Annotated in this window: 49 protein-coding genes, 1 pseudogene and 1 riboswitch (1 of these 51 only partly in view); of the genes and pseudogenes, 16 read left to right on the forward strand and 34 right to left on the reverse strand. The window is 46.6% G+C overall.

Annotation, left to right across the window (positions count from 1 at the left end; translation table 11 throughout):
* The 5 genes from DSM465_RS0112575 to DSM465_RS0112595 all read left to right on the forward strand — a co-directional run.
* A protein-coding gene (locus tag DSM465_RS0112575; protein ID WP_029761489.1) for a xanthine dehydrogenase family protein molybdopterin-binding subunit crosses the window boundary here: on the forward strand, nt 1–1,687 show its 3' portion. The gene continues 641 nt to the left of window position 1, outside the view; only the last 1,687 of its 2,328 coding nucleotides appear in the window; its start codon lies off the left edge, out of view; it ends in the stop codon at nt 1,685–1,687.
* The gene (locus DSM465_RS0112580; protein WP_008881237.1) at nt 1,674–2,510 is read left to right on the forward strand and encodes an FAD binding domain-containing protein; all 837 of its coding nucleotides are present in this window, start codon (nt 1,674–1,676) and stop codon (nt 2,508–2,510) included. The genes DSM465_RS0112575 and DSM465_RS0112580 overlap by 14 nt, the downstream gene beginning before the upstream one ends.
* Nucleotides 2,511–2,531: 21 nt before the next feature.
* Entirely contained in the window at nt 2,532–3,038 is a 507-nt protein-coding gene (locus DSM465_RS0112585) for a (2Fe-2S)-binding protein (RefSeq protein WP_008881238.1), read from the forward strand.
* Nucleotides 3,039–3,173: 135 nt separating this feature from the next.
* Complete coding sequence (locus tag DSM465_RS0112590) at nt 3,174–3,602, forward strand: MerR family transcriptional regulator (RefSeq protein ID WP_008881239.1); 429 nt, start codon at nt 3,174–3,176, stop codon at nt 3,600–3,602.
* Entirely contained in the window at nt 3,602–4,759 is a 1,158-nt protein-coding gene (locus DSM465_RS0112595) for an MFS transporter (RefSeq protein ID WP_008881240.1), read from the forward strand. The genes DSM465_RS0112590 and DSM465_RS0112595 overlap by 1 nt, the downstream gene beginning before the upstream one ends.
* 111 nt (nt 4,760–4,870) lie before the next feature.
* On the opposite strand, the gene DSM465_RS0112600 is transcribed toward DSM465_RS0112595, so the two are convergent.
* The 7 genes from DSM465_RS0112600 to DSM465_RS0112630 form a co-directional block, all read right to left on the reverse strand.
* The gene (locus tag DSM465_RS0112600) at nt 4,871–6,028 is read right to left on the reverse strand and encodes a saccharopine dehydrogenase family protein (RefSeq protein ID WP_029761490.1); all 1,158 of its coding nucleotides are present in this window, start codon (nt 6,026–6,028) and stop codon (nt 4,871–4,873) included.
* A 154-nt stretch (nt 6,029–6,182) separates the two neighbouring features.
* Nucleotides 6,183–7,664, reverse strand: a complete 1,482-nt coding sequence (locus tag DSM465_RS0112605) for an aldehyde dehydrogenase family protein (protein WP_008881242.1) — start codon at nt 7,662–7,664, stop codon at nt 6,183–6,185.
* A 134-nt stretch (nt 7,665–7,798) separates the two neighbouring features.
* A complete protein-coding gene (locus tag DSM465_RS0112610) occupies nt 7,799–9,439 on the reverse strand; it encodes a thiamine pyrophosphate-binding protein (protein ID WP_029761491.1) in 1,641 nt (546 codons plus the stop codon).
* Complete coding sequence (locus DSM465_RS0112615) at nt 9,436–10,611, reverse strand: aminotransferase class I/II-fold pyridoxal phosphate-dependent enzyme (protein ID WP_029761492.1); 1,176 nt, start codon at nt 10,609–10,611, stop codon at nt 9,436–9,438. The genes DSM465_RS0112610 and DSM465_RS0112615 overlap by 4 nt, the downstream gene beginning before the upstream one ends.
* A 342-nt stretch (nt 10,612–10,953) precedes the next feature.
* Nucleotides 10,954–12,645, reverse strand: coding sequence for a phosphomethylpyrimidine synthase ThiC (gene thiC / locus DSM465_RS0112620; RefSeq protein WP_008881245.1), 1,692 nt, complete (start codon nt 12,643–12,645; stop codon nt 10,954–10,956).
* Nucleotides 12,646–12,808: 163 nt separating this feature from the next.
* Nucleotides 12,809–12,922, reverse strand: a riboswitch (TPP riboswitch).
* 126 nt (nt 12,923–13,048) lie between these two features.
* Complete coding sequence (locus DSM465_RS0112625; RefSeq protein ID WP_008881246.1) at nt 13,049–14,302, reverse strand: methyl-accepting chemotaxis protein; 1,254 nt, start codon at nt 14,300–14,302, stop codon at nt 13,049–13,051.
* 328 nt (nt 14,303–14,630) lie between these two features.
* Entirely contained in the window at nt 14,631–15,044 is a 414-nt protein-coding gene (locus DSM465_RS0112630) for an RDD family protein (protein ID WP_008881247.1), read from the reverse strand.
* Between the two features lie 284 nt (nt 15,045–15,328).
* Here DSM465_RS0112630 and DSM465_RS0112635 point away from each other — a divergent pair, with 284 nt between their 5' ends.
* The gene (locus tag DSM465_RS0112635; protein WP_029761493.1) at nt 15,329–16,060 is read left to right on the forward strand and encodes a sulfite exporter TauE/SafE family protein; all 732 of its coding nucleotides are present in this window, start codon (nt 15,329–15,331) and stop codon (nt 16,058–16,060) included.
* 102 nt (nt 16,061–16,162) lie between these two features.
* On the opposite strand, the gene DSM465_RS0112640 is transcribed toward DSM465_RS0112635, so the two are convergent.
* From DSM465_RS0112640 to DSM465_RS0112675, 8 genes are all read right to left on the reverse strand, one after another.
* Complete coding sequence (locus DSM465_RS0112640) at nt 16,163–17,686, reverse strand: SpoIIE family protein phosphatase (protein WP_029761494.1); 1,524 nt, start codon at nt 17,684–17,686, stop codon at nt 16,163–16,165.
* Between the two features lie 6 nt (nt 17,687–17,692).
* A complete protein-coding gene (locus DSM465_RS0112645; protein WP_008881250.1) occupies nt 17,693–18,025 on the reverse strand; it encodes an STAS domain-containing protein in 333 nt (110 codons plus the stop codon).
* 22 nt (nt 18,026–18,047) lie between these two features.
* Nucleotides 18,048–18,449: an ATP-binding protein gene (locus tag DSM465_RS0112650; RefSeq protein ID WP_008881251.1), complete on the reverse strand. Its 402-nt coding sequence runs from the start codon at nt 18,447–18,449 to the stop codon at nt 18,048–18,050.
* Between the two features lie 278 nt (nt 18,450–18,727).
* Nucleotides 18,728–20,386, reverse strand: coding sequence for a helix-turn-helix transcriptional regulator (locus DSM465_RS20200; protein ID WP_008881252.1), 1,659 nt, complete (start codon nt 20,384–20,386; stop codon nt 18,728–18,730).
* Nucleotides 20,387–20,584: 198 nt separating this feature from the next.
* A complete protein-coding gene (locus tag DSM465_RS0112660; RefSeq protein WP_029761495.1) occupies nt 20,585–21,994 on the reverse strand; it encodes a phosphomannomutase/phosphoglucomutase in 1,410 nt (469 codons plus the stop codon).
* Nucleotides 21,945–23,060, reverse strand: a complete 1,116-nt coding sequence (locus DSM465_RS0112665; protein WP_029761496.1) for a hypothetical protein — start codon at nt 23,058–23,060, stop codon at nt 21,945–21,947. The genes DSM465_RS0112660 and DSM465_RS0112665 overlap by 50 nt, the downstream gene beginning before the upstream one ends.
* Nucleotides 23,041–24,231 carry a glycosyltransferase family 4 protein gene (locus DSM465_RS0112670; protein WP_011886733.1) on the reverse strand — a complete coding sequence of 397 codons (1,191 nt, stop codon included), beginning with the start codon at nt 24,229–24,231 and terminating at the stop codon, nt 23,041–23,043. Before DSM465_RS0112670 ends, DSM465_RS0112665 begins: the two co-directional genes overlap by 20 nt.
* Nucleotides 24,228–25,271 carry a sugar phosphate nucleotidyltransferase gene (locus DSM465_RS0112675; RefSeq protein WP_008881256.1) on the reverse strand — a complete coding sequence of 348 codons (1,044 nt, stop codon included), beginning with the start codon at nt 25,269–25,271 and terminating at the stop codon, nt 24,228–24,230. The genes DSM465_RS0112670 and DSM465_RS0112675 overlap by 4 nt, the downstream gene beginning before the upstream one ends.
* Before the next feature lie 289 nt (nt 25,272–25,560).
* On the opposite strand from DSM465_RS0112675, the gene DSM465_RS0112680 reads away from it, so the two are divergent.
* From DSM465_RS0112680 to DSM465_RS0112700, 5 genes are all read left to right on the forward strand, one after another.
* Nucleotides 25,561–26,730, forward strand: coding sequence for a Gfo/Idh/MocA family protein (locus tag DSM465_RS0112680; protein WP_029761497.1), 1,170 nt, complete (start codon nt 25,561–25,563; stop codon nt 26,728–26,730).
* A 443-nt stretch (nt 26,731–27,173) separates the two neighbouring features.
* Entirely contained in the window at nt 27,174–27,860 is a 687-nt protein-coding gene (locus DSM465_RS0112685) for an ABC transporter ATP-binding protein (protein ID WP_008881258.1), read from the forward strand.
* A 31-nt stretch (nt 27,861–27,891) separates the two neighbouring features.
* The gene (locus DSM465_RS0112690; protein ID WP_029761498.1) at nt 27,892–30,375 is read left to right on the forward strand and encodes an ABC transporter permease; all 2,484 of its coding nucleotides are present in this window, start codon (nt 27,892–27,894) and stop codon (nt 30,373–30,375) included.
* 115 nt (nt 30,376–30,490) lie between these two features.
* Nucleotides 30,491–31,195 (forward strand): response regulator transcription factor, encoded by a 705-nt coding sequence (locus DSM465_RS0112695; protein WP_008881260.1) that lies wholly within the window; start codon nt 30,491–30,493, stop codon nt 31,193–31,195.
* A complete protein-coding gene (locus DSM465_RS0112700) occupies nt 31,195–32,436 on the forward strand; it encodes a HAMP domain-containing sensor histidine kinase (protein WP_008881261.1) in 1,242 nt (413 codons plus the stop codon). Before DSM465_RS0112695 ends, DSM465_RS0112700 begins: the two co-directional genes overlap by 1 nt.
* A gap of 200 nt (nt 32,437–32,636) precedes the next feature.
* Here DSM465_RS0112700 and DSM465_RS0112705 read toward each other — a convergent pair whose 3' ends face one another.
* Nucleotides 32,637–33,038, reverse strand: coding sequence for a (deoxy)nucleoside triphosphate pyrophosphohydrolase (locus tag DSM465_RS0112705; protein ID WP_029761499.1), 402 nt, complete (start codon nt 33,036–33,038; stop codon nt 32,637–32,639).
* A gap of 166 nt (nt 33,039–33,204) precedes the next feature.
* Here DSM465_RS0112705 and DSM465_RS0112710 point away from each other — a divergent pair, with 166 nt between their 5' ends.
* Complete coding sequence (locus tag DSM465_RS0112710; protein ID WP_008881263.1) at nt 33,205–33,966, forward strand: sporulation protein; 762 nt, start codon at nt 33,205–33,207, stop codon at nt 33,964–33,966.
* Nucleotides 33,967–34,101: 135 nt separating this feature from the next.
* Here the strand turns inward: DSM465_RS0112710 and DSM465_RS0112715 are convergent, their stop codons facing one another.
* Nucleotides 34,102–34,782: a YebO family protein gene (locus DSM465_RS0112715; RefSeq protein ID WP_230459247.1), complete on the reverse strand. Its 681-nt coding sequence runs from the start codon at nt 34,780–34,782 to the stop codon at nt 34,102–34,104.
* Between the two features lie 378 nt (nt 34,783–35,160).
* Between DSM465_RS0112715 and DSM465_RS0112720 the strand changes: the two genes are divergently transcribed.
* Entirely contained in the window at nt 35,161–35,949 is a 789-nt protein-coding gene (locus tag DSM465_RS0112720; protein ID WP_029761501.1) for a zeta toxin family protein, read from the forward strand.
* A gap of 49 nt (nt 35,950–35,998) precedes the next feature.
* Here DSM465_RS0112720 and DSM465_RS0112725 read toward each other — a convergent pair whose 3' ends face one another.
* The 4 genes from DSM465_RS0112725 to DSM465_RS0112740 form a co-directional block, all read right to left on the reverse strand.
* Nucleotides 35,999–36,859: a DUF3990 domain-containing protein gene (locus DSM465_RS0112725; protein ID WP_029761502.1), complete on the reverse strand. Its 861-nt coding sequence runs from the start codon at nt 36,857–36,859 to the stop codon at nt 35,999–36,001.
* Nucleotides 36,860–37,329: 470 nt separating this feature from the next.
* Nucleotides 37,330–38,946, reverse strand: a complete 1,617-nt coding sequence (locus tag DSM465_RS0112730) for a carbon starvation CstA family protein (protein ID WP_011886730.1) — start codon at nt 38,944–38,946, stop codon at nt 37,330–37,332.
* On the reverse strand, nt 38,943–39,476 hold the full coding sequence (locus DSM465_RS0112735) for a hypothetical protein (protein ID WP_008881270.1): 534 nt from the start codon (nt 39,474–39,476) through the stop codon (nt 38,943–38,945). The genes DSM465_RS0112730 and DSM465_RS0112735 overlap by 4 nt, the downstream gene beginning before the upstream one ends.
* A 15-nt stretch (nt 39,477–39,491) precedes the next feature.
* Nucleotides 39,492–39,782 carry a CC/Se motif family (seleno)protein gene (locus DSM465_RS0112740; RefSeq protein WP_008881271.1) on the reverse strand — a complete coding sequence of 97 codons (291 nt, stop codon included), beginning with the start codon at nt 39,780–39,782 and terminating at the stop codon, nt 39,492–39,494.
* 816 nt (nt 39,783–40,598) lie between these two features.
* On the opposite strand from DSM465_RS0112740, the pseudogene DSM465_RS18355 reads away from it, so the two are divergent.
* A pseudogene (locus DSM465_RS18355) lies at nt 40,599–41,764 on the forward strand (IS256 family transposase).
* A 372-nt stretch (nt 41,765–42,136) separates the two neighbouring features.
* Nucleotides 42,137–42,919, forward strand: a complete 783-nt coding sequence (locus tag DSM465_RS0112755) for a helix-turn-helix domain-containing protein (RefSeq protein WP_008881273.1) — start codon at nt 42,137–42,139, stop codon at nt 42,917–42,919.
* Nucleotides 42,920–43,005: 86 nt separating this feature from the next.
* Here DSM465_RS0112755 and DSM465_RS20290 read toward each other — a convergent pair whose 3' ends face one another.
* The 4 genes from DSM465_RS20290 to rlmD form a co-directional block, all read right to left on the reverse strand.
* Nucleotides 43,006–43,173 carry an SPOR domain-containing protein gene (locus DSM465_RS20290; protein ID WP_230459248.1) on the reverse strand — a complete coding sequence of 56 codons (168 nt, stop codon included), beginning with the start codon at nt 43,171–43,173 and terminating at the stop codon, nt 43,006–43,008.
* Nucleotides 43,174–43,240: 67 nt separating this feature from the next.
* The gene (locus DSM465_RS20295; RefSeq protein WP_223812804.1) at nt 43,241–43,516 is read right to left on the reverse strand and encodes a peptidoglycan recognition protein family protein; all 276 of its coding nucleotides are present in this window, start codon (nt 43,514–43,516) and stop codon (nt 43,241–43,243) included.
* A gap of 194 nt (nt 43,517–43,710) precedes the next feature.
* Complete coding sequence (locus tag DSM465_RS0112765; RefSeq protein WP_029761504.1) at nt 43,711–44,121, reverse strand: phage holin family protein; 411 nt, start codon at nt 44,119–44,121, stop codon at nt 43,711–43,713.
* Between the two features lie 236 nt (nt 44,122–44,357).
* Nucleotides 44,358–45,749 (reverse strand): 23S rRNA (uracil(1939)-C(5))-methyltransferase RlmD, encoded by a 1,392-nt coding sequence (rlmD, locus tag DSM465_RS0112770; RefSeq protein ID WP_029761505.1) that lies wholly within the window; start codon nt 45,747–45,749, stop codon nt 44,358–44,360.
* A gap of 274 nt (nt 45,750–46,023) precedes the next feature.
* Here rlmD and sstT point away from each other — a divergent pair, with 274 nt between their 5' ends.
* The gene (gene sstT, locus DSM465_RS0112775; protein ID WP_008881301.1) at nt 46,024–47,256 is read left to right on the forward strand and encodes a serine/threonine transporter SstT; all 1,233 of its coding nucleotides are present in this window, start codon (nt 46,024–46,026) and stop codon (nt 47,254–47,256) included.
* Between the two features lie 495 nt (nt 47,257–47,751).
* Here the strand turns inward: sstT and DSM465_RS19620 are convergent, their stop codons facing one another.
* From DSM465_RS19620 to erm, 9 genes are all read right to left on the reverse strand, one after another.
* Nucleotides 47,752–47,931, reverse strand: coding sequence for a hypothetical protein (locus tag DSM465_RS19620; RefSeq protein ID WP_011886726.1), 180 nt, complete (start codon nt 47,929–47,931; stop codon nt 47,752–47,754).
* A gap of 195 nt (nt 47,932–48,126) precedes the next feature.
* A complete protein-coding gene (locus DSM465_RS0112785) occupies nt 48,127–49,596 on the reverse strand; it encodes an alanine/glycine:cation symporter family protein (protein ID WP_029761506.1) in 1,470 nt (489 codons plus the stop codon).
* A gap of 860 nt (nt 49,597–50,456) precedes the next feature.
* Complete coding sequence (locus DSM465_RS18370) at nt 50,457–50,780, reverse strand: ATP-binding cassette domain-containing protein (protein WP_230459249.1); 324 nt, start codon at nt 50,778–50,780, stop codon at nt 50,457–50,459.
* A gap of 1,317 nt (nt 50,781–52,097) precedes the next feature.
* Nucleotides 52,098–52,685, reverse strand: coding sequence for a GrpB family protein (locus DSM465_RS0112810; protein ID WP_029761509.1), 588 nt, complete (start codon nt 52,683–52,685; stop codon nt 52,098–52,100).
* A 122-nt stretch (nt 52,686–52,807) separates the two neighbouring features.
* Nucleotides 52,808–53,641 carry a nucleotidyltransferase domain-containing protein gene (locus tag DSM465_RS0112815; protein ID WP_029761510.1) on the reverse strand — a complete coding sequence of 278 codons (834 nt, stop codon included), beginning with the start codon at nt 53,639–53,641 and terminating at the stop codon, nt 52,808–52,810.
* Nucleotides 53,642–54,001: 360 nt separating this feature from the next.
* Nucleotides 54,002–54,805, reverse strand: a complete 804-nt coding sequence (locus DSM465_RS0112820) for a DUF4097 family beta strand repeat-containing protein (RefSeq protein ID WP_029761511.1) — start codon at nt 54,803–54,805, stop codon at nt 54,002–54,004.
* On the reverse strand, nt 54,798–55,358 hold the full coding sequence (locus DSM465_RS0112825) for an HAAS signaling domain-containing protein (protein ID WP_029761512.1): 561 nt from the start codon (nt 55,356–55,358) through the stop codon (nt 54,798–54,800). The genes DSM465_RS0112820 and DSM465_RS0112825 overlap by 8 nt, the downstream gene beginning before the upstream one ends.
* Nucleotides 55,351–55,674 carry a PadR family transcriptional regulator gene (locus DSM465_RS0112830; RefSeq protein ID WP_029761513.1) on the reverse strand — a complete coding sequence of 108 codons (324 nt, stop codon included), beginning with the start codon at nt 55,672–55,674 and terminating at the stop codon, nt 55,351–55,353. The genes DSM465_RS0112825 and DSM465_RS0112830 overlap by 8 nt, the downstream gene beginning before the upstream one ends.
* A 361-nt stretch (nt 55,675–56,035) precedes the next feature.
* The gene (gene erm, locus DSM465_RS0112835; RefSeq protein WP_029761514.1) at nt 56,036–56,899 is read right to left on the reverse strand and encodes a 23S ribosomal RNA methyltransferase Erm; all 864 of its coding nucleotides are present in this window, start codon (nt 56,897–56,899) and stop codon (nt 56,036–56,038) included.
* Nucleotides 56,900–57,671 lie beyond the last annotated feature (772 nt).

Genomic DNA, 57,671 nt, shown 5'->3' on the forward strand with positions numbered 1-57,671 from the left:
GCAGTCACCATTTATGATCAAGAGGCTCATTCATACGTATTTTGGCGAAGAAGCTGGCAAAATCGTCGTTCATACGCCGCTTGTCGGCGGTGCCTACGGCGGCAAGGCGCCCGTGCAGCTTGAACTGCTCGCCTACCTCGCCACAAAAGCGGTCGGCGGCCGGAAAGTGAGCGTCTGGAACAACCGCGAATGTGACATGGTCACCTCGCCTGTCCATATCGGCTTAGAAGCAACGGTCAAAATCGGCGCGACAAAAGACGGTGTTTTCAAAGCGATGGAAATTGTCTTTTTGTTTGACGGAGGCGCTTACTCCGACAAAGCGATCGACGTTAGCCGTGCCGCAGCTGTCGATTGTACTGGCCCATACCACGTCGAACATGTCTGGTGCGACTCACTTTGTGTCTATACGAACCGGCCGTATGCAACACCGTTCCGCAGTTTCGGCCATTGTGAGCAGTCGTTTGCCGTTGAACGAGCCATCGACGAATTGGCAAAAGTTCTTCAGCTTGACCCATGGGACGTGCGACGCAAAAACGCCATCCGCCCGGGGCATACGACCCCGACACAAGTACGGCTCACAAAAAGCAATGTAGGGGATATGCCCGCTTGCCTCGATCGACTACGGGAATTGATGCGCTGGGATGAATGGCAGCGCATCGAGCTTGACGCCTATACCGTACGAGCAAAAGGCATCAGCGGTGGTTGGAAAACGTCAACGATCGACACGGACTCAAGCTCCGGCGTCATTTTAACATTCAATTCCGACGGCAGCGTCAACGTCATCTCCGGCGTCGTCGAAATCGGCACAGGCACGAAAACAGTGCTCGCGCAAATCGTGGCCGAGCGACTAAAAATGAATGTGGACGACGTTCATGTCAAAATGGACATCGATACACAAACGACACCAGAACATTGGAAAACGGTCGCTAGCCGTGGGACATTTATGGCCGGGCGTGCAGCCTTAGCCGCCGCCAATGATGCCATTCGCCAGCTGAAAGAGATCGCCGCCTGCGTACTGCGGGTTACTCCTGACGATTTAGAAGTTGGCTTCGGACGTGTCTTTTTACGCGATGATCCGGCCATTTTCATTCCAGTGAAAGACATTGCCTACGGCTACAAGTTTCCGAACGGCAACGCCATCGGCGGACAAGTGATCGGGCGCGGCCATTATATTTTACGCCGCTTGACTCCGCTTGACCCGGAAACCGGCGCCGGAAAACCGGGACCGGAGTGGGGCGTATGCGCTGAAGGGGTCGAAGTGGAGTTCAACCGTCGCGACTACACGTACCGCATTGTGAAAGCGTACGCGGTTATCGATGCCGGCAAAGTGCTCAACCCGAAAGCGGCACTCGGTCAAGCGATGGGAGCGATGAGCATGGGACTGAGCTTTGCCAGCCGAGAAGGATTTCTTTTTGATGAAGCGCAGCGTGTCTTAAATCCGCAGCTGCGCACGTACCGGCCGATCCACTTCGGAGAACATCCCACATACATCGTGGAGTTTATCGAGACCCCACAAATCGACGCTCCGTACGGTGCGCGCGGCATCGGTGAACATGGCTTGCTCGGCATGCCCGCTGCTTTGGCAAACGCCTTATCGCTTGCTGCTGGTGTGCCGCTAAACGAACTGCCGCTTGTTCCCGAACTCATTTGGCGGAAACAGAAAGGAGACAGCTATGGTTCCCTTTGAATTTGCCTACTATCGTCCACAGTCGATCGCTGAAGCGGTGGCGATGTTTATAGAACTGGAACAAAAAGGGAAACGACCACTATATTATGGCGGGGGCACGGAAATCATCACCCTATCCCGCCTCGGTCTCGTTTCTACCGCCGCCGTCATTGACATGAAAGCCATTCCTGAATGCCGTGTGCTTGACGCCGACAGCGATCCTCTCGTGCTCGGGGCGGCGCTGTCGCTCACCGAACTCGTGGAAGCGAACCCGTTTCCTTTGTTGACCAAAGCAGCGAAAGAAGTCGCTGACCGGACGGCGCGCAACCAAATTACGCTCGGCGGCAACCTATGCGGGCAAATTTTTTACCGCGAAACAGCGCTCGCGCTGCTCGTCGCTGAGGCAGACATCGTCATCGCTGGCCCAAACGGCGTCCGTCAGTCCCGTATCAATGACTTGTTTCATCAACATCTGCAGCTAAGTCGCGGCGAATTTGTCGTTCAAATAAAAGTGCGCCGCTTCGCTGTGGAACTTCCTCACTTTCACCACAAGCGCCGCAAGCAAGGTGAAATCGGCTATCCGCTTGTCACCATTGCGGCGCTAAAAAAAGACGAAACCATTCACGCTGCCTTTAGCGGCGTCTGTCCGTTCCCGTTCCGTTCGGCTAAAGTCGAGGCTCATCTAAATGACCGAAGACGCCCCGCGACAGAACGGATTCAGGCGGCAGTCAACGCCTTCCCACGCCCGATTTTGCATGATATTGAAGGCTCAGCAGACTATCGACTGTTTGTTGCCGCTCAGCTACTTGAAGACGCACTTCGCGAGTTAGGGGAAACCATCTAGACGGGAGGTCAACATACGGACATGGAAGAAACGACCAAATGTGAGCTCGTGTTGCACATTAACGGAGAACAACGAACGGTCATCACCCGTCAAGCCGAAACACTACTATTCGTCTTGCGGGACGAGCTCGGACTGACCGGGACCAAACCCGGCTGTTTAAATGGCGACTGCGGTGCCTGTACTGTCTTAGTCAACGGCACACCAATCAAATCGTGCATGATGCTTGCTATTGAGACTGTTGGTAAAGAAATTACCACAATCGAGGGGCTCCGCGATACTCCTATTCAGCACGCCTTTGTCCGTCACTTCGCCTTTCAATGCGGCTATTGCACGCCTGGCTTTATTATGAACATCCATGCGCTCATCGAGCAGCATCCAAACGCTGATCAGTCAACGATTCAAGAATGGCTGCAGTCAAATATTTGTCGCTGCACGAGCTATCAAGAAATCGAGGCGGCGGTGAAAGAAGCGCTTCAAGCCAAAAAAACGGACATACAGCCCTCACATAACCGGATATCCCGAGTCTAGCAGGGATATCCTTTTTTGTGCGATGATTTTTCCATCCCATTCCAAATACCTATTGACAAAAATATAACGTTCACGTTAACGTTATATCTGTAGAAAACACCGTGTATCGCGATCACGCGAAAGTGAGGGCCCAGGATGGAACGATTGAAAATTGATGACGTCGCCAAAGCGACCGGCTTAACAAAGCGGGCGATCCGCTATTATGAAGAAATCGGCTTGATCAAGCCGCCGGCACGGAGTGAGGGCGGCACACGCCTTTATACGCAGGAAGATATCGAGCAGCTGAAAAACATCGTCGCCGCCCGCGAAGTGCTCGGTTTTTCGCTGCAGGAGTTACAGCACTTTTTAACATTGAAAGAAAAAATTGAGACGCATCGAGCAGAATACCGCCAAGCCATCGTTAGCAGCGAACAGCAGCGTGAACTCGAACAAATGGCCGCCGGGTTGCACCAACAAATTGCCATGCTTGATGACAAAATGAAGAAAATGGCGACACTGAAACAAGAACTGAAACAAATGGCAGAGCAAATAGACGCCATTCTAGAAGAGAGGAGAGAAGAATAGTGGAGGAAAGAAAACAAACACGGGCGCGCTGGATTACCGTTGCCGCCGCCTTTTTGGCGTTTATGGGTATCGGGGTCGTCGATCCGATTTTGCCGGTCATCGCCGAAAGCATCGGCGCGACCCACTGGCAAGTGGAAATGTTGTTTACCGCCTATATTTTTACGATGGCGGTCATGATGATTCCCGTTGGACTTGTCGTCAGCCGCGTTGGTGATAAACAAATGATGGTGATCGGACTTGGCCTTGTCACGATTTTCTCATTATTGTGCGGTTTTGCCGCCGACATCCCACAACTGTCGATCTTCCGCGCCGGTTGGGGGCTTGGCAATGCCACCTTTTTTGCAACGGCTATGACACTGTTAATCGCTTTGACGCCGCAGGCAAGCACCGCTGTCGGCTTGTATGAGGCGGCGATCGGCCTCGGCATGGCCGGTGGTCCGCTCATCGGTGGACTGCTGGGCCAACATTCATGGCGCTACCCGTTTATCGGCACAAGCGTGCTCATTTTTATCGCCTTTTTGCTTGTCGCATTTTTTGTGTATGATCCAAACAAAGGAAAACCGAAAAAAGCAGTCGGATGGCAGGAAATGCGGCATCTGCTCGCCTTTCCGCCGTTTTTAAAAGGGGCGATCGGCGGGATGCTTTATTATTACGGCTTTTTCGTTGTTTTGGCCTATTCGCCTCTGGTCATTAAGTTATCGGCGATTCAAATCGGTCTTGTCTTTTTCGGCTGGGGGCTTTGCCTCGCCTACGGATCGGCAGCGTTGGCCCACCGACTTGAAACAAAATACGAACCGAAACAAATATTGCCTTACAGCTTATTGCTGTTTGCCGTTTTATTGCTGCTTTTAGCGGTCGCTGAACAAACATGGTTCATGATCGTCCTTATCATTTTGTCGGGCCTTGTATCCGGCTTAAACAACGCCTTGTTTACAGGCTATGTGATGGAAACATCGCCGTATGAACGCGGCGTCACTTCCGGCATGTACAACTTCGTTCGCTGGATGGGGGCGGCCATCGCTCCGGTGCTATCTGGCGTCATCGGTCACGCCGTTTCCGCAAAGGCGCCGTTTATGATCGCCATGGCGCTGTCGCTTGTTGCATTCCTTTTCCTTGCCTGGCGCAAACGGGAGCCATCGGCAACGAAAACTGTATAAAAGCAACCGTTGCGGACAAAACGAAAACACGCCCGTTTCTCGGTGAGAAACAGGCGTGTTTTTATTCGGATCATTGTCATCATCTCTTATCATCACTCTATGATGCTTTTTTCATAAGCGAACCGTTTTCTTCTCGTTAATCACCACTCCTCGTTTTTTCATTTCGTCGATGTACACATTCCCGGGAACGATTTGCTCAGGCGGATAGACGCCGCGTTTCGTAATCAGCCCTCGGCCGATAAGCTGGGCGACGACGGAAATCGTATAAGCGGTCGTGCGCGCCATCGCCGTCACCTTACGTTCGCTATCGTTGAACGTGATCGTTTCATATTCAAACACCGTTTCTTTTCCGTCTTTCCGTCCACCGACAATCACCCGAAGCAAGACGACATCATCTTTACCTCTTAAATCAAGCATCGGAGTCAATACCGCAAGCAGCACGTCACGCGGTTTAACTTTGTGGCCGCCTACTTCCACCTCGACATCGTTGCGCGTCAAATTCAAGTCAACGAGGAGCTTGAATTTTTCCGCATGGCCACGATAGCGGATCGTTTTATATTCAAGCCGTTTCAAATTCGGAAACGAGCGTGACAGCGTCGACGTCCCTCCTGATGTATGAAACGCTTCAAGCGGGCCGAACCGTTCGAAATAAATCGGTTCAACCTCAGACAGAGATGGCACTTCTTGCTTTTTACCATCGCGAATAATTAAAGACGGATCGGTGTAATGGTCGAGAAGCCCTTCTAACGAAAACACATGGTTATACTCAAGCGGCGGTTCGGGCTGAACGGGAATGCCGCCGACGTACAGTTGGATGGATTCAACCTCATCGAGCTGATTTGCCCCGTAACCGGATAAAATGTTGATCATTCCTGGCGCGACGCCCAGATCGGGGATGATCGTCACCCCAGCTTTCTGGGCTTGGTCATGGAGTTCAAGCACCCGGTCGGTAATATGGCCGATATGCCCCCCTAAATCGACAGAATGGACGCCTGTGGCAATCGCCGTTTTCGCCACTGTTTCGTTAAACCGGTAAAACAAGGCGTTGACGACCACATCATGTCCTTTCATTAAGGTGGACAGCTGCTGTTGATCCCCAGCATCCACCCGCAAGGCAACAAGTTTCTCAGACTGAAGGTGGCGTACCGTCTGCTCTGCCTTGGCCAAATCGACATCAGCCAGCGTCACTGCCTCAACGTCTTCACTTTGCACTAAATCGCGTGCAGCTTCTTTCCCCATCAGCCCCGCACCAAGCACGAGCACCTTCACCATTCATTCCCTCCTCTATCACGGATTCTTTTCCATCTGCTTACATGACTGCTGCTTTTGTTCGTCTTTATCGCAGCTACTGCTTTCATTCACCATCAATGTTTGGCGTTGATGCTCACTTCTCTTTCACTAACTATAAAGACGACTGAACAGTTCAATCATCCGTATCGATTTGTGCCCGTTGCAGCTTGCCACTGAAATCGACATAAATGCTTCTCCATTCAGTGAATACATCAAGCGCAGCGACACCGGAATCACGGTGACCGTTTCCTGTCCCCTTTGTGCCGCCAAACGGCAAATGAATTTCTGCACCCGTTGTCCCTGCATTGACATACACAATGCCGGTATCCAAATCGCGCATCGCCCGGAACACATTGTTGACATCACGAGTGAAAATAGCGCTGGACAATCCGTAGTCGACACAATTGTTAACAGCGATCGCTTCATCCAAACTGCGGACGGAAATGATCGACACAACCGGGCCGAAAATTTCTTCGCGGGCGATACGCATGTCGGGCGTGACGTCAGTGAAAATCGTCGGTGCGTAATAAAAGCCGCGTGCATAGTCTCCATCGCTCAATATATGGCCGCCAACAAGCAGTTTCGCTCCTTCTTCTCGGCCGATGTGCACATAGCGTTCGATTTTTTGCAGCGCTTCTTCATGGATAACCGGACCAACTTTGACTGTTTCATCCAGCCCGTCACCGATTTTCAACGTCTTCACCGCTTCAAGCAGACGCCACTCGAGCTCTTGTTTCACCCGCTCATGGACAATAACTCGGCTGCACGCCGTGCACCGCTGCCCCGATGTGCCGAACGCACTCCAAACAATACCGTCAACCGCCAACGTCAAATCTGCGTCATCCATGACGATCACAGCGTTTTTCCCACCCATTTCGAGCGACACTTTTTTCAACAGGCGCCCGCACTTCTCGGCAATCTGACGGCCGACTTCATTCGAGCCCGTAAATGAAATGACCGGAACGTCCGGATGCTCAACAAGCGCGTTCCCTGCCGTCGGGCCGTCGCCGTGAACAACGTTAAACACCCCATCCGGCAGACCGGCTTCGGTGAAAATCGCTGCCAGCTCGCGCGCCATAAACGGTGTTTCAAGTGCCGGTTTCCAGACGACAGCGTTGCCGGCGACAATGGCCGGGAACGATTTCCATGTCGCGATAGCAATCGGAAAATTCCATGGGGTGATGATGCCGACAACCCCGACCGGCACCCGAACGCTCATGGCAAACTTGTCTTTTAGCTCAGACGGGGTCGTATCGCCGAACAACCGTCGTCCCTCCCCCGCCATGTAAAACGCCATATCGATGCCTTCTTGCACTTCGCCGCGCGCCTCTTCGATCACTTTCCCCATTTCCATTGTCAGCAGCCGAGCAAGCTGTTCTTTCCGCTCCTTCAGCAACAAACCGACTTTATATAATACGTCCGCTCGTTTCGGAGCCGGCACGAGCGCCCATTTCTTTTGCGCCGCTTTTGCCGCTTTGACAGCAGCATCGACATCAGCCGCTGCAGATAATGCTACTTCACCGATCGTTTCCCCATTTGCCGGATTGATCACCGGCGCCCATTGGCCGCTCAAAGCCGGTTGCCATTTTCCATTAATAAAGTTCAACGCCTTCATCGTCATCCTCCTTTGTCTATTGATTCGCTGTACGAGTAGATGTCGTTTCGCTGTTACTTTGCTACAGCTGTCCTTTTCATTGCATGATTCATGGGCTATCTCGGTCTCAATGCGGAAACTCTTCTCCAATGTTTTCATCTGTCTGACAGTCTCATCGTCACAGACAGTTGTTCCGGCTCCGTCATCACCTCAATCACGGTTGGTTTCGTCGCAGTGAGCGCCTGCTTAAAGGCAGCGGCAAACTCATCGGCTGTCTCCACCGTAACACCGTTGGCACCTAATGCCCTAGCCAATCTGGCAAACGACACCTCACCTAGTCCGCTGCCGACCACTCGTCCTGGGAACTGAAGCTCTTGATACATACGAATAGTCCCATACATCCGGTTGTTAAACACGAGACTGATGACCGGGACGCCATAACGGGACGCCGTCTCGAGTTCGGCCGCCGTCATGAGAAACCCACCATCTCCTGACAACGAAACGGCCGGCCGTTCCGGATGGGCGAGCTTCGCGCCGATGGCCGCCGGCAGCCCGTATCCCATCGCTCCTGATGTTGGGCCAATATACATATGCTGTTCCTTGAAGGAGAAAAAGGTGTGCAGCCAGCCGGCAAAATTGCCGGCATCGTTCGTAATCATTCCATCGTCCGGCAACTGCGCTTGTAGCTGAGCGATGATGGCTTCTTGCACGTTTCTTGGCGGCTGCGGCAGCCTCGCTGTTTCTTCATAAGCTTGTCGGCGCTCCAAGACCCATTCATTCCACGTCGGGACGATATGCCGCCCTAACAGTGCACACAACGCCTCGTGGGCATCGGCCGCAACGGCGATGTCCGCTGAAAACACTTTGCCAAGCGCCTCCTCGTCGATATCGATATGGATGAGCATCTGATGCGGCAGCGGCCATGTATAATCTTGCGTTGTTACTTCCGCCAACCGCGTTCCAACCGCCAAAATAACATCCGCCTGCTTGGCCGTCTCAACGACAGCTGCCGGTGCGCCAAGACCGAGATGGCCGACATAAAGCGGATGGTCATGCGGAAACACGTCATGGCGGCGGAATGCGGCAGCAACCGGAAGGGAATATTGTTCAGCGACGCGACGCAGCGCCTGCTCAGCGCGCCCCCGCTTCACCCCGCCACCGGCGACAATGAGCGGCCGACGGGCAGCAGCGAGTGCCGCTTCAATCCGCTTCACCTCATCATCCGCTGGGGCTGGGCGCGGCACATCCATCGTCATCAACACCGCCTCAGCAACCGTTGACGCAAACACATCCTCAGGAATAGAGACGACAACCGGACCAGGTCGTCCCGTTTTCGCCACCCGAAATGCCCGTTGCACGAGTTCTGGAACGCGCTCGGGGTCGGTGATTTCGACTGCCCATTTCGCAAGCGGCCGAAACCATTCGTCTAGTTCTACTTCTTGAAATCCCTCACGACCACGGAATCGGCGATGCACTTGTCCTAACAGGACGACAAGCGGGGTCGAATCTTGACGTGCTGTATGAACCCCGATGGCCAAATTAGACGCTCCGACTCCGCGCGTCGCTAAGACGACACCTGGTTTGCCGGACGCTTTCGCATACGCTTCAGCCATAAACGCCGCCCCTCCTTCATGGCGGGCAGAAATGAACTGAAGGGTTGGTTCATCGTACAACGCATCCAACAGCGGCAAATAACTTTCTCCCGGCACGCCAAACAAATGAGAAATACGCTCTTGTTTTAAGCATTCGACAATCGCTTGCGGGACAGAAAGGCCACGCATCACCCGCTTTTTCATGGCCGTCCCTCCCATTCAATCGCTTTCCAGCGCCGAACGGCTTCGAGCAGCCGTTCCTTCGGAGCGGCGAGCGATATGCGCACATACCCTTCCCCTGCTGAACCAAACGCCGTCCCTGGTGTAACGATCACCCCGGCCTCATCAAGCAACCGAGCGGCGAACTGAGCGGAAGAGTAACCGACCGCCGTTGGCACCCAAAGAAAAAACGTCGCTCGAGGCGGCTGAACGGGCACGCCTATTTGCCAAAGTGCAACCGTCATTGCCTTCATCCGCTCTTCATAAATGCGGCTGTTCTCCTTTGCGGCTTCATCTCCGCTCCGCAATGCAACGGCCGCTGCTTTTTGCACCGCCAAAAATTGACACGTATCAATATTGCTTTTCAAGATGGAGAGCGCCCGAATGACCTCCTTATTGCCGACGATATAACCGATGCGGCAACCAGCCATGTTATAGCTTTTCGATAAAGATCCAAATTCGATGGCTACTTCTTTGGCACCGTCAACTTGCAGCACGCTCGGAGCAAAGGCATCACCGAATGTCAATAATGAATAGGCTGAATCATGGGCGATAAGAAAACGATGTTTTTTTGCAAGCATGACTGCTTCTATGAAAACATCGATGGTGGCTAATGATGCTGTTGGATTGCTTGGATAGTTTAATAGCATGATATTGACTCGATCATAAGTGGATGGAGCAATAGCGGAAAATTGTGGTGCGTAGTCACGGGCTGCATCCAGCGGCAAGTCGATCGGCGTGCCTCGGGCAAGGTGAATAGCAGTTCGATACACCGGATAGCCCGGGTTCGGAACAAGCACTGCATCCCCCGGATCAATCAGCGCCTGCAATAGATGGACAATGCCTTCTTTTGAGCCAATCAAAGCGAGCACTTCAGTGTCTGGGTCAAGCTTGACACCATACTGCCGCTCATAAAAGTCAGCAACGGCTTCGCGATATTCGCGGCAGCCGGCGTACGGAGAATACGTATAATTGCGTGGGTCATCCAGCTCGCGTTTCAGCGTCTCAATAAGAAACGACGGCGGCGGCAAATCTGGCGCCCCGATGCCTAAATCGATGACATCAACCCCTTTTTTCGCAAGCTCGACCTTTTTTCGCTCAAAGTCCGAAAATAAATACGGCGGCATTCTTCTCACAAGGTCGGAAGCCATCTTCATCGCGGCCTCTCCCCCTTCGATTCGATTGTTTGAGGCGCGGAACAAGCAAACGACAGGGTGTTCGATGCTGGCTGGAGCCGGATCATCACTCACCGTTGTTTGGCAACTGCCCTCTCTGAACGATGGAACTGTTGCTTTGGTGAACATGTATCATTTGTCTCGTCTAGCTCATCTCCTCTCGTAAATCATTTTATTATTCATTTCAAATAATTAGAATATCGATCGAATGGAAGGAGCTCCCTTTCGTTGCTTTTCTCACCCCCATCTACACTACCGCTTTATAAGCATAAAAGAAAAACCGGACGCCTAGTTAACGTCCGGTATACAAAACGTATCCTCTCCTTACCGATACAGCGATGAACCGCCGCGCACAAATTCGTTCGCCTTTTCTTTCATTCCTTCTTCTTTGATTTTCCGTTGCAGCTCGTGTGAGATGTTCATCGAGCAAAATTTCGGCCCGCACATCGAGCAAAAATGAGCGGTTTTCGCCGCCTCAGCCGGCAATGTTTCATCATGATACTCGCGAGCCCGCTCCGGATCGAGCGATAAGTTGAACTGGTCATTCCAGCGAAACTCAAAGCGCGCTTTCGAGAGCGCATCGTCGCGCTGCTGGGCGGCTGGGTGACCTTTCGCCAAATCGGCGGCGTGGGCGGCGATTTTATATGTAACGACCCCGACGCGCACATCCTCTTTATTTGGTAACCCTAAATGTTCTTTCGGCGTCACATAGCAAAGCATGGACGTCCCGTAGGCACCGATGATCGCGGCGCCAATCGCCGACGTGATGTGGTCGTATCCCGGCGCAATGTCGGTGACAAGCGGCCCTAACGTATAAAACGGTGCACCATGACAAAGCTCTTGTTCTCGCTCGACGTTTTCGCGGATTTTCTGCATCGGAATATGCCCCGGTCCTTCAATCATGACTTGCACGTCATGCTCCCAAGCGATTTTCGTCAGCTCACCGAGCGTCTCAAGTTCAGCAAACTGTGCCTCGTCGTTTGCATCAGCAATGGACCCCGGGCGCAAGCCGTCACCAAGCGAAATGGCAACATCGTATTGTTTTAAAATCTCGCATATTTCTTCAAAATGCGTATATAAGAAGTTTTCTTCATGGTGGGCCAAACACCATTGCGCGATGATTGAGCCGCCACGTGAGACGATGCCGGTCGTCCGATTGACGGTGAGCGGAATGTAATGAAGCCGCACACCAGCGTGGATCGTCATGTAGTCAACCCCTTGTTCAGCCTGCTCAATCAATGTCTCGCGGTACACGTCCCATGTCAACTTCTCTGGTACACCGCCTACTTTCTCAAGCGCCTGATAAATCGGCACTGTTCCGATTGGAACTGGCGAATTGCGGATAATGTATTCACGCGTTTCGTGAATTTGTTTGCCGGTCGACAAATCCATCACCGTATCAGCACCCCAGCGTACCGCCCACAGCAGTTTTTCCACTTCATTCTCAATCGAGGAAGAAACAGCTGAGTTGCCGATGTTGGCGTTAATTTTTACATGAAAACGGCGGCCGATGATCATCGGTTCGCTTTCTGGATGATTAATATTCGAAGGGATGATCGCTCGGCCAGCGGCAACCTCCTGGCGGACGATTTCCGGGTCGATTTGTTCGCGAATCGCGACAAATTCCATTTCCGGTGTAATGATTCCTTTTTTGGCGTAATGCATTTGCGTGACCACTTTCCCCGGCTTCGCCCGCAGCGGACGTCGTGCAAACGGAAGCGACGCCGCACGGCCGGCGGTGGACTGTGGCTCCGTTTCTTCGACATCGCCTCGCTCAACAATCCAGTTGCGGCGAAGAAGCGGCAATCCTTTTTCTACATTCGGCTCAAAATCAGGATCTGTGTATGGACCGGTTGTGTCATAGACGCGCACCGGTTTGTTTTCCACCTCTCCTTGCGGTGTCTTCGTCGGTGATAACGCGATTTCTCTCATCGGCACGCGCACGTCCGGCCGTGATCCTTCGACGTACACTTTCCGGCTGGCTGGAAATGACATAAACGAGCGAATGTTTTCCATACGGATTCCCCCTCTAAATCAACGATGGTTTAGGATCCGAGGCCAAGCCAGCCGAAGCAAAGGCAAAAACGAGCCGCTCTTTGCCGTGAAAAATAAAAACGGGTCCCGCAACACGGAACCCGATCAAGGCAAAAAGGCCAAATGAACAGTCTAAGCGTCCATCTGTTCCCGCTGCCTGCTTCCCTACGCTGGCATGACCCAGATCAGGTTCAAAGGGTCAAAGAACTTCATCGCGTTCTTTTCTCAGCCCGGCTCTCGGACTCCCCTAGCAGATAAGCGTATAACAATGATGACTGACTTTTTTTATTTTACTACATAATGAGAAAATAAACAAACCATTTTATTCCATATCACAACTGATGTACCGTGTTTCTTTCCTCAGTAAACGCGCTTTTTTTCCGCTTCACACCGAAAATTGCTTTAACATCGTCCGCATCTCGTCCGCCATCTGACCGAGCGATGCCGACGAAGAAGCAATTTCTTCAACAGAAGCCATTTGTTCTTGAGTCGCTGCCGATACATTGGCAGCACTAGCTGCTGACTGTTCGACAATTTTGGTCATCTGTTGGAACGCCTCATCCACCTGGCGGGCATGGCCCGTCATTTGTTCAATCGCAGACGATACTTGTCCAATTTGTTCGCTTACTTGACCGACCGCCTCACGAATATCGGCAAACGACTGACCGGCAACAGCGACGACGTCCAACCCTTGCGCCACTTCAGCGACGACCCGTTCCGTGGAGGCGATTGCCTGCTTCGTCTCTTCCTGGATGTAGCTAATCAGATCGGAAATTTGCTGCGCTGAGTGCGCTGACTGCTCCGCCAACTTCCGCACCTCGTCCGCGACAACGGCAAATCCTTTCCCTTGCTCACCGGCACGCGCCGCTTCGATCGCCGCATTGAGCGCCAGTAAATTCGTCTGTGACGCGATGCTCGTAATCGCTTCAGTAATTTGTCCAATCTCGTTCGATCGCTCCCCGAGCCCTTTAACGACTTGGCCGAGCGATTGAACGTGGTCATAAATAAATTGCATTTGCTCAGACATTTGCATCACAGATTGCTTGCCATCCCCTGCTTTTGTTGCCGTTTCTTGGGCGCTGTGTGCCACTTCTTTTGTTTGACGGGCAACATCACTGAGCGTTCGGGAAATATCATTGACGGATTCCGCTGTGCCGCGGGCTGCACTCGCCTGCTCTTCCGCATGGGAAGCAAGTCCGTCCATCGTTGCCGCAATTTGTTCTGTCGCCCTCGTCGTCTGTTCGGCAACAGTAGCTAACTGGTTGGAAAACTGCGACACTTCGTCCGCATGGTGTTGAATGCGGCCTATCACCTCTTGCCAAGCATCCGCCATATTGTTTAACGATGTGGCAATCGGCCGCAACTGCCGCACGCTGTTGAGCGGTACGCGCACTGTTAAGTCCCCACTTGTCATCTTGCTTAAGTATTTGTTAATGACGGCAATTGGAGCAACAAACCGCCGATAATTCAGCGTTGCCGAAATGAAGCCAACAATCGCACCAAGCAGCAACGTAGCGGCTAACGTCCACCAAAACGCCGCCCCGCGAATGCTGTTAGCTAGACATATCGCAAGGCCGATTACCGCCGTGCTCGGAATCACGACGAACATCGTGCGGATGATATAGCTCATTAACGACAAACCTTTCTCCCCCTTTTTCTATCGCCTAAAAATGTTTTATACAGCATTGACATATTCGGCAATGTGCATAGGTTTTCCTTCTTTGTGCCTAATCGAACATCCAAACATTTTGCCGATATTACATTGCGGAGATGCTTAGCCCAAAAAATTATAATGAAACGTATTTTGCGATTCTCCACGACGACACCCACCATCTCTGGCTACCGGTGGCATAGAACTGGGATATTTCCCCACATGACCTTCTAAGCCGCCTGCCCCCCGAAGTTTATCTATCTTGAACATCAACATAAAAAGCGGGCTTCCAGTTGGAAGACCGCTTTTTCCTTATTTACACCGTCGGCTTTTCGGTTGTGACATACGTTCCGGCGATAAAATCGTGAATCGACCGTTTGTCTTCCCTTGCAGCCACCATAATGGCGCTAACGATCAGACCGATGCCTAACGTGATAACATAAACAAGTCCGCCAACGAACAAGCGCAAAAACATCGTGCCGATGCCAACCTTGCCGCCATTCACTTTCGCAATCCGGATGCCAATCATCCGCTTACCGACCGTATACCCATACCAGACAGCAGGAACAATTAGGGCGTACAACAACTCTACCAAATTCGTAAACCAGTTCTCTTCCGCACTACCTGTAATCAAATAGCCGATGATTGAAATCGGAATGCCGATGACAATAGCGTCTAACAAGTTTGCCAACAGCCGCCTCCAAAATCCAGCCGGGTTTGTCACTGCCATGTATCTTTCCCCCTTCTACCTTTTCTATATTGTATTCATCACCTACAGTACAATTGTCTTTATTTTAGCCTAAATCTCAGGGAGACGTCCATACGATCAAGGCCGGCCAAGAGCCAGGAGCTCCCAGCCCACTTCGGACCAACTACGGCGAAAAGTTTCTCATAAAAGTAGTATTGGTGAAAAATTCGTATATAGTAAACTTAGAAAGATTCCCTTTGCGTAATGGCCAGCAGCAAGAGGTCATGGGTAGACAACGCCATTTTTTATGAAAGGCTTGACAACATATGTGGGAACTTATTTTCGTATTTGCCATTCTTTTTGTCGGCAGTTTGATTCAAGGAGCAAGCGGATTTGGCTTCGGGTTGTTTTCTATGGGGCTTTTGCCGATGGTATTAACCTTTAAGAATAGCACACTATTAGTGTTGGCTTTGACGCTCATCATATCGTTCCACGTGGCGGTCAAGTTCAGAAAACACATTCGAGGCAAAGACCTTCTTTCTATTTTAAGTTTCGCCTTAGCAGGCCGCATATTGTCATTCTTTATCCTAACCTTCTATGGCGAGACGGAGATCATGAGAAAACTGTTGGGCCTTGTACTCATTGGGATGGTTATTTATCTTTATATGAGTGAAAAAAACGCCTATGCCCCATCGTTTAAAAAGCCGATCTTTCCTATGTTGATCGGTTTGATCGGCGGAATAATCGGAGGGATCTTTGCCGTAGGCGGCCCCTTTTTCGTCTTTTACTTTCTGATGCGTTATAAAGAAAAAGAAAGCTATAATGCCAATCTTCAAGCGTCCTTTGTCATCATGAATAGTTTTACGATCGTTTTGCACGGGATTCATGGAAACTTTACCGATTCATTCGTTCTGTACTTTTTGCTTGGGGCCGTCGCTGTATTGGCTGGTGTACACATAGGGCTGAAATGGTTTGAACGCCTGCCGCATACACGGATTAAAACATTGGCTTCTTTCATTGTGTTTGCGGCGGGAGTAAACTTGTTGGCCTTTTCATAGCATATAAAAGGATGCCCGAAAAAATGGGCATCCTTTTACTCACAAATGGAGAGTCCCAACATGACAGCCCTGCCAAGTCGGCTGACATTGGCGACTTTCCCCCTATCTAAGCTTAGCAACCACCGCTGAGAAATCGTCCCGAAGCGATCCTTTTTGGATAAAATGACGGCGTAAGCAGGCTAACAGCGCACGCTCATCGAGAGAAACATACGGCGCTAGCGTATCACGGAACGTCTCAATATTTTGGCGGACAGAACCCGCCTCCCCTTCAATAGCCCCATCGGAATACAGGACAAGCGTCGCCCCAGACTCATAGCGCAACTGGCCGCTATCAACGAAAAGCCCAGGGAGCAACCCGATCGGCGCACACCCGCGATCCAATTCGAATACCGTGCCGTCCGGTTGGAATAAAAATCCGGGCGGATGGCCGGCCGATGCATACTCGATCATCCGTTTCTTCACATCAACAAGGACATACACAGCAGTAAAATAATACGTCATCTGCCCGTTTTCATGATACAGCTGGCGCATATGACGGTTCAACTCGTAGAACACGGCTTGTGGGACGATCGCTTTGCGGATGATGCCGTTAAGGAGCGAGCGAACTGACATGCAAATGAGTGAAGCCGCCGCTCCATGCCCCATCACGTCCATTAAAAAAATGCCGTACCGCTGGTTGTCGATCTGATACCATGCATACATGTCGCCGCCCAACTCCTGCGACGGAATGTATGTGCCAGCGATGTCGATTCCATTGGCTGACAACGGTTTGCTTAATACACGCTTCTGCACTTCGCGGGCCAGCTTTAAATCATCCTTCATTGCCTCCGCATAAGGCGTCTCATGCAGGCCGGAAAACAAAAATAAGTAAAAGGAAATGTTCCCTTCTTGATTGTGAACAGCCCGCACCGTTGTTCGCCTAACAGACACCGATCCGTTTTTCCGCCGCCAGCGCACCCGTCCCTGCCATTGCCCGCTTTCCTCAATTCCGTTTTTGATCACTTCGTAAAACCAGGCAGCGTAATAACCAGCATAGAGCGTATGCAGCGGCTGGCCGACGACTTCCGTACTATGGCCGGTGATTTTCGTAAACGCCGAGTTGACGAACCGAACGGCAAACTCATCGTCAGTCACAAGCATCGCCTGTTCGATGGACGCATACACTTGCTCAGCGAGCCGAATCTCGTCCCTGTTTCTTTTCGTCTCCGTGATGTCCATGACAAAGCCGCTGATCAGGTTTCCTTCCTCTGCCTCACTAAGCACAGGAACCATCCGCTCAAGCACCCAACGCACAGACCCGTCCCGCTGATTAACGATGCGGTATGTTTGTGTACTCACCTTAGATTCCCAAGGGAGTGCCCATTTTGCCTCCGCTTTGGCATGGTCGTCGGGGTAGGATATTTTCATCCATATATCCTCATCATGATAAAAGGCAGCCGGAGGCAGGCCGTATAGCTGCTCACACGACGAAGAAATGAACAATATTTTTCTTTTATCCGGTGCTGCCAACCAGTATACATAATCATTCGACCCGAACAGCATGTTCATTTTTTCAAGTCTGTCGAACAACTCCCGCCATGTAAAGTTTTTGTGATGTCGCAGATATTCCAAAAACTCATCAATCATAAAACGTCATTCTCCGCTTAAATAATCAATTGCTTCTTTCTCCGTGGCGAATAATTTCATAAACGAATAAAATTTTACAATACGGAAAATTTCTGCGAGCGACCCTTTCACTCCGGCAACGACCAGTTCTTTTTGCTGGGCTCTGGCCGCCATCACGCTGTCGGCAATCATGCCGAGCCCGGCGCTGTTGATGTAGTTGACCGCTTCCATGTTAACAATCAACTGGTCAGCCCGTTCGGCCAGCAACTGTTCAAGCGCTTGACGAAACGATTCAACATTATTTAATGTAATATCTTCCGTCCATGTCAGTGTGCGAATTGCCCCTTGTCTCGTCTCCATCCTAGCTTCCTCCAATGGTCACTCATTTTTTTTTGCATTTGCACATGCAAAGCAAGACGTTATTTCCCGTTCGCTTCACGAATACCTCGTCGACAATATGGGCGATCAGCTGCAGCCCTCTGCCGCGCGCCCCAGTGTTCACGTTGTCGGTTTTGGCGACAGAAAAGCATCCCCCTCGCTGCTTAACAATAATCGTAAACTGGCTTGTATCAATTTTCCAAAATATTCTAAATGGTAGTCTCCCTGTTTTTTGACAATATTCATATGCGTTCGTACACGCTTCCTCCGTCGCCAAGCGAAGAAAGAGACAGTCGCGTGGCAAAAAGCCTATCTCGTTTGCCAACTGCTCAGTAATGTCCATCGCTTTTAAAATGTCCACCGTTTTCATGATCGTCATCGTTCGAATCATGATCATATGCTTCATCGGCATTCCCCTATCTTTCTGTGCTTGCACGCGCAGTCAAACGCAGTATATCATCTTTTTCACTATTGCACACTCTAGCGCCGGGAAAAACAGGTTGGAATGCTATGCTTTCTTCTTTCTTAATTATTCCATCTACACAAAAATAGTTCTTATTTACCACAATAACATTATAATAAAAAACATATCACATTCCAATTTCCTATGCTTTTAGTCCTTAATTTCACTTTTGAGTACAAAATCTCCTCGGCTAGGATGATAAAAAAGGAACATCATGGATCTTATCGTCCGATGATGCTCCCTTCATGACGACGATGACTTAACTGATACACAAGGGCAATCAGCTGTGACCGGTCGTTGACACCTATCTTTTGAAAAATATTCGTGATGTGATTTTTTACTGTATGTACACTAATGAACAAACGCTCTGAAATTTCGCGGTTGCTACAACCTTGGACGAGCAGTTCAAGCACATCCATCTCTCGAGATGTCAGCTGTTCGGACAACATCTGAACATTAACTGTCTGCCCGCTCCCATCTTGAGCTGCGCTATTCATCATCATCACTCCAACAGCCACTAACGCTGTCACGTACACTTCGGCTTCTTTCGCCTCGTCCGTTTCTTTTAAATGAACCGCAAGAACGCCATAATAGCCATCACGGACAAAAAACGGCACTTCCATCACGGTTTTGTCTCCTACTTGGCGCAAAGACGGGACTTGACTTTTCGCCACCTGTTTAATACTACGTCCATAGTGGCGAAGCACATCCTCTTGGTAACAAGACGCCATTTCAGCGGAAATCGCTCCTTCATGAACGGTGACTGCCTTGCCATTAACATACAATATGGTACAAACGAAATCGCCGTAGGCAAGCTCGAGCGCAAACTGGGTCATCATGCGAACGATTTCTTCGTCATTTTGCACGACGTGCATCGCCCGACCAATTTCCATTAACATTGTCAACCGCATGAAATGACGGTTCATTTTCATATCAGCGGCCGCGCATTTCACAAGCAAATGCTCATATTGAACGAGCGCAGCGCCAAGCGGCTTCATCGCTGCTGGCAATGAGGATGCTGTCTCACTGCCAACAATGACCCATCCTTCCACTTTTTGCTCATATATCGCCGGATATATGATCATCGCTTTCGGGCGGATGCCATGACGGACAAAAAACGAAAAGCGTGGATCTAACGCAACATTTTGAAAATAAGAAGGACAGAGCGACATTTCAGGGAAGGAGAGCGGTGGAAACAGCTCATCGATCATTTTGCCATATAGGCGCGCGGCTTTTTCGCCGTTCGTTGCCGCCACCACCCATCCTTGCTGGCGCTTTTCGATATACAACGCCATATCAAGGCACTCATCCATCTTGCGCAGCTCGTGAAGCAGCTTGTCCATACGATTTACAGCCGAATGATCGGTTACCGCTGTTTTAAGTAGCTGTCCGTACTCATGGTATTTTTGTTTGCGGCGCTCGCTGCTGATTAATTCTCCACATATGGCTGCCATCTTTTCAATTTCGTTCAACTTTGCTTCGACCGCGCCAACGGGCAGTGCATCTGCCTGTTTGATGGCCGCCGTCCACTTCTGGGCATTATCGCCAATCAACTCTTTCGTTTCTTCCTCAACAAACACACCAGCCCAAACCCAATATTCTGCCCTCCCGTCGACAAGCACGGGAGCAATGATGCTTTTCAATCCGAAATGCCCAGCTGGTACAACAGTCGGCCGTTGTCGCCCATCAATCGCTAACTCCCGAGGGCAAAAAAACGAGGCGACTCCCTTTTTCTCGACAAATAAAACGAGCTCTGCCAGCTCGGTCATATTCGATACTTTCGTTACCGGATTGCCGTCATAATCCACAATAATCATGCTTAACCCCGTTAATGCCGCATACGCATCTTGGACATATTGCAACAAATCATTAATCGTCAATTCACCCTCAACTCTCCCAAACTATGTTTTTTCCTTATCTATTATGAACAAATGAACTGCAAGATATCAAGTTTCTGCTTTAACCGAAAGCAAAACAATCCGGCGCGGCGCCCTATGGAACGGGCGGCCGACGCCGGAAAAATAGCTGCTATCTAAGATAACGAACAAGTAGGCACATCGATCTGGACAAAAGCAAAGTTACCAATTGACGTGAAGCTCGAGCGTATGCAAACAATCAGCCAACTGCCGTTTAATCTCCGCCAACGCTTCTTCCGTCTTCGCTTCAGCGCGCAAGACAAGAATCGGTTGCGTGTTCGAAGGACGCACCAATCCCCAGCCTTCACGGAATTGAATACGAGCACCGTCGACATCGACGACCGGATAACGGCTGGCAAACCGTTTTTTCACAGCGTCGATGGCCATCGGTTTTTTCTCCTCTGGGCAGGTGACACGCGTTTCCGGCGTCGCCACATAATACGGCACATCAGCAAACCACTCAGAGAGCGGGCGCTTGTCATGCGACAAGAGGCGAAGCAGCCGTCCCGCAGCGTACAAGGCGTCATCGTAACCATAAAATTCATCATTGAAGAATAAGTGCCCGGACATCTCGCCGGCAAACGGAATGGCCGGTCGGCGGCGCAACGTCGCTTTTACGTGTGAATGACCGGTACGGTGGAAAAACGGCCGGCCGCCGAGCCGCTCAATTTCTTCTACGAGCGCTTGCGAACATTTTACCTCAACCGGCGCCTCAGCTCCCGGATGGCGCTTGAGAATATCACGCCAGAACAATACCATCAGTTGGTCGCCCCAGCGGATCGTGCCCGTTTCATCCACGATACCGATCCGGTCGCCGTCACCGTCAAATGCGATGCCTAGATCCGCCTGCTCCTTGCGCACCGTTTTGATCAAATCAGCTAAGTTTTCCGGCACAACCGGGTCAGGATGGTGATTCGGGAACGTCGGATCGGATTCACAATAGAGCGGGATGACATCACAGCCCCATTCTTTGAGCACTTTTGGCGCAATGATCGACGGGGTGCCGTTGCCGCAGTCGACAACGACTTTCAGCTGACGTGGACCGAGCTGAATTTTCTCCTTCAACATCTTGATATATGCCGGGACCAGGTCAAGCGTTTCCTCACGCCCCCGCGTCACTTCGGGTTGTGCCTGTTGTTGGCTTAGCCGCTCCATCGCCTTTCGCAGCGCTTGAATGCGTTCGCCATAAATCGTTGTTTTTCCCATGGCGATTTTAAATCCGTTCTCATCGCCTGGGTTGTGGCTTGCGGTAACGATCATGCCACATGAAATGTCCGTGTTGTATAAGCTGTAGTAAAACATCGGTGTCGTCGAAAGCCCAATATCGATGACATCACAGCCGCCATCAAGCAACCCGTTTTTCAACGATCGATGCAGCGCCGGCGACGACAGGCGGTTGTCATGGGCAACAACCGCCTTCCGTTCACCCTCATTTTGCATCATTTCAGCAAAGGCCCGTCCAAGCCAATAAGCAAACGACTCATCAAGTTCCTCGCCGGCACGCCCGCGAATGTCATACTCTTTAAATACGTGTGTTGGCCATGCGAACGGTTTCGTTATCGACGTATTCATCGAAAACCACCTCCACCGAAATCGATTGAGCGATTGCTGCTGTTAATAAGTATGATAGTGTTGACTCCGCCCCTCGATTTGGGTTCGGACCGTTCGGACCAAGCCCGTCGCAACAACTACCGTCGCTTCGATCGGCTAACGGAACGTTGCCATCATTTTTCCCGTAAAACCAAGCGAGACAGCGGCGGACAACGTCGCGATACCGCTCGTCCTCCGTTGCCCAATATGCTTCGCGCGCCGCTAAAGCAAGCTTCATCACATCAATCGGCTGCTGATCCCAGTCAGCGCGGTAGCGGCGGCTGCACCAGCCGCGGTTGCCGACCGGACGGATCGTTCCCTCCGGTCCGCTCATCATTTCTATTAAAAAGGCAAGGCTTTCTTCCGCTACCTCCCTCACCTCTTGCCTCGGTGCGCGCCGATACGCCGTCCAAAGTGCCCACGGCAGCACGCCATTCCCATAGGTCAGCTCCGGCTCATACCAACGCCAACCATCGTCTGTGTGCGTCCAATACGCCTCAAGCAACCGCCGCTCAAATCGTCCGGCCAGCGTCGCTAATTCTTCCTTGTCGACACCGGGTGGGCTTGCTTTCTCAAGCAAGAGGCCGCAAGCTGCCAACCCCCAGGCGATGCCGCGCAGCGAGTGAAGCTTCCACGCCGCCGGCATCCCCCGCCGCAACATATCTGCAGCTGCCTCGCACCGAGCTGGATCATTCAACTGAATATACGCCGACGCCACCGCCCAAAACGACCGCCCGAGGCAGTCGTCTGACGGCGTCTCTTCTTCTTTCGTCCGATCGAAGAAAAAATTATTATGAAATGTTCCATCGTCGTTTTGCGCCCAAAGCAGAAATGCCAAATATCGATCAAGCAAGCGATACAGACGTTTCTCCATCTCTCGATTTTTAAGCAGGGCAAGCCACTCTAAACATGCCCATATCGCACGGGCGTTATCGTCAGTCGAATAGCCCTCGCGCCGACGCGGAATGCGGCCGAGGCTATGTTCGAGCAGCCCGGTGTCGTCAGTCATGCGCTCTAGATGGTCGAACTTAATGACTGACGAAGTCAACCGCCTTCACCTCCCCGCTGTTGGCGGCGGTGCATACACGTTCAAATAAGGCGATATGCTGTTCGCCGACACGCGGCCAATGCGTGTTTGCCCCAATTTGGCGCACAATTCTCTCCCATCGCTCCAACGCCGCCTCATCGGCCAACAGCTGCACGAGCCGCTCTTCCCAGACAGACGTATTCCCATATGGCAACAACAGTTCTTCACAACCTTGCAACAAGTCACGTGCATGCTCATACGGTGTTGAAACAACCGGACGTCCGACGCCGACCGCATAAGCGAGTGTACCGCTTGTGATTTGTTGCATACCAGGGTATGGAGTGACATACAAATCGCACGCCGTCAAGTAATCAATCAACTCTTCCTCACTGAAATACCGATCTTCCATGCGAACATGATCGTCGAGTCCGAGCCGATGAATCAATGCTTTCAGCTCCTCACGGTACGCTTCACCTTCCCGTTTCTTCACTTCCGGATGCGTTTGGCCAGCGATGACATACAACGTTTCCGGCACCTTGCGGACGACGCCCGGCAGCGCGGTGAGCACTGATTCAATGCCTTTGCCGCGGCTGAGCAGACCGAACGTAAACATCACTTTACGGCCGTGAAATCCGAGGCGGGAGCGTAGAGATTGGCGTTCCTCGCTGCTTGGCCCCGGAGCGCCGTGCGGAATGTAGACGATTTTTTCCTCTGGGAGACCGAACGCCTTTACTAAATACCCGATAGCCTGCCGGTTCATGACGATAATTGCATCGCTTGCCGCTGCGATCTTCTCCTGAATCGGGCGATACGGCGGCTCAGGAGCAGCAAACACCGTATGGAATGTCGTTATGAGCGGTTTTTGGAGCGCCGCGATGAAATCGAGAATGTATTCACCGGCCTCGCCGCCAAAAATCCCAAATTCGTGCTGCAGGACGACCACATCAATATCACTTTCATTCACCCGTCTGGCCATCTTCTCATAAGCGGCACGATTTTGCGCTGGAAGCGGCCAATACGCAGGATTGCCGCGATAGGCGTCATCACCATCAATTTCGTTATAGAGGACAATCACCCGATCCCCCTCTACCTTTCCGCGGACGCTATCAATGCTTTGACGAAGATGTTCCGTAAACGTAGCCAATCCGCACCTACGCGGCGGATATGTACTGACGTACGCAATTCGGGTCATGCTTGCACCGCCTCCTTAAACTGATTAATAATCGAATCTTCGAATACTTCTCCAGCCGGTGTCACCGTCCGGTAGCCAAAAATGCTGTTTTGCAAACGGCTGCGATCACGAATGAGGGAACGATCCCAGACAATCGTATGCGCGCAATGGACGCGGGAGCCGATTTGACAATCGTCACCGATGACGGCATACGGGCCGATGACTGCTTGATGCCCGATTTTCACATTATGACCAATTAGTACAGGGGGTACAAACAGCACACCCGAACTAATTTTGACATTTTCACCGACAAACACGCCCGGCTGAATCTCACGCCCTTTGATCGGGAGCGGAAACTCTCGGTTCAAGGCATCCCAATGCACTTGGCGATAACGGGCCGGCGTTCCCATATCGCGCCAATATCCGCTGCTGACAATACCATAAACGCCAGTGTTTTCTTCGATTAAGCGCGGGAATGTTTCACGTTCGATCGACACTTCCTGCTCAGCCGGAATGTAGCGCATTACGTCCGGTTCCAAAATATACATACCGGCATTGATCCGGTTGGACGGCGCTTCCTCACGGCGCGGCTTCTCGATAAAACGCAAAATTTGTCCTTGGTCATCTTGTTCAACTACTCCATAGGAGGACGGATCGTCGACTTCCGTTAAAACAATCGTCGCGATGCCGCCGTGCTGTCGGTGAAAATCAAGCAGAGGAATCAATTGCGGCAAATGTACAATATCGGCGTTAAACACGAGGAATCGCTCATCAAGCCAACGTTCGGCATTTTTAATTGCCCCGGCCGTTCCAAGCGGGAATGGTTCAAGCGCGTATGTAATGTTGACGTTCCAACTCTTCCCGTCGCCGAAATAACGGCGGATCACTTCTGAACAATGGTGAGCAGCGATGACAAATTCATTGACTCCTTGATCGCGAAGATGAATAATGAGGTGCTCAAGCCACGGCCGATTTGCAATTGGGGCCATCGGTTTGGGGATGTTTTCGGTCAATGGACGAAGACGTGTACCTAATCCTCCAGCCAGCAACAATGCTTTCATTTCGTCATCCCTCCATATGATTTTTTCGCAAAAAACAGACAATCATCTTGACGGATGAACGAGAAAATGAAAGTGATTCATAGATTGCTAGCACTCAGCTGCAACGGTTGCTAGTAATAATATACATAATATTCCTTCTGTTACGCAAGCAAAATGATTGTCAGATACTGTCGATGAATAATTATTCATTGTTTACAAGTTTAAAAACTTGAAATCCCCCCTCTTTCTTTGCGGTATAATGAAGATTAGTAATGATATATATATATGTGGGGAAGGAGGAGAATACGCCATGATTTCTTCATCTTTCTATTACCGCGTCGGTATCGCCGGCGCCGGTGCGTTCGCAGAATTTCTCGCCGGTGCGCTCGCCCCGCTTCCTTCCTTTCATCTTGCCGCTGTCGCCGGGCGGACGGATGCCAAACGCCGACGTGTCCTCGACGCTTATCTTCGCCGAAAGCCAAAGTCAGATGATGTGCGCGAATATCGTGAAGCAGAAGAACTGATCGCTGACCCGCATGTCGATATTGTTATTCTTACCACTCCACCGCACTTGCACGCTCCGCTCGCCAAACAAGCGCTGGAGAAAGGAAAACATGTGTTGCTCGAAAAGCCTGGCGCCCTTGCTGCCGAGAAGCTCCACGCCAACATGGAACTTGCCAATCGCCGACAACGGGCGCTGGCCGTCAATCTCGTCTTGCGCTATCACCCGCTTGTGGAGGCCGTCAAACAACTCATCCACCATGCCCTGCTTGGGACTGTAGATTATGCGAGCCTACACAATGCGGCCCACCGCGTCGCTCAAGGCCATTGGTTTTGGGATGAACGGCAAAGCGGCGGTATTTTCATCGAGCACGGTGTCCACTTTTTCGAAGTCGGACGCCACTGGTTCGGTGAGGCGGCTGAAGCACGGGGATTCGCCTTAACGAATACGGACGGCACACGACCGCGCGTCGGAGCCACTGTCATCCACGAGCAGGGCGGTCGCCACATTCCGGTTCACTATTACCACGGCTTTACAATGGACCCAGCCGCCCCAGAATCAACGCATTGGGACATTCATACAACACGAGGGCGCATTACGCTTGACGGCTGGATTCCGATGCAGCTGTCCGTCTCCGGTCTCGTCTCGGCCGATGAAGCGGCCTGCATTGACGATCTGCTCGATGCCATTCCAAAACAACCGTCCGCTAGCGCCATCGAACAAATTGGTCAAGCAGCCAACCGGCTGTTGTCATCAACTGCACCATCAGACGCCCCGCGTATCCTGTACGAACGCACGGTTGCCCTCTCAGACCGCCACGGCTGGTACGAGGCGAGCGCTCAAGCGCGCTTTCTTGACTTTTGCCGCTTGATCGAAAATCCAAATGAGCGCGGCCTTGTCACCATGGAAGACGCCATCGCCGACATCGCTTTAGCTGAATCATGCACCGTCGCAGAAAAACTATCTCCTGCCCGCTAAGCACGGGCAACAAAACAAGCCTGTTGGGCTGCCGTGAAGGCAGCTGTCAACAGGCTTGTTCGTTTTCATTTCCCCATTAAGCTACCCGACATTTGCCTTCCTCTACTCACCGAACAGTACTCTTCACGCATTGGAAACAGGAGCCTTCTTTCGAAACAATAATAAATAGGATATCAATCATGCAAAAATATATATTTTCACCAAAACCCCTGAACCATCAACAGAACCGGACATACTAAAAAAGACATCGTTCCTTAGCCGTTATTCCCTAAAATCGTCAGCACACTCTCCTTGCTTTATATGAAACCGTATACGCACAACTACTCATCCGTTCTCGTTCCCTTACAAAATTGTAAGATGACCGTAAGCTTCCATGCATGGAAAAGCCCTATTCCATTTTCTACAATGAAGGCACAGTGAACAAATGATTGGGGGTCACAAAAATGGAACTTTTGCGAGTGGAACGCTTATATAAAGCTTACGGAACAGGAGAAAACAAAGTGGAAGCATTGAAATATGTTAATTTGTCCGTAGAAAAAGGGGAATTTGTAGCGATTGTCGGTGCATCTGGTTCCGGGAAAAGTACGTTATTGCATTTGATCGGCGGACTAGATCGACCAACAAGCGGCAATGTCTTCATCGACGGTGAAAATATTTACGATTACAACGAAGAAAAGCTGGCGATTTTTCGCAGACGGAAAATCGGATTTATTTTCCAATTCTTCAACCTTATCCCCGTATTAACTGTTGAAGAAAATATTTCGCTGCCGGCATTGATCGATCACGACAAAGTCGATAAAGCGTATTTAAATGAGCTGATTGACATATTAGGACTTTCGAATCGACGCAACCATCTCCCTTCTGAATTATCAGGCGGACAGCAACAACGCGTCGCCATCGGTCGAGCGCTGTTAAACAAACCATCCATTATACTCGCGGATGAACCAACCGGTAATCTCGACAGTAAACATTCAAAAGACATCATAGAGTTGTTAAAGTTTACAGCGAAAAAGTATAACCAAACGATCCTCTTAATTACGCACGACATTCAAATCGCCGAGATGGCCGATCGCATTGTGACCATCCAAGACGGCGAAATCATTTCCGACCAATATTTACAGCGAAGCTAACACTCTGGCCGACAAAGGAGAGAACAAGAGGATGAGGAGCTATAAGCAACTTACACGGAAGTACTTAAAAGCAAGCAAAAAAAGAACAGCACTCACCATATTAGGAATTACGTTATCTATTTCCTTAATCTCAGCGATCGGTCTGTTCCTCTTTTGGATACAGCAGGCAGAAATTGAAGAAACAAAACAAACCAAAGGCGCATACCATGTCATGTTCACAAAATTGGACAGCGATACGGTCAACAAAGTCATTCATAATCCAAACGTTTCAAGATACGGATTTTTCACCATCGGCGAAACAATGAGCATTAACGAAAAGGTGATGGTGACGGAATATATCGCCACAAACCGTGCATTAGAGCTGCTTCCGACGCATGTGAAAAAAGGCCGGCTTCCCAAGAATGAAACAGAAGCGGCTTTAGAGGAATGGTTGCTAAAACAAATCGATCCTCAGGCAACAGTTGGAAGCCGCATCACACTGCAACATAAACAATACACCGTTTCCGGCATATTAGGAAACGATGTGGAAAATCAAATAAGCAACAAAGGCATCTTATTGTCAAAAACGAACAAAATCGATGAAACGAATGCCTCTCTTCTTGTTGAAATTAGTGAAAAGGCGGACTTGGAGAAAACCGTTAACGAGCTGAAGAAGTTGTCCGACGACCGATATGTTCAACTAAACACGAAGTTGCTTATTTTGCAAGGAGCCGGCGGTGACAATGAACAGGCCATCGGACTGTATGCAGCGGTCGCCATTATCATCGGAATCGTTGTGATCTCTACGATCGCCATCATTTATAACTCGTTCCAAATTGGTATTGTTGAACGGATCAAACAATTCGGCTTATTACGAGCGATCGGGGCGACACCAAAACAAATCCGAGCTGTTGTGATAAGAGAAGCGACCTTTTTATCATTGATCGGGATCCCTCTCGGCCTCCTGTGCGGCCTTGTCGCCATTTACGGCATCTTTTTCGCATCTAAGCTGATTGCGAACGAAGCGCTGTTCGCCACACCGCCGATCATCTCTCGCAACATCTTGCTCTTGAGCGCAGCCATCGGGCTCACATCCATTTATGTCTCCGCTTGGCTTCCAGCTCGTTTCGCTGGCAGCATCTCGCCGTTAGCAGCGATCAGCAGTCGCGCGCTGATCGTAAAAGAACGAATAAAAAAGCGCAAAAACAGGTGGATCAGCAAGTGGCTCGGCTTTGAAGGTATGTTGGCAGCGAAAAATATGAAGCGAGATCGCAAACGATACCGCATTACCGTCTTTTCAATTACCATTAGCGTCATGCTCTTTATTGTGTTTAAATCATTCATGGACATGGCTTTTACGATCAGCGAACATCCCAACGAGTCGAGAAACATTCATTTCTCCATCGTAAAAGACACGCCAGAGGCGAAAGGGACGGCCGCATCCATCTCTGCTGCCCTTAGAGCATTGCCGACAGTTGATAAAGTATACGAAGCTTACGAATCACATGATTTTTATGCCATTATCGACAAAGAGAGCGAGCTGAAGGCAGTGCAACCGTTCGAAGGCATTTACCAACCGATCGATTGGCCTGACGGCGAAAAAATAATGGTAGAAGCCACGATCAACATTTATGACAGCGAATCACTCAAGGCAGCCCGTCGCTATTTGGAAGCAGGAAATATTGATGAACAACAGCTGACAAAAGAAAACGTGGTCATTGTCATTAAGAACAACGAATTTTATAATGACAAAACAAAAAAATTTTACAACGGCCCAATCGCCCATCTGCAACCGGGGGATGAAATCTATCTAGAAAAAGATGTTGGCCAACGCGCGCCCGTTTCCTATAAAGATGCGATGCAAAAAGTGAAAGTGGCCGCCGTTGTCGAGGACGATCCGTTTCACTTTCGCAGCAGCAATCCAAGCAGATTAAAACTAATCACAACAAAGACAGTCGCGGAGCGTTTGCTGTCGCAACAAAAACTGCAACCGGTGCAATGGAATATTAAACTGAAAACGGCAGAGAGTGAAAAGGAGGCAGAAAAACAAATCGAAGCGGTGATTCGTCCCTACCCTTCTGTCATGCTCATCAACCATATCGATACAAACCGAAAAGCGAAGTCAAGCATTCTTATGCTGCAAATATTAGTGTACGGTTTTATCATCGTCGTCTCTTTCATTGGCAGCGTCAACATTATCAACACCTTAACGACCAATATCCTTTTACGAAAAAGAGAGCTCGCTTCCTTGCAAGCGATCGGCTTAACGAACAAAGGATTAAAGAAAATGATTGTGCTTGAAGGCGTGATGTACGGAACGATGGGGACACTGTACGGTTCGATCATTGGATGCGGCCTGTCCTATCTCATGTACATGTTTTTCATTGACGTGAAACAATTTTCATGGCAACCTCCGTGGACAGCGATGCTCATCGCTGGAGCGGCCGCTGTTGTGATCGCTTATTTATCCGTATTGCCACCTTTGGCAAGAATGAAGAAAGAACATCTTATTGAAGCAATTCGGGAAGAGTATTAAACGAACACGGTAAGGATGCGGATCGCCATAATCCGCATCCTTTATTTTTCTAATTCGGCAAGCTATCATAAAAGGGAGGAAACGAACGGCTAGAGTACACAAAGGAGGAACACGAATGAGCAAACTACTGCTAGTCGAGGATGATGAATCGCTCGCACTCGGTATTGAATTCGCCTTGCAAGACGAGGGCTATGAAGTGTGTCGCGCTTCCACTCTCGAAGAAGGAAAAGCGCTATTTGCCTCGCAATCGTTTGATTTAATCATTTTAGACATCAATTTGCCCGATGGAAGCGGCTATGATTTATGCAAACATATTCGCGCCACAAGCGACGTGCCGATCTTGTTCTTGACCGCGCTCGATGAAGAAGTGAACATCATTCTCGGCTTGGAGCTCGGCGGGGACGATTACATCACGAAGCCGTTTGGCGTCGGCGTGTTTTTATCAAGAATTAAAGCGCTGCTCCGAAGAAGCGCAGGACATCGAGCCACGGGAATGATATTAAAAAGCGGCACCATCACCGTCGACCCGCTCGCGGCCACCGTCGAGAAAAACGGACAAAAAATCTCTCTTTCTGCTCAAGAATATAAGCTGCTGCTCACATTGATGGATCGCCCTTGCACCGTCATGAGCCGCGACGAAATCTTACGCGAACTTGCCGAAGGAACGGAAGCATTTTTCGATGAAAACACGTTAGCCGTCTATATTCGACGGCTAAGGGAAAAAATCGAAGATGACCCTAAAGAGCCTCAATATATCGTAACGCAAAGAGGCCTCGGGTACAAATGGAATAAAGAAGTGACGAGGGAGAAGATACTGTGATGAGCCGCGACTTTATGAACCCTGAACTGCGTCTTAGCTCTGGTGTGTTATTGTCATTAATGGCTTTCTTTTTCCTCGTTGCTTTCATCATGTTAAAGCTTCACCATGAGCAATTAAAAAGTGACTATATAGCCGTCTTCGGTTCCATTGCTTCACGAATTGTCGAGGAACACCCCGAACTCGAGCAAGATATCGTCCCGTTCATGACAACAGAAATCTCGCGTGAAGAAGAGGAAAAAGGAAAGGAGATCCTAGCGCAATACGGATTAACGGAGCAATTGAACGACGAATTATTTCCTTATGTCCACACGGCGATTCAAAAAAACGAGCGTGCAGTCGTGTTGTTGTTTCTATTGATGGCATTGTCGCTTTTTCTCCTTAATTACTCACAATATCGAACGCTTTACAGTCGCATTAGGCAACTTGCGCTCGCCGCAGAAAAGGTGGTGGAAGGCGACTTCAATATCATTATGAGCGAAACAAGGGAAGGTGACTTTTCAAAACTAGCGGTCGCCTTTAACGGCATGCGGAATACGATCCGGAATCAATTAGATGAACTGAAAAAGGAAAAACGGTTTTTAGCCGATTTATTGTCCGACATTTCCCATCAGCTCAAAACACCGCTCTCTTCCATGATCATCTACAATGAAATTATGTTAGGGAAACAGCTGTCGGAAGAACAGCAACGCATGTTTTTATTGCAAAACGAAAAACAACTCGAGCGAATGAAATGGCTCATTCAAAGCCTCCTCAAACTCGCAAAACTCGACGCAAAAGCATTGCAAATGGATCGCCAACAGCAAAGCTTAAACGAAACCGTTTGGCAATCGATCGACGATTTGCGTGAGCAAGCGGTCGAAGCAAATGTTCATATTCGCTTTGAAAACAGTGAAGAAGTTGAATTCAACCATGACCGTCTTTGGTTGAAAGAAGCGTTCATCAATATCATAAAAAACAGCATCGAACACACCCCACCGGGAGGGAACATCGATATCACCATCGTCTCCCATCCGCTTTATACAAGGGTGGTGATCGCCGACACGGGAGAAGGCATCAGCCAAGATGATCTCCCTCACATTTTCAAACGCTTTTACAAGGCCAAAACGTCGAAAAAACCTGACTCGATCGGCATCGGATTGGCTTTAGCGAAATCGATCATCGAAGCGCATGGCGGCATGATTGAAGCGAAGAGCGAACTCGGAAAAGGTACGACGTTTTCCATTACTTTTCTTAACTATTGACGGAAAAAGGCTGACCTTAAAGTAGCGCAAAACATCACCAACTCATACCATAAACAAATCTTCTCATGCGGAATTGTACTTCCCGCGGTCACCTCTTGCAACGGTGAAGAGTGAAGCCTTGGAGCAGTTGGCTCCAAGGCTTCATTGAATGACTGTGGGCCAATTCCGTTTTCCTTCATCGGAATCAATGCCTCGTTTGCCTATGAACAGCTCTTTGCCAACAGTGCCTCAACGGTAGGGAGATCAGCGGGCGCCCATGCCAGGGTACGAAGCTGAGAGAACGGCACCCACCGGAGCTCGGCATGCTCCCGTGCCCGCGGCTCCCCATCGATGAGGCGAGCTTCATATGTCTGCAAATGAACGATGGCGTGTTCATACTTATGGAACACATCAGCTAACAGCTTGCCGACCGAAATGGTACAGCCAAGTTCCTCACGAATTTCTCGAACTAAGGCCGCTTCCGAACTCTCTCCTTCTTCCACTTTGCCGCCTGGAAACTCCCAAACGTTCGGCAACGACATCTGCGGCCCACGCAACGCGCATAAGACGTCCCCCTGTTCATTGCAGATGGCTGCCCCGACCACGTGGATAACCCGTTTCATTGCTGACCTACCTCTCTCATCGATATACGCCATTTTAGCAAAAAACGTTTCGTTTTCCAAAATAGTGGAATTTATTCAAACATTGTGCTATAACAAATGTGGAACCTTTTTACTAGGAATTGCGTATTCCCGAATAAGAACCATCACCGACAAGGGGGAGAGTCGATTGTTCAAAAAACTGTTAAGCTCCATCGGCATTGGGGCAGCCACCGTCGATACGAAACTTGCCAAAGCGCAATACGCCCAAGGGGAAACGGTCGAAGGAGTCGTCGAGGTTCGCGGCGGCAGTGTTGAACAGCGCATTGATGAAATTTATCTCGCTTTAGTGACAACGTATATTCGCGAGATCGATGATAAGAAAGTCGAAGAAAAAGCCGTACTCGCCCGGTACCGGGTGTCCGACTCCATGACGATCCAGCCGAATGAAACCAAAACGATTCCGTTTCAATTCGCCTTGCCATATGACGTGCCAATTACGCTCGGCTCTTCAAAAGTATGGCTGCAAACCGGCCTTGACATTAAAATGGCGCTTGATCCACAAGACCGAGACTACCTCACAATCGAACCACACCCGCTCGTCGCAGCATTTCTCGAGGCCGCCCACCAGCTAGGATTCCGTCTCCGCCATGTGCAATGCGAACAAGCGCCGCGCTATTGGCAACGGCGGCTGCCGTTTGTCCAAGAGTTTGAATTTCGACCGACAAGGGGAGCATTTAGAGGGCGCCTTGACGAATTGGAAGCTGTCTTTTTTGTTTCTGAACATGGAGTGGAAACCATTTTAGAAATTGACCGCAAAGCGCGCGGATTCGCTGGATTGCTCGCCGAAGCGCTTGATATGGACGAAACGCTTGTCCGGTTTACCTATGGACCGAACGATATCGCATCATTGCCGCAACTGTTGGCCAATGTGATTCAACGCCATAGCTAAAACTAAAAAACAAAAGGGGCCATCGGCCTCTTTTGTCCCATAATGAAGCGCATCGACATCTTACCCCTATGTCCCCCTATCGCTGCTCTACAGACGAAACAGCATGGTTTCTTTCAGCGAAAATGCCAGCAGTACTTAGGTCGTCCATTGATCATGAACAATCCCAACCAATCTCCATGAGCCGCCATCTTGTTCAAAGACAAGGCGCAAGCTCTTCCAATCCATACCGTCATATTGCTCGTCAAACCCGGTAAAATGAAACTCCACAAATACTCCATCAGGATATACTTCATGAATGTTTTCTAGTGTATTCCCTTTCCCGATCACGATGTTGTTTCCAATCATATGTGGATTAGCAAAATCCACATCATAAACAAACTTCTGAAAATAATCGCTAAACGTCATCATGATGGGCTCCCCAGACCCGTCAAACGTACCAAATCGATAAATACGGTTGCTTTCCATAAGTGAAGGGAGCTCGTCTTTCGCAAACACGACATCGTTGGCGATATCGACATGGCCATACGGACTGAAACGCACCCCTTTGTCTGGATGGACGTACATCGCAAGCCGGTCCATATCCTTCGCCTTCAGCGCCTCGACAATCGCCAATGCAGCGGACAATACCTTTTTCTCGTTCATTGTTTGCCACTCTGCCGCTTTTTTGGCCAATTCTTTGTTCTGCTGTTTCAGCTGATCAATGAGCTGCGCCTGTTCTTGTATTTGCTGGTTTAGTTTGACTTTGTCGCCCGACTCGTTCACGCAACCAGAAATCAGCAATAAAAAAAGCAACCCGAATACCGACGTCTTCTTCATCACCCAGCCCCCTCTTTCGTTGAAGACAATGTTATACGATGACAACAGCAGGAAATACTGTCCCCCTTGCTCCACCTTCCATTTCCGAATGCTGAAACTAAAGCAAAAGTTTCCATTCATTTTATGTTACCTTCGCTTTTTGGTGCATACATTGGATATGAATAGATGACATATTCCTGTCTCCTGCGTGGACGCTGAAAAGAGTGTTTATTTTAATGAATTATACGATACCAAAAGACGTTTCTCTACTACATAAACCTTGATATTTGAAACTTTCCAAAACCACTGGCATGAAGAAATACCACTCCTCTAGAGAGGGCTAAGCCATCTTCTTCACTGTTCAAAGGCAAGAGCTTTCTGCAAAAGGAAGGTGACCCCATGAAATTCATAAAGCCACTAGAACGCTTAAAATGGATATTCACAAAAAAATTCAACCGGAATCACGCAAAAATAAAGAGCACAAAAGAAATGTATTCGGTGAAAGGCTATAAATACAGTCCGAAACGTCACGCCATGCATATGAGGATCGTTCATGCGATCATGAAACAAGCCCCTTCTCCCCCAAAAACGGAAAGGCCCATAGCCATTCTTATTGGCGGCGGAACAGCCTCTGGAAAGACGATGATGCGAAAAACGGTGATTGAAAAACAATTAGCTGAAGAAGGTGTACAGGCAATCATCGTAGATCCTGATGACATAAAAACCTACATTCCCGAATATCACTCGCTGCAAAAAACTCATCCAAATGACGCCGCCCGTCTCGTTCATCAAGAATCCCGCGACATTAGCAATTTATTATTGAAACAGCTGATTCGCCATCGCAAACATTTCATTTACGAAGGAACCATGGCTAGAACGAGGGCATACAAACAGTTGATGAAGAAGCTAAAAAAAGCCGGTTATAAAGTGCATATTTATATCGTTGACATTCCTCTCGAATTAGCGAAACAACGAGCCAAGGAAAGAGCAAAGATGACCGGAAGAAAAATTCCTTATCAAGTAATCGAAAATACACACAAGCTAGTCCCACGAACGTTTCAAGCCATTAAAGACTTCGCTGATCGTTACTATGTATACGACAATCAAGACAAACTCGTACTTATTGCCTCTAACGATTACATAGAGCCTGTCTTATACAACAATTTTTTAAAAAAAGGAAAAACATAATAAAAATGGCGGCAAACCGCGTCGGGCGACCACGCTGCAGCCGCTTTTCTTACTTACGTGCTCCATGTTTCTTTTTCATGTACACTTCATACTCTTTATACCAAAGCTTCCGCATCCCGTACAAAACGGAAAAAGCCCAATAAGCAGCCGGTTCGTGCATGATAATTGAACTGAATGGAAGAGACGTTAAAGACTGGCGCAACATCTTATCGGCCTGACGGCTAGTCAGGTTGCCAATCATCATCAACTCATTGCGGATTTCGTGTAAAAATCTATAGTTTCTAGCATTTTCCGAGTTCTGTATATGATTCCACAGCTGCTTTAACAAGAACGTTTTCATATATATGTCTTCCGGTTTGAAAGCCACAATATCTAATGTGGATAAACATGTTACGGCCCGCATGCTATTTAGAGAAAGCTGATCTTTTGTACGGGAAACTTTGATTTTCTCAATATTAGTCAAATGCCCCTTAGCTACCGGTCCATACACATAGTCGTAATGATGTCTCTTCCCCGTACGGCAATCTAACACAAACCGTTCCCATGACCGCTGATGGCGCTCCCATCCCGTCTCATGAGGCAAGGAAAACTCTTTTCCGTTTAATTGCCGCAGCTGGCTTACATTCAGCTCGTACACTAAACAAGCTGGAATTTTAATCTCCGGATGATTGAAATACTGAGACTGGCTCATATTGAGTTGGGCCAGTAAGTCGGGAGAAATTTGCGGATGCATGGCCCTAATCTGCGCCCAGTTTTTTGCTTGTTGAGGATTTAACGTAACATAAAAGCCTTTTCCGAAATCAGTAAGCTCTCTCTGCACATCAAGCCGTATCCCGATCTTTCTAATGATCCTTGCGGCGAACAGATTCGTTCCATGATAAACCGTACATGTATCATGAGCGGGGAGCATAGGGAGACTTCCTCCCTTCATTGGAGATGATAAAACGTAGTCCATATATACTTATGAGAAAGAAAATATACGTATTACCTAGGAAGCTAGTGAACCGCAAGCGTTTCCGTTACTTCACAATTCTCAAATGCATGTAAGAGCAGAGTCACAAAGTTTCTCTATGTAAAAAAGCCCTCTCTGGCGCCGTGTTTACGACGCAATCATCGACCTTTTAGGCCAATTCCATTATGAAGCAGAGCCTTAGAAAGGAGGATTTATTGAGGAACACGGTGCAACGACGAAACTTATCAAAATAGAAAAGCTTTACAAACCTTACTCCACCTAGAAGACCGCTGCACAATGGAAAACGCTCGTGTTTCACCAACTTTCTAGAATGTAAAAAATACTGTCATGCATAACAAAATCCCCTTTCAATAGACAGAAGTCTACCAAAAGGGGATGTTCAGCAACTCTAGTATCGCCTTAACCTATTACGCTTTGACCGTCGTATCTTTATCTTTCGGTTTTGTAAAGGAACGATACGCTTCAAGGACGAGGAAGATACACAAGACAAACAAGATAAACCCACAAACCACAAGGAAGATATTGCCGCTCAAGAAATTCGTTCTCATGAAGACAAGCAACGCGGAAAGCGTCACAATAAACATAAATATCATCGGGATGATCGCAAACCACGACTTCGTCCCTCTTTTAACAAGCCAGACGCTGACGGCCAACAACGCCAACGCGCCAAGCATTTGGTTGGCAGAACCGAATAGCGGCCATAAATCGCTCCACGTTCCCGAGAGCGCCAGCGCCGCCGCACCGACGACGATCACTCCTGTTGCTACATGAGGATTGGCAAACGTCTTGGATCTTCCTTCCGCAAACTCTTGCACACCGTATCTCCCGAGCCGTGTCGCTGAATCTAACGTTGTCATGAGAAAAGCCGAGGCAGCCAGAGCAACAAAGGTTGTGCCTACCGTTTCCGGAATGCCAAAATGGCTCATAAAATACCCGAGACCAGCAGAGAAAGCCGGGATCGGCCCGCCTAACTCAGCGAGTCGCTGCGTGAACTGCTCCGTCGTCAAATACGCTACCGAGCAGACAACAATCACCGCCAAAAACCCTTCAATCAGCATCCCACCGTAGGCGATGAAACGGCCGCTTCGTTCGTTGTCCAACTGTTTGGCTGTCGTGCCGCTCGCCACCAAGGAATGGAAACCAGAAATCGCGCCACAGGCAATCGTAATAAAGAGAATCGGGAACAACGGACCTAAATTTTCATTGTAAAAGCCGGTGAAGCCGGCGAGTTGAAGCGTCGGATTCGCAAAAAGAATGCCGATAAACCCACCGAGCATCATACCGTACAACAAATACGAGTTCAAATAATCGCGCGGCTGCAAAAGCAACCAAACCGGCAACACGGAGGCTACATAAGAATAAATGATCAAGAAAAACACCCAAAACGTCGCGCTCATTTTAATCGGGAACACGATGCCGATCCAAACGCAAGCAAACATGACAATGACGCCGATGATGCTCGCCAACACAAAATTGACGCGCATTTGGTTGACGAAAAAGCCGAACAACATCGCCACGAAAATAAACAATATGGAAGCAGTCGCTGCCGCCGGAACGTTGGCAAACGTATCGGCAACCAACACGATAAACACGCCAACAATAAGAATAATGGTCGCGATAGAGAACGATAAAAACAATGTTTGGCCGCGCTTGCCGATATACTCTTTAATGACCGTGCCGATCGACTGCGCTTTATGGCGGATCGATGCTTGCAGCGAGGCATAGTCATGCACCCCGCCAAAGAAAATGCTTCCTAACACAATCCACAACACAGCCGGAATCCAACCGAATACCGCCGCGGAAATCGGACCGACAATCGGACCGCCGCCCGCAATCGTAGCGAAATGGTGACCAAGCAAAACGGGCCGATTAGTGGAAACATAGTCCTTCCCGTCCGCCATCTCCACCGCCGGCGTCGGCCGGTTTGGGTCCACGCCGAGCTTGCGGTCAAGATACTTGCCATACGTAAAATAAGCAACAATAAAGGCAATAGCCGAAATCAGCAATAAGGTCACCGCGCTCATAGGCTAATTTTATCCTCCCTCATTAGAGTTTCGATCGACTTGACGAACGACCTTCCCTTCGGGTGGATATGAACGGTTTTTTGAGTAGGATGGAGGACGGCCATATACATCTCAACCCACCCGTGCCAGCCGAATTTTAAAAACTTTACTTTTCGATACTTCCTCACCTCCTTCAAAACCACTTCATCGAGTTTGCCATCCGCAATGATAAGGCCGAGTACAATCGTAGACATATGTTCTGTATGTTCTTGAATAAATTGATGTTTATGTTGATCGATGACATCCCGAAATCGCCTGACAAATGGTAACGAGACGGGTTCATTTGCGACAGTAGCAAAAACAAGTTGTTGGTTTTCCACACCGTATACTTTAATCTTTTTTGTTACCATATACCGTTCGTCTCTCCGCTTGTAGTGGGCAATAAACGCGAGGGGGAAATCGCTGATTTGTTCATCGCGGTATACATCAAAATATAAAGTGAATTTATTAGCTAACTCATGGGCAAAGCGGGTCAACCGATCTCCCACCATTCGTTCTCCCCCTCTTTAAAAATATTTGAGCCCTTCCACTCGAATCGTTTTAAAAAAGGGTGGACCAGTCAGTTTCACCTTCAGATGGTTTTGTTTAAACTCCAGACCTTTTTCTATAAAACACGTAATCCCGTGTTGAACAATCTTTTTGTAAAGGTTTTCATTTTCAGGCCTCTGAAATTCAACCCACACTTCTGATGCCGGGACACAACAATGGGTCGCTTGGAACTTCGAAATGGTCAATACACTCCCCTTCTTCCTTAACCACTTCCTAGCGTTGTCGTCAATGGAAATAGAATAATCCATCGTTCATCCCGCCCATTAATAATTTACTATTTTTTCTGTATATTCTGTATAGTATATTATACATTAGTTTGATTTAAAAATGCACCCTTTTCTTACACCCTCCTCATCGAAAAGTGGGGGGATTGAGCCAAAATCATACCGCAAAAAGATGGTTTTTTCATACATAAGACTTACTGTTTAGAGTTCCCCCCAAAGCTAGTGATTTTCATCGGCCTCCTAAGCAACCGTGAACACGGGCCGTCTTTTCACCATTGAACGCCCTACACCAACTTCTTGATTCAAGATAATAAAGCCCGTTCCCTTCTCATCTAGGGAACGGGCTTTTCCTTACGATGACAATTTCACAAGCAATACAAAACAATCGTCATGGAATGAGCCAATTGAATCTTGCGTTCATGGGGATGGGTTGTTTAAGTTTGCGGCCTCCGGCAAAGTCACCTGAAGGAAAAGCTCAAGGTCAGGAACCCCTTTCTTTAACGCGAATCTTTTTCAACGATTCGTCCGGTAATGATTTCCGCATAACCCAGAACCTTTTTATGCTTCAGTGGAAATGGTAACTCAATGATTTTATCTAAGCGAACTCGCTCAGTAATCATACCATTTCGGGATTCGATAGCTATATCTATCTTGCTAGGATCTGGATAATATTTAGGATCTTGAAACAAATCTATAAAGATAAATTTTCCTCCTTTTTTAAGACGCCCTAATGGATGATGTATAAAATTTTGTGTAAAGCATTTTGCTAGAACAAAAGAAAAAAGGTGGGGTATTCTCTGATTTGGACCAACACATTCCAGAGAAAGGAGAACCCTACCTATGTCTAAAAGTATACCGAATGTCGACTGGACAACTCAACTGGAAAGCGTCATTCGTCAGTTTGTAAAGAAAAAATTAGAACTGATCATGCGGGAAGAAATCAAGAATTTCCTCGAAATAGAACAAGCCGGAACATCGAATATGAGAAACGGCTACTATCAACGAAATCTAGATACGCAATATGGCCGGATTGAAGGTCTTTTGGTCCCTAGAGACCGAAACGGAGAATTTCAAACGCAGCTGTTTGCCCCTTACCAACGCCACACGGGCTGGCTTGAGGAAGCCATCATCAGGATGTATCAAAGTGGCATGAGCACACGTGAAATTGGCACGTTTATTGAACGAATTTTAGGCAATGCCTATTTTCCTGCAACGATCAGCCGTATTACCGATGTAGTGAAGGAAGGCATCGAGAAATGGCACACTCGTCCACTGCACAAGCGTTATTCTGTCTTATATTTGGATGGTTTATACGTAAAACTTCGTCGCGAAACCGTGGAGAAAGAAGCCATTTATGTGGTGTTAGGGGTGAATGAAGAAGGATATCGCGAAATTCTTGATTTCTTTGTGGGAGGACAGGAAAGCGCCTATGTATGGCAGGAGATTCTTCAACAACTATACAACAGGGGCGTAAAGGAAGTGCTTCTGGGCGTATTCGATGGACTACCGGGGTTGGAGGAGGCCTTTAAGGCGGTTTATCCGAAAGCCGATGTGCAGCGTTGTGTCGTTCACAAAGTCCGCAACACGCTCCATCGTGTTCGGAAAAAAGACCAATTCGAAGTGGCCGAGGATCTCAAGCTGATTTATCGCGCGCCGAATAAGAGATGGCGTTACAAATGTTTCAACAGTTTGAGTCGAAATGGTCCAGCAAATATCCAAGAGAAGTTCAATCTTGGGCCAATGAGTTGGATGTCCTCCTTACATTTATGGATGATCCAAGCAGTATTCGAAGTGTGATTTACACGACCAATGCCATCGAACGAACGATCAAGGAGATTCGGAAACGCCTAAAACCGATGAACAGTTTGAATAGTTTAGAAGCCGCTGAAAAAATCGTGTATTTGACCATTCAAGATTTTAATGAGAAATGGGCAGGGCGAAAGTTGCGAGGATTTGCCGAAGCGCATGAAGCCCTTCAACGAATGTTTGAAGAACGTTATCATTAACCAAATACTGTAAATAAACAAAATAGGGGGATTCTCCCTTTCCACACAGGAGACTGAATATTCAGTCTCCTGTGTGGAGAAAATCAGTCCCCTATCAATTCAAATCCATTTCAGAGAAACCCTACCCCATTACATTACACAAAATTCTTGACGGTACCGAAATTTCTAAAAAACTTTAGTTTTATTTATTAAATATAATAAATATAATTTGTATAGACTTAATAAAATAAGCTTTAAAGTGCGGAATAACAACAATGCAACCACAAGTTGACAAAGTGCAACTAGAAGTTGACAAAGTGCAACTAGAATAGGATAGAAAAAATATCGATGTTTTATACAATATAGTTAATAACATGAAAGGAGTTACAACAAATGAATTTTGGAGAAAAACTTGTTAAGTTACGAAAAGAGAAAGGACTGTCTCAAGAGGCTCTAGCGGAAAAATTAAACACCACTCGACAAGCAATAAGTAAATGGGAAAATGGTCAAGGATTCCCCGAAACTGAAAAACTATTGATGATTGCGAATATCTTTGAGGTATCTATTGATTACTTATTGAAAGAGTCTGCCGAAAATAATGATGATAAAGAAGATGGTTATTATGTTAGTAGAGAAATGGCAGAAGGTTTTTTATTAAGTTCAAAAAAAATTGCTAACCATGTTGGTATAGGCTTCGGACTGTTTGCACTAGCGTTTGAACCATATTTTATTTTAGGAACCACCTCACTTCTAGGTGTTCTATTAATTATTATCATCGCAACATTAGGTATTATTTCTTTTGCTACGTTAGGCTTTGATCAAGGACAATATACAGTTCTAAAAAAAGAAGTGTTATTGTTTGATTCAAATTATATTAAAGAATTAAGAACAAGATATGAAGGATTTAAAAGAAAACATTTAGGAACAACAATAGTTGGAGGTTCTTTATTAGCAGTAGGTTTTCTAGCTTTTGCTTTGGAGAAAAAGTTAGAAATGGGTATCTTAGTTCCTTATTATCCGATTTTTGTTTTTTTGATAGCTGTTGGCCTTGCTTTATCTGTTCGTACTATCACTATTATTTCAGCATATCAATTATTAGTAAAAAATAATGAGCATACAAATCGCCTTAGTTTTAAATTAAAACAAAAAATAAAGAAGAAGTTTGATGAGTATTAGGAGCATACAAAATCGATTTCAAAAGTAATACCAATTCTAAGCAATGAATACAACCGAGGAATAATATACTCCTCGGTTACTTCCATTTACTCATACTTCACAAACGCATCCTTAAATCCAGCTTTCTTCGCTTTTGCTAACTGCTTGTCTGCATTCTTTTTAACACTATAAGCACCAATCTGCACATGATACAGTTTTTTAGCGCCAGTTGATGGTTTAGAAGTTGTTGTTCCTTCTGCTAATTCTTTCTTCACATCTGCTCGGAACGTAGCCATTGATTTGCCAAATTTAGAAAACCAATGACGCGGGTCACCATGATTACTAGCAATCTTCTTTATGATACCCTTCATAATGACCGATAATATTTTTCTCAGTTAATTTGTATTGTTTACAAAGATACGCGCACAATTCAACCGCTTCTTTATAAACTTTATTAAAGTAAGTTTTATCCGTTAAATTATCTTCACAAATTTCAAAGCCAATATGTGTATTATTCGCATCTCCACCCGCATGCCAACCACGATGATTCCAAGGTAACGTTTGATATGTCGCAATTGATCCATCTTTTAACTTTCCGATAAATGCATGAACACACACCTGCCTACCATCTGGTCTTGGCTGATTCCAGTGATTGTTGTATTGATTTTTCCCTAGTAAACCATCATCCGAACCAACATAGCGCTTTCAATTTGAATTGTTTGCTCCTGTGCTGTGAACCATAATTCCTTTTGGTGTAATCTTTCTTCCCGCTTTATAGCACTCATTCTTTGTTAAATATAACTTTTTTAAATTCATGATTCATTTCCCCCTTTATTGTGTAACTGAGCAAGTACATTTTTTAACTTCTCTGGTATTGGTAAACCTAATCGTGAAGCGTTTTCTAGCATAGAAATACCTTTATTTGAACAATAAAAAAAGATGACCGCTGTTCTAAGAACGCTGCCATCTCCTATCAAATGAGTGTCAATCATATGCCCGACACCAACCAATATAAAAATTAACACTTTTTTAAATATCCCTCGGTAACCAATTTCACTAGATAGTTCTTTATCGACAATTGCACACATAATTCCTGTGATATAATCAGCAACAACTAATATAATCAATGCATACAAAAAGCCATCTAACCCTCCTAAAAACCAACCCATGAAACCACCTAGTGCTGTAACAATCATTTGTATCCAATTCCATATATCCTTCACAGTAAGTTTCCTTCTTTAGTTTTTAAAATAATCTATATAAAAAGAGTGCCTACATTTTGTAGACACCCTTGAATTATTTATATTTGTTTAGGCAATGCTTCCCACACCCGCATATCTTCCTGCCCTAATGACCAAATGGCAATGCCTCGTAATTTCCATCGGTAAGCAGCTTCATTTGCCCAATAAACCAGACTATCGACATCTTGATAATAAAGTTATCAATACTTCAACCCTTCTTATTTATCCACCCTAGACATCAATGCTACCAACTCAACGTGTGCTGTATGCGGGAACATGTCAACCGGTTGGACGGTTTTTAATGTATATCCAAATGGAACTAATTCTGCAATATCTGCGGCAAACGTTTCTGGGTTGCACGAGACGTAAACGATCCGCTCCGGCTGGGACCGGCCGATTTTTCGCATCACTTTTCCGCCCGCACCCGAACGCGGAGGATCCAAAAGCAACAGCTCCGGTCTTCCGAATTGTTCGAGCACCTCATCGATGCCACGCCGGGCGTCTCGCGCCAAAAAGTACGTATTGTCAATGCCGTTGTCTTTCGCGTTGCGTTTGGCTGATTCGATTGATGTTTCCACAATTTCAATGCCAGCTAACGCCTTTACTCGTTTGGCGAATGGCAAGGAAAACGTGCCTACTCCGCAGAAGAGGTCAATCATTTTTTCGTGAGGCTGCGGTTTCCCCATTTCCAACGCCAGTTCGACTAGTTTGGCTGCCTGCACGGGGTTCGTTTGGAAAAACGTATCGAACCAGAGGCGATAACGGAACCCGCACAATTCGTCATAAATGAAATCACGACCGGCCAACACGTGCGTTTGTTCCGCCTGGATGCGATCCGCCCACGCCCGATTCTCGAGCCAAAGCAAGCTCTTCACTTCCGGAAGCGCCTTTGTGATCCGTTCCGTCAAATCATCGGCGGCCTGCTTTAACTCCCCTTCTGGTGCCTCAGTCGCGAAAAGCGCCACCATGACTTCCCCGGTCGCAAACGATTCACGCACCATGACGTGGCGAAGCAACCCTTCATGGGTATCTTTGTGATATCCAGGCAGCTGGTGATCGCGAGCCCAACGCGCCACCTCCATGGCAGCTTTAACGATCCGTTCACCCGCAATGAGACATGTCTCCAATGAGATGATTTGCCAAAAATTCCCTTGCTCATGCAGTCCAAGCAGTCCCTCAGGAGAGAACGTAAACTCCATTTTATTGCGGTAATGCCACGGATGTTCCATTCCGATCGTCTCGCGCACAATGTTCGGATCAAATCCATGTTGCTCCAAGAGCGCCTTCACGTGCTCTGTTTTATGCCGCAATTGCCCTTCATATTGCCAGTGCTGCCAGACACAGCCGCCACAGCGGTCAAAGTGCGGACACGGCGGCTCGAGCCGCTCTGGATGTGCCTCGATCACTTCTTCCAATCGAGCATTGGCCTTCCGTCGTTTCGGACGATCAATCAAAACCCGCACCTTTTCACCAGGAAGAGTGGATGGAATGGTGAGTTTGAGCTTTTTTCTCTTCCCCTCCTCTTCCTGCCAAACGACCGCTTGTCCGGCCCCTTTTTTATCTAACTGCTCAATGTCCGTAATGAACGATTGTTTTGCGCCGTCTATCAATGGCTTTCCTCCTTCCAAGATGAGCGGTGTGTTGTCACTCTTTATGTATTGTACACGATGGGCGGGCGAATACAAAGCAACAGCCTGCCATGACCACCTCATTAAATATTCACCTTATTTTTCTATAGTTAAAATAATTCAGATATAACAATCTATTTATCAATTACTAATATTCATGTTAAACTAATGAGTGTTCACCTACAGAAAACATTTGTATACGTACAGTGGAATTTATTCTCATACGCTCATCATGAATGATCAGGAGGAACGTGTTATGAAGCAACTCATTGCCAAATGGAATCGAGTCAGCCTCGTCAAACGTATCATTATCGGCATCATCATCGGGATTACACTTGCAGTTACCGTTCCGGAATCGACAAAATGGATTTCCATTTTCGGTTCGTTATTTGTTGGCGCTCTAAAGGCGGTCGCGCCTGTATTAGTGTTCTTTCTCGTGATCTCAGCCATTTCTCGGCATCAAAGCGGACAAAAAACAAATATTCAACATATTCTGATTCTATATGGGTTTAGCACGTTCCTAGCCAGTCTCACTGCCGTCGTAGCCAGCTTTCTCTTTCCGGTTCATTTATCGTTAACCGAAAGCGCAAAAGAGGTTTCTCCTCCTAGCAACATAACGGAAGTGATTCAATCATTGCTGTTTAATATTGTCGATAACCCTGTTCACGCCTTACTGAATGCGAACTATATCGGCATTTTGACATGGGCTGTATTGCTTGGCATCGCATTAAGGACGGCGCCGGAGACAACCAAAAATGTCATCGCTCATTTCTCTGACGCCATCTCGCAAATTGTTACATGGGTTATCAATTTCGCGCCCATCGGCATCATGGGGCTTGTTTTCGATGCCATTGTCACTAACGGGCTTTCCGCTTTGATTGATTATGGAAAATTATTAGCAGTTCTTCTTGGGACGATGTGTTTTGTGGCATTCGTTATGAATCCACTCATTGTCTTTCTTAACATTCGGCAAAATCCGTATCCGCTCGTTTGGAGATGCATTCGGGAAAGCGGGGTTACAGCGTTCTTTACACGCAGCTCGGCCGCAAACATTCCTGTAAACTTGCGGTTATCCGAAATGCTTGGGCTCAATAAAAATACGTATTCTATTTCGATCCCGCTCGGCGCAACGATTAATATGGCTGGCGCCGCTGTGACGATTTCCGTCTTAACGCTCGCTGCGGTTCATACGTTGGAAATTGAAGTTGACCTAGGCACTGCACTCATTCTTAGCGTTCTTTCCGCCATCGCCGCCGCGGGGGCATCCGGTGTCGCTGGGGGGTCGCTCCTCCTTATCCCATTAGCATGCAGTTTGTTTGGCATCCCGAATGATATCGCCATGCAAGTCGTAGGGGTCGGTTTCATCATTGGCGTTTTGCAAGATTCATGCGAAACTGCCCTAAACTCATCCTCGGATGTCCTTTTTACCGCCACAGCAGAATATGCGAAAAGACGCAAAGAAGGAAAACAAGTGGCCATCAAAGCATAACGGCATCCCCCTTTGCATGGTGTCTGAAAAGCGAAAGCAGGGCCATTCAAACTGTCCCGACCGGGGCCAGCCATGAAAACGCGATTTACGAACGTTTCGGCCTACCCATGAACTCGTAGCCGCTCTCGGCACTGTCTGGGGCAAAGACGCATCAGCGCAACAAGCCACCGATGACACCCATGTCGGCATCATGAAAAACGCTGTCCGACTGGGGTTCGTTCGTTTCTCGTTAACGTCCAACACGGTAGCCGCGAAGGCTCCTTAAAAGTGGAAAACAACGATGTTAAAAAACTGCTCAACAGACCTTGACGCTGATCAACGAAGCGCTGACGCAAATCGTTTTCGAAATCGGCGGAATCAACCACTAATATTCATAAAAAACCGGCCGTTTGCTTATTTTGTACGGCCGGTTTTCCCTTCTCTACATTCCACTCAATAAATGCTAATAAAAGTAAATAATGCCCATCATCCTCAAAATGTGGACTTGATGTTCATTTACATATAACGCATTAACAAAATGACAAAGACAGCTAATCCGATAGACGCGCTAAAAAAACAGAGCGCCATCCATTTCACAGCTTTTCTCTTTCGCACAAAGCCATACACAAACAAAATGACTGAGACAACAAACAAAAATAGAATAACGGAAGAAATACTCACGTTCGTCACATTCATCACTCCTCACCTTGTTCAGGAAACGTCACATATTCCTTATAGGAACTGCCTCGTCATTTGTTATGTGCGTACGATTGTTTCAACGAAACGAAAAAAGGGTGTCCTGCTGCTTTTAGGACACCCTCGACGTCAGATCATTGCTATTCATGTACTGGGCAACCTAGACACGGATTGTTGCGACAAAGCAACCGTCTCTTATAAGGCTTTCTTTTGATTCTCTTCAGATTTCTTATATCCGTTTTCCCAGAATGTCGCGTTTTTGATTTCATATTTCGATGAATTGAACTCTGGGTCTTTGCCTTGTTTCAACTGTTCTTCGTAATCTTTTAAAGCAATATAGGCTGGTTTAAATAGTAATAAGATTGCGATCAAGTTTAACCAAACCATAATGCCAAGCCCGATATCGCCCATTGCCCACGCCGTTGTTGCTGTTTTTACCGTTCCATAGAACGTGGCAGCCAAAAAGATGATTTTTAGTCCCAAAAAAGCAATTCCCTTATTTTTACCACGTACGAGATAGGCGAGGTTTGTCTCAGCAATATAGTAATAGGCGTACATCGTTGTAAAAGCGAAGAAGAATAGCGCAATCGCGATAAATGCTGAACCAAATCCTGGTAGAAGCGTATCAACAGCCGCTTGCGTATAACCAGCACCCGGTTCTACACCTTCAAGGTTGACAACGATCGGTTCTCCTGTTTTTTCATTAATGACATTGTATTGATTTGTAAATAAAATCATCAGTGCAGTCGCCGTTACGACTAAGAATACATCTAAATAAATTGAAAACGCTTGCACTAACCCCTGCTTCGCCGGGTGAGATACTTCAGCAGCCGCTGCCGGGTGAGCACCTGTACCTTGACCAGCTTCATTAGCATAAAGACCACGTTTTACGCCCCACATAACAGCCGATCCGATAATGCCACCAAACACTTGTTCAGCACCAAACGCACTTTTAAAAATAAGAGCAAATACTTCTGGGATTTTGTCAAAGTTCACACCAATGATCGCAATGGCGATTAACAAATATCCAGCAGCCATAAAAGGAACAACAATTTCAGCCGTTCTGGCGATCCGCTTAACTCCTCCGAAAATGGTAAAACCAAGAATAGAAATAACAATAATTCCCGTAACCAGTTTATTAATGCCAAACGCGTTATAAACGCTATCTGCAATAGAGTTCGCCTGAATTCCCGGCATTAACACCGCCATCGCAAGAAGGATAGCTACGGCAATAACGATCGCAAACCATTTCCAACCAAGCCCTTTTTCAATATAGAAAGCTGGGCCGCCTCGGTACTGTCCATCTTGTTCTTCTTTATAAATTTGTGCCAGCGTGGACTCAACATAAGCCGTCGCTGCGCCGATAAAGGTAATCACCCACATCCAAAATACGGCCCCTGGTCCCCCATACGCAATCCCCGTTGCCGTTCCAGCCACATTCCCTACACCAATGCGGCCTGATAACGACATTGTCAACGCTTGGAATGAAGATACTCCCGCATCAGAGCCCTTCCCGGTCGTCACAAGCTTAACCATTTCTTTAAAGTGACGAATCTGCAGGAATCTAGTCCTAATACTAAAATACAAACCACAAAAAACAATAAAAACGATTAATAGAGGGCTCCATAATAATCCGTTGACTGTTTCGACAAATTTTTCAATCAAATAAATCCCTCCTCGGCTAATCAGTTACTTTTGTTGTATAACACGCAGCTAAGTTTATTATAAATATCACACACTAATGTTTCAATAATTTTTTATAATAGTTTTTTTTGGTATTTTCGGAATAAACTTTACATCTCTTGTTTTATGAGCGCAGAAGCAAGACATTTTTATTTGTTTTTTTAGAATAAATTTTGAGCCAACACCACTAGCGACGTCAAGCTTTTTTATCGTCGCCGGTCGTTTTTTATTTGGTTCAACGTAAATACTTTCATTCAGGCCCAAACCTTTCCAAATCCTTCTCTGCTGGGACGAACGATTGCCCCAGCGAGCAGTGGATTGCCCTATCTCGCGACTCCAATAGAACAACTTTCACATGTTAGAACAATGAAAAAATCGACCCTAGTCGGCCGATTGAGCTTGGACGGCTCTATGTTATGCTCTCATTATTCCAAGTGAACAAATGCTTGACAGCTGCTTAAGATATTGAGAAGGAGCAGCTAGACAACATCACTGACTCGGAGTGGTCTTAAAGATCGGCCGGAACCCAGTCGATCCATCAGCTAGGGACCAAGACATTTACAGATGATATTTATTATATTTAAATAATGATTTCCACAAATCAAACGAATTCGAACATTCGTGGGATGAAAACTCCTTTGGTTCCCTTACGTACCAAGGACCTATTTAACATCACAACAGAAAAATCTTCCTTCTTTTCATTGAGAGAGAAGGAATTTTGAATCAGAGATACGATCTTGCATTATACGAAATTTTAGGCATCACCTGCTTATCCACGCTAATGCCGATAATATAAGAATAGCAGTGATGATTTTAATGAAAAGCCCCTTTATGTCTATTTTTTATTTAGAAAAATAAACCACATAGAGAGGAGATTGATAAGTTTGAACCCAAAATATGAGGTTTTCTCTCACGGTAAACTCTTCTATAATCCCTTTAGTAGAAGGTAAATACCCAATGTCATAATTGGATATGTTTCTATTAATTTCCCTAGATGTTGGAGTATACAATCCCAAGATTATTCTTAACAAAGTGCTTTTCCCCGAACCAATTACCCCAATAATGCCTACACGGTCCCCTTCGTGTAACGACAAGTTGATATCTTTTAGTATGTAATGTTTATCATCAAATGATTTAGCGATATTGTGCAGCTCAATATCATTCAATGGTTCTCCCGTAACATTCTACTTCTAGGCTTTGAATTATCCTTATCGCCCGTGATGCTAGATAAAATCGGAAAACATACAAACAATCCTTGTTGGTGGATGTGCTATAAAATGAAAGTGTGACCTAACATTCGATCGGATCACGGAGATGTGCGTTCATTCAATGACTGAATTTGAAGTAGCGTTAGTTGGCGCCTGATTACGTATGTTCATTAGTGACACTTGAGCTAGTTGAGCACTAACGCTCAACTAGCATGACGGGTGATTAATTCATAAAGCCGTTTTGCACCAATATATACTAGATGAATCGATACATACATAAGAAACATAAAGACGACCTTTATCGGTCATTACAATGTCATCAGACACAAGAGAATAAACCAAAACATAAAGATAGAAGAAAGCAAGCATCAAAAGCGCTTCGGAAAGAAAACCAAACATTCCTTTCGAACGCTTCAAGATAATCGAAAAAATCGTACCTACCATCCCTGTGGTGACTATAGTCGTTATAAAAAATGTCAGGATAATTTTGAGCGAAGAGAAGGTTCCAAGCGAATGAATACGCACATCAGTTGTCAACGAAATAAGATGCATGACTGCATAAAAAAGCAGGAAAGGAAATGAAATAATAGCTAAGCACATGAAGAATACAACAGTTATTGCAAAGATGTGATCGGAAACAGAATAGTTCTTTCCCCTTTTTCTTTTCTTTATTATATACAACCCCTTTTTGTAAGTTTATATATATTGGATAATAGATGTTGCAACTATTCAGCCTCATAAGAGGAACGAGATCTTCATATGATGAAAGGCGAAGAAAATAGTTCGGACACAATCCAGCGAAACATCGTACCCACACTCATGAAACACGAACAAAACGTTTGGTGTCTACTGTTGATGGACGAAACAATAGTGCATATTCCGTCTAGAAACGCCCTTTTTGTGCTAGGCTTCTTTAGCCGCTGTCTTCTCTCATTAAGCTCAAGGCGCATGAGCATGCGCAAAAACCCTTTTCCCCTTCCATTGCACTTAACAAAACAGCAGCCACCGATGATTTTAATAAATATACTAGCGCCACGGCAGTTGGTACAATTAAGGATCGTTAGCAATGGATTGAAATAAATGAATAACAGGGCCGGACAAGCCGCCCCACGTTCCTTACCTCACGGATCTTCGCCACAAACTCAACGTGTCACGAGCTAATGGATTATCTCTTAAACATTGCGTTTGCGGGAACATAGCAATGGTTTTTTCTCATTTTCGAGAACTTGTCTGTTCATAGAAACAACTCAAATTTTAGAAGATCACCTTTTCTTCTTATTTAGCATTTGAATCGTTCGCCCGTGCTAAGATTTCCTGCACAATTGATGTTTTCGCATCTGCATAGTGCTGAACGTGCCGCCACTTATTCTTTGCCAAGCTTCGCTTCACTTGCGCATATTTGTCACGGTCGCTCTCGTTCGAGCGCAACCAATCTCGAAAGCGTAACATTTTATCGATTTCAGACGTTCCCTTGCTGAACACATGTAAGTTAATGTCAGTATCCGGTCCTTTAAATAAACGATGCTCGAACCATTCAGGTTCTCGAATTCGCAGTCGATAGCCAGCTGCTTCCAATGCTGGAACATATGATGGCTCGTCTGCAGAATCCTCCACAACCAGCAGCATATCAATGATTGGCTTGGCACAAAGTCCTGGCACCGAAGTTGAGCCAACATGTTCGATTTGTAATGCTTTGCTGCCGAGTACGGAACGAATCCGTTTTGCTTCCCGTTCAAACAATTCAGGCCAACGCGGATCGTATTCGACAAGAGTAATCGGTGCATTGTGCGGTTTCAGTTCACCCACCGTAAGCTTCTGGAGTTCCTCATTACTCCTAGGTGTAAAGCGATTTTCCGATCGCATCGTGCCACACTCCTTTGCTGTTTATTGTTGAGGGGGCAGACTGAAGCGATCACTCATGATGATCCAGTCTTATGTTCCATCAGCAGTAAAAACAAGATGTTCAACCGTAAATTCCTCTCGTCTTAAAAGTGATTTATCTCCGATACAAGTTGTTTCACTTCATTGTAAAGCTTCTCCGTCATGTCGCAGCATTCCATAAGCGAAGAACCAAGTAGTTCAAAAATGCGATTCACCTTTTGCGCATAGTTCTCAGGTTTATGCTCAAATGTTTCAATCAGCTTGATTGCCTTCTTTTCGTTAATGCAATAAGCATGATTGCATGCAAATATTACTTGATTTAAACATGAAATCATACGAAAAACATGGCCTGCAATATAATATTTATCATTTGTTTTTACATTTTTCTTTACAAACAATAAAGAAAATTCTGCTTCAAACATAAAAAAGTCAATTAAACTTTTCCGCAAGGCAGCGGGATAAGTTTCCGCCCGTTTTTTTAATTGGCAGAAGGTTTCATCTTTCGCATATAGTATTTTGCTGATCGCCAATTCCCCCCGATACATGGCACTGATATAACCATGGGGATGCCCAGTCTGATAATCGGCAGTGACCATTCCTTGCTCGGTTTCTTTGATGATTTGTTCCACACGTTTGATATCACGTAAAATGAAATCGACATGATACCCGTTGATGACCAGCCACCCGCCTCCATTCACCCACTTTCCCCATGCTCCAGGAGGGAAAACAAGGTTGCTTCGACGCTCGTCGTCCAATTCTGCAGCAACCTGGTTCATCGCATTGAGATCAAATAATTCTGCGTTGTAATAGATACCGATATCAATATCCGAATCCTCTTCATGAGTCCCCCTTGCACGGGAGCCCCCCAACACAACGCCTTCAATAAAAGGAAGACAGGATAACTTTTCTGCTACTGATTGAATCATATGATTGACCATCCAAGCCCGCACCTTTCGTCAATGACCTTCCATAAAATTCCCATCAAATCTTTTTCCATTATACCTCATAAAAGTCTAGATGGCTTCAAATCTGGAAATCGGAATTTTATTTTTGGGATCACACCTGCTGTCCATTTTCAATAACCTCGTTCCTCTTCTCACGTCCCTATTCGAAATAAACTTGTTTTTCGGTTTTTAGAAGAAGAAAAAGGGAAGAACGTGGATGTTTCTTCCCTCTTGGTTTCGCCATATGTGTATTCAACTTTCTTTGATCGATCAATGTTTTTTCTCTATCCCTCTCTCCTGCTTCATCCAATAAGGAGCGGGAGATGGACTGTTTGTTTTTTTATCTGTTTTTCTTTATTTCACAATTCTTATATCTCCATTATTAGTTGTTAATTTGATTTGGTTTTCTCCGTTACCAATCACAGTGTCCCAGTTAGAATTCCCGAAAACAGTCACTTCACCATTTTTTGTTTTGATATCTAGGACTGCATTTGTTGGCTTTTGATCTGTTTTAATTTCAATATCACCATTGTCGGATTCAAGTGTTAATGAACGATCCAAGTGATTGGTTTTCAGATAAATTTGTCCGTTATTGACGTTACCGTAAATTTCGCCTTCAATATTCTCAAGATGAATTTCCCCATTATCTGAATCAGCCTTTAACATCGTTGCAACGATATCTTTCATTTCTAAGTAACCATTTGCCAATTTCGCTTCAATATTGTTTATACGTAACTTCTCAGCCTGAATCTCTCCATTGTTCATGTCTACGTGTAATGACTCGTATACCTTTTCAGGTAAGTATACATCCAAAGTTAGGGATGTTCCCCTAAAATGAAAGAAATCAAAAAATGGTTTATCATCCTTTAGTTTGATCAATAAAGTGCCATCTTCCACTTCAACTGAAAAATAGTGATCCATTTTTTCTACGCTGGTCCCAGTCAATTGTACTTTTGTCTTTGAATCCTTGGTAGAAAAGATGTTCACATTTTCATCATTCGCTCTGATTTCAATGTCTGTGATGATTTTATCAGTCAATATTCTCTCTTCCGATACGGAAAATGGCTTACTTGCAGGCTTAAATGTGATCAAACTCCCGATTGCTCCAACTACCAATAGAATGAGCGCGAGAAAAGATATATGTCTAGTGTTAATCATGCTTTAAGCCTCCCTTGACCAGTGAAACATTATATCTTAAATAACGCACCAACAGATCAGTCAATCCCTTTGTGACGTACAACATGCCCCTAACAATGAACCAACCGCTTCCACAAAGCATTATCGAAAAGAAAAGACTGAACAGATCGAACATTCCAGGATGGTTGATTGCAGAAACCAGCAGTATTAATGGAGAGGCAATAAAAGCTACCCCTATAAACCACCCGACAAATACCACTGCCAGCAATGCCAAAAATGGTCCAAACACAGTTACAAAGTTAAAAAACCCCAATCCGATCACAGCCCATACTGCACGTAAAACATTTCCGGCCGTGGCGCTTGTCTCGATCTTTTCGATACGGGAAACAGCAGCGATCTCTTTGGCGATCTGTTTCGGGGAACCAAGTGATTGAGAAATTTCCTCTTCAGATTTTCCATTAGCCATTCCAATGTAAAAATGCTCTTCAAAATCTTGTATAATTTCTTCACGTTCTTCGTGAGGAAGCTTTTTCAACTCCTTTTCAAGAGCCGTTAGAAATTGTTGTTTATTCATGTAATCCACCGTCCTTTATGATTTGATTGACCCCATCAGAAAATTGCATCCACTCTTCATGAAGATTCCGAAGATGGTTTCTCCCTTTTTCCGTGAGCTTGTAATATTTTCGAGGAGGACCTTCATTCGACTCCTGCAAATACGTTGTCAAATAATCCTCTTTTTTCAGTCTCCTTAATAAGGGATATACCGATCCTTCTGAAATAACCATTTGCTCCGAAATTTTTTGAACGATCTCATAACCGTAACGATCCTGCTTATTCAATAGTGCAAGTACACATAGCTCTAATACTCCTTTTTTAAACTGCGTGTTCATTGGGGTGTTACCTCACTCTCACTACTATTTATTGCACAGTACTGTGATAAACAAATCCCTTTCAACAAACAATATACCATACAGTATTGTTTATTACAAGGTACTGTTTTTTATTTAAATACTTTTACTCAACATATCTAACTGAAACAGGCATCTCAGGAGCAATAAATGAGCGCCCTAAGATGCCTGTTCTTTTAGAATGAAAAAGGACAGACTAATCCCGTATACTTTGTATACACAAATAGAGTCTTTGAACATATTCCATTACTGGTTCAAAGTTTGTGATCCATGGTCTAAACACCACTTTTTAATCATCCTCCTTAACATTTCAAATTATAATAACTAAAGTGAACTCCTCCCTTCAATAATGATTTAACTTACCCTCTCTAATCCTTGGCCATCTAAATTTTGGTACATACTTTACCATCGTTTCATATATAATGCCCCATTGTTGTTCCGTTAGTGCTGCAATTGGCAAACCATTATTTATCCGAAGGCTTCTTTTCAAACGCTTAATTTGTGGTGCTGTGAAAATTCCCTTTAATGCATAATCAACCGATAATTGAGGATTTTTAAACATGTAATCAACTAACCCCCAAAAGATTTTATAGTGACTATAAGGCACAATCGGATTTGGTTTTCGACTAATTTTCACCAATGCAGAATCTACTCTTGGAGGTGGGGAAAAGTTTTTTCTTGAAATTCCTTTTACATAACAGATATCAAACCACATTCTCCAAGCGATTACATATGAGTCTTTCACATAACTTGATGTGAATCTCTTAGCCGCCCCCTTTTCCATTACAATCACACCTTTTTGAAAATGATTGAATGGATGATTAAGGAGTTTCTTCATAATTGGTGTCGTGATGGCATATGGGATATTCGAAACAACTACAAAAGGTTCCCTCGGCAACGTAATTTTTAATATATCTTGATTGATAATAATCGTGTTTTTACGGTTTGGCATTTTCTTTTCTAAAATCTTTATAAACTTAAAATCATATTCTACTGCAATCACTTTCTTCACCCTTTGACTTAGTATTTCTGTTAACGCCCCTTTACCAGCACCTAATTCCAAAACTAGATCATTTGGGCCTATCTTTGCTTCATCGACAATTTCAAAAAGCAACTTCTTATTATGCATTAAATGCTGACCCAAATGCTTTGGTGGTTCACCTCTTGTAATTTTGTTTTTCCTATAAGTACGTGTTTTTCTAGCCATATTTCCCCTTCCTCTCTGAATGAAAAAATCACAAATCTGCTTGTGATTCAGAGTAAAGGGAAGATAATCCATCCTTCATTTTTTATGAGTTTTGACTAGATCAAATGATGATCATGGGCATAAGAAACCCAATAAGAATAACTTTTAGGGTTACATTCATTGATACATATAAAAACTCCATTTTTCACAAAAATAAAAAAGGCAGACAAAGGTCTGCCTTTTTGAAAAAAATATAATATGAAAGAATGGGTATCAAAGACCCAAAAATCCCCTCAATAACAATTGCCACAAATAGCAATTGCAATGACCAGTAAGGATTATTAAAAAAGGACAGACTACTCCCATTACTCTGCCGTTCACAAGCAGAGCCTTTGAACGTATTCAATTCATCCGTTCAAAGTTAGGAAACGTAGTCTCATCGAATGTGTCACTTTTTTAATAATCCTCCTTAACTTTTTAGATACAGGTGGAATTATATTAGGAATACAAAAAACTGTCAACTTCAAAATATTGTTATGTTTTGGAGATAGCCCTTTTCTTTTAGCTTCTTCTAAACCGCCAAATATCTTCCTGATCTCCGTATAGACTCCAGAGTAAGAAGCAACGTTAGAACGTTTCCTTCTATTCATAGGATCCTGTCCTATAGAAATAGTTGATCGAATGTCTCGATACCAATCACAATGTTACCTTTATTTTGTTTAGGATTTTTTGCTGCAGCTAGCACTTCAAACACCGATGTAAATTTTCCTAAACGGGAAACTCCTGTAACAGT

The organism is Geobacillus thermodenitrificans subsp. thermodenitrificans DSM 465 (assembly GCF_000496575.1).
GTDB classification, from domain to species: Bacteria; Bacillota; Bacilli; order Bacillales; family Anoxybacillaceae; genus Geobacillus; species Geobacillus thermodenitrificans.

Coding starts and splice junctions, on each gene's coding strand:
- DSM465_RS0112695 (WP_008881260.1), top strand. CDS start 30,491: ATGAGCAAACTACTGCTAGTCGAGGATGATGAATCGCTCGCACTCGGT.
- DSM465_RS0112700 (WP_008881261.1), top strand. CDS start 31,195: ATGAGCCGCGACTTTATGAACCCTGAACTGCGTCTTAGCTCTGGTGTG.
- DSM465_RS0112635 (WP_029761493.1), top strand. CDS start 15,329: ATGTGGGAACTTATTTTCGTATTTGCCATTCTTTTTGTCGGCAGTTTG.
- DSM465_RS0112720 (WP_029761501.1), top strand. CDS start 35,161: ATGAAATTCATAAAGCCACTAGAACGCTTAAAATGGATATTCACAAAA.
- DSM465_RS0112670 (WP_011886733.1), bottom strand. CDS start 24,231: ATGACCCGAATTGCGTACGTCAGTACATATCCGCCGCGTAGGTGCGGA.
- DSM465_RS0112650 (WP_008881251.1), bottom strand. CDS start 18,449: ATGAAGCATATGATCATGATTCGAACGATGACGATCATGAAAACGGTG.
- DSM465_RS0112615 (WP_029761492.1), bottom strand. CDS start 10,611: ATGAAGATGGCTTCCGACCTTGTGAGAAGAATGCCGCCGTATTTATTT.
- DSM465_RS0112580 (WP_008881237.1), top strand. CDS start 1,674: ATGGTTCCCTTTGAATTTGCCTACTATCGTCCACAGTCGATCGCTGAA.
- DSM465_RS0112735 (WP_008881270.1), bottom strand. CDS start 39,476: ATGGTGGGAGATCGGTTGACCCGCTTTGCCCATGAGTTAGCTAATAAA.
- DSM465_RS0112610 (WP_029761491.1), bottom strand. CDS start 9,439: ATGAAAAAGCGGGTGATGCGTGGCCTTTCTGTCCCGCAAGCGATTGTC.
- DSM465_RS0112675 (WP_008881256.1), bottom strand. CDS start 25,271: ATGAAAGCATTGTTGCTGGCTGGAGGATTAGGTACACGTCTTCGTCCA.
- DSM465_RS0112645 (WP_008881250.1), bottom strand. CDS start 18,025: ATGGAGACGAGACAAGGGGCAATTCGCACACTGACATGGACGGAAGAT.
- thiC (WP_008881245.1), bottom strand. CDS start 12,645: ATGGAAAACATTCGCTCGTTTATGTCATTTCCAGCCAGCCGGAAAGTG.
- DSM465_RS0112630 (WP_008881247.1), bottom strand. CDS start 15,044: ATGGCAGTGACAAACCCGGCTGGATTTTGGAGGCGGCTGTTGGCAAAC.
- DSM465_RS0112830 (WP_029761513.1), bottom strand. CDS start 55,674: ATGAACACGCAGTTTAAAAAAGGAGTATTAGAGCTATGTGTACTTGCA.
- DSM465_RS0112730 (WP_011886730.1), bottom strand. CDS start 38,946: ATGAGCGCGGTGACCTTATTGCTGATTTCGGCTATTGCCTTTATTGTT.
- erm (WP_029761514.1), bottom strand. CDS start 56,899: ATGGCTAGAAAAACACGTACTTATAGGAAAAACAAAATTACAAGAGGT.
- DSM465_RS0112605 (WP_008881242.1), bottom strand. CDS start 7,664: ATGAAGGCGTTGAACTTTATTAATGGAAAATGGCAACCGGCTTTGAGC.
- DSM465_RS0112585 (WP_008881238.1), top strand. CDS start 2,532: ATGGAAGAAACGACCAAATGTGAGCTCGTGTTGCACATTAACGGAGAA.
- DSM465_RS0112815 (WP_029761510.1), bottom strand. CDS start 53,641: ATGGTCAATCATATGATTCAATCAGTAGCAGAAAAGTTATCCTGTCTT.
- DSM465_RS0112715 (WP_230459247.1), bottom strand. CDS start 34,782: ATGAAGAAGACGTCGGTATTCGGGTTGCTTTTTTTATTGCTGATTTCT.
- DSM465_RS0112705 (WP_029761499.1), bottom strand. CDS start 33,038: ATGAAACGGGTTATCCACGTGGTCGGGGCAGCCATCTGCAATGAACAG.
- DSM465_RS0112590 (WP_008881239.1), top strand. CDS start 3,174: ATGGAACGATTGAAAATTGATGACGTCGCCAAAGCGACCGGCTTAACA.
- DSM465_RS0112690 (WP_029761498.1), top strand. CDS start 27,892: ATGAGGAGCTATAAGCAACTTACACGGAAGTACTTAAAAGCAAGCAAA.
- DSM465_RS0112660 (WP_029761495.1), bottom strand. CDS start 21,994: ATGAATACGTCGATAACGAAACCGTTCGCATGGCCAACACACGTATTT.
- DSM465_RS0112685 (WP_008881258.1), top strand. CDS start 27,174: ATGGAACTTTTGCGAGTGGAACGCTTATATAAAGCTTACGGAACAGGA.
- DSM465_RS0112820 (WP_029761511.1), bottom strand. CDS start 54,805: ATGATTAACACTAGACATATATCTTTTCTCGCGCTCATTCTATTGGTA.
- DSM465_RS19620 (WP_011886726.1), bottom strand. CDS start 47,931: ATGAATGTGACGAACGTGAGTATTTCTTCCGTTATTCTATTTTTGTTT.
- DSM465_RS0112755 (WP_008881273.1), top strand. CDS start 42,137: ATGAATTTTGGAGAAAAACTTGTTAAGTTACGAAAAGAGAAAGGACTG.
- DSM465_RS0112825 (WP_029761512.1), bottom strand. CDS start 55,358: ATGAATAAACAACAATTTCTAACGGCTCTTGAAAAGGAGTTGAAAAAG.
- DSM465_RS0112680 (WP_029761497.1), top strand. CDS start 25,561: ATGATTTCTTCATCTTTCTATTACCGCGTCGGTATCGCCGGCGCCGGT.
- DSM465_RS0112740 (WP_008881271.1), bottom strand. CDS start 39,782: ATGGATTATTCTATTTCCATTGACGACAACGCTAGGAAGTGGTTAAGG.
- DSM465_RS0112725 (WP_029761502.1), bottom strand. CDS start 36,859: ATGCTCCCCGCTCATGATACATGTACGGTTTATCATGGAACGAATCTG.
- DSM465_RS0112640 (WP_029761494.1), bottom strand. CDS start 17,686: ATGATTGATGAGTTTTTGGAATATCTGCGACATCACAAAAACTTTACA.
- DSM465_RS0112810 (WP_029761509.1), bottom strand. CDS start 52,685: ATGCGATCGGAAAATCGCTTTACACCTAGGAGTAATGAGGAACTCCAG.
- sstT (WP_008881301.1), top strand. CDS start 46,024: ATGAAGCAACTCATTGCCAAATGGAATCGAGTCAGCCTCGTCAAACGT.